General features: G+C 35.3%; 61 protein-coding genes (1 of these 61 running past the window's edge). 5 read left to right on the top strand and 56 right to left on the bottom strand.

The window, feature by feature from the left end; all coding sequences use genetic code 11:
- Positions 1-861: 861 nt before the first annotated feature.
- The 17 genes from G4D61_RS11755 to G4D61_RS11835 form a co-directional block, all read right to left on the bottom strand.
- The gene (locus G4D61_RS11755) at positions 862-1,374 is read right to left on the bottom strand and encodes a YpoC family protein (RefSeq protein ID WP_163174038.1); all 513 of its coding nucleotides are present in this window, start codon (positions 1,372-1,374) and stop codon (positions 862-864) included.
- Complete coding sequence (nth, locus tag G4D61_RS11760; RefSeq protein WP_025729157.1) at positions 1,375-2,031, bottom strand: endonuclease III; 657 nt, start codon at positions 2,029-2,031, stop codon at positions 1,375-1,377.
- 28 nt (positions 2,032-2,059) lie between these two features.
- Complete coding sequence (locus G4D61_RS11765) at positions 2,060-2,761, bottom strand: DnaD domain-containing protein (RefSeq protein ID WP_025729155.1); 702 nt, start codon at positions 2,759-2,761, stop codon at positions 2,060-2,062.
- A gap of 186 nt (positions 2,762-2,947) precedes the next feature.
- Positions 2,948-4,240: an asparagine--tRNA ligase gene (gene asnS / locus G4D61_RS11770; protein WP_025729152.1), complete on the bottom strand. Its 1,293-nt coding sequence runs from the start codon at positions 4,238-4,240 to the stop codon at positions 2,948-2,950.
- Positions 4,241-4,381: 141 nt separating this feature from the next.
- Positions 4,382-4,831 (bottom strand): cell wall elongation regulator TseB-like domain-containing protein, encoded by a 450-nt coding sequence (locus G4D61_RS11775; protein WP_025729150.1) that lies wholly within the window; start codon positions 4,829-4,831, stop codon positions 4,382-4,384.
- 50 nt (positions 4,832-4,881) lie between these two features.
- Positions 4,882-5,052: a YpmA family protein gene (locus G4D61_RS11780; protein WP_081750024.1), complete on the bottom strand. Its 171-nt coding sequence runs from the start codon at positions 5,050-5,052 to the stop codon at positions 4,882-4,884.
- Positions 5,053-5,228: 176 nt separating this feature from the next.
- Entirely contained in the window at positions 5,229-8,036 is a 2,808-nt protein-coding gene (gene dinG, locus G4D61_RS11785; protein WP_025729147.1) for an ATP-dependent DNA helicase DinG, 3'-5' exoribonuclease type, read from the bottom strand.
- 128 nt (positions 8,037-8,164) lie between these two features.
- Complete coding sequence (gene panD, locus G4D61_RS11790; protein ID WP_025729145.1) at positions 8,165-8,548, bottom strand: aspartate 1-decarboxylase; 384 nt, start codon at positions 8,546-8,548, stop codon at positions 8,165-8,167.
- Positions 8,549-8,582: 34 nt separating this feature from the next.
- Positions 8,583-9,428: a pantoate--beta-alanine ligase gene (gene panC, locus G4D61_RS11795; RefSeq protein ID WP_025729143.1), complete on the bottom strand. Its 846-nt coding sequence runs from the start codon at positions 9,426-9,428 to the stop codon at positions 8,583-8,585.
- Complete coding sequence (gene panB / locus G4D61_RS11800) at positions 9,425-10,264, bottom strand: 3-methyl-2-oxobutanoate hydroxymethyltransferase (RefSeq protein WP_025729140.1); 840 nt, start codon at positions 10,262-10,264, stop codon at positions 9,425-9,427. Before panB ends, panC begins: the two co-directional genes overlap by 4 nt.
- A gap of 310 nt (positions 10,265-10,574) precedes the next feature.
- Entirely contained in the window at positions 10,575-11,552 is a 978-nt protein-coding gene (locus G4D61_RS11805) for a biotin--[acetyl-CoA-carboxylase] ligase (RefSeq protein WP_163174039.1), read from the bottom strand.
- On the bottom strand, positions 11,522-12,730 hold the full coding sequence (locus tag G4D61_RS11810) for a CCA tRNA nucleotidyltransferase (RefSeq protein ID WP_025729135.1): 1,209 nt from the start codon (positions 12,728-12,730) through the stop codon (positions 11,522-11,524). The genes G4D61_RS11805 and G4D61_RS11810 overlap by 31 nt, the downstream gene beginning before the upstream one ends.
- Entirely contained in the window at positions 12,693-13,874 is a 1,182-nt protein-coding gene (gene bshA, locus G4D61_RS11815; RefSeq protein WP_025729133.1) for an N-acetyl-alpha-D-glucosaminyl L-malate synthase BshA, read from the bottom strand. The genes G4D61_RS11810 and bshA overlap by 38 nt, the downstream gene beginning before the upstream one ends.
- Positions 13,871-14,572 (bottom strand): bacillithiol biosynthesis deacetylase BshB1, encoded by a 702-nt coding sequence (bshB1, locus tag G4D61_RS11820; RefSeq protein WP_231473063.1) that lies wholly within the window; start codon positions 14,570-14,572, stop codon positions 13,871-13,873. The genes bshA and bshB1 overlap by 4 nt, the downstream gene beginning before the upstream one ends.
- The gene (mgsA, locus tag G4D61_RS11825) at positions 14,568-14,981 is read right to left on the bottom strand and encodes a methylglyoxal synthase (protein WP_025729129.1); all 414 of its coding nucleotides are present in this window, start codon (positions 14,979-14,981) and stop codon (positions 14,568-14,570) included. Before mgsA ends, bshB1 begins: the two co-directional genes overlap by 5 nt.
- Before the next feature lie 33 nt (positions 14,982-15,014).
- Positions 15,015-15,815, bottom strand: coding sequence for a 4-hydroxy-tetrahydrodipicolinate reductase (dapB, locus tag G4D61_RS11830; RefSeq protein WP_025729127.1), 801 nt, complete (start codon positions 15,813-15,815; stop codon positions 15,015-15,017).
- 17 nt (positions 15,816-15,832) lie between these two features.
- Positions 15,833-16,177, bottom strand: coding sequence for a nucleotide pyrophosphohydrolase (locus G4D61_RS11835; protein ID WP_025729125.1), 345 nt, complete (start codon positions 16,175-16,177; stop codon positions 15,833-15,835).
- A gap of 196 nt (positions 16,178-16,373) precedes the next feature.
- On the opposite strand from G4D61_RS11835, the gene G4D61_RS11840 reads away from it, so the two are divergent.
- Positions 16,374-17,237: a YitT family protein gene (locus G4D61_RS11840; RefSeq protein WP_025729123.1), complete on the top strand. Its 864-nt coding sequence runs from the start codon at positions 16,374-16,376 to the stop codon at positions 17,235-17,237.
- A gap of 249 nt (positions 17,238-17,486) precedes the next feature.
- On the opposite strand, the gene G4D61_RS11845 is transcribed toward G4D61_RS11840, so the two are convergent.
- The 23 genes from G4D61_RS11845 to G4D61_RS11955 all read right to left on the bottom strand — a co-directional run bounded on the left by G4D61_RS11845 (position 17,487) and on the right by G4D61_RS11955 (position 40,674).
- The gene (locus tag G4D61_RS11845) at positions 17,487-17,972 is read right to left on the bottom strand and encodes a QueT transporter family protein (protein WP_025729121.1); all 486 of its coding nucleotides are present in this window, start codon (positions 17,970-17,972) and stop codon (positions 17,487-17,489) included.
- Positions 17,973-18,062: 90 nt separating this feature from the next.
- Positions 18,063-18,749, bottom strand: coding sequence for a zinc metallopeptidase (locus G4D61_RS11850; RefSeq protein WP_025729119.1), 687 nt, complete (start codon positions 18,747-18,749; stop codon positions 18,063-18,065).
- 55 nt (positions 18,750-18,804) lie between these two features.
- On the bottom strand, positions 18,805-19,599 hold the full coding sequence (gene ypjB / locus G4D61_RS11855; RefSeq protein ID WP_025729117.1) for a sporulation protein YpjB: 795 nt from the start codon (positions 19,597-19,599) through the stop codon (positions 18,805-18,807).
- An 86-nt stretch (positions 19,600-19,685) separates the two neighbouring features.
- Positions 19,686-20,288: a lipoprotein heptaprenylglyceryl N-acetyltransferase LhaT gene (gene lhaT / locus G4D61_RS11860; RefSeq protein WP_035355670.1), complete on the bottom strand. Its 603-nt coding sequence runs from the start codon at positions 20,286-20,288 to the stop codon at positions 19,686-19,688.
- A gap of 209 nt (positions 20,289-20,497) precedes the next feature.
- On the bottom strand, positions 20,498-21,043 hold the full coding sequence (locus G4D61_RS11865) for a ReoY family proteolytic degradation factor (protein ID WP_025729113.1): 546 nt from the start codon (positions 21,041-21,043) through the stop codon (positions 20,498-20,500).
- Positions 21,044-21,217: 174 nt separating this feature from the next.
- The gene (locus G4D61_RS11870) at positions 21,218-22,483 is read right to left on the bottom strand and encodes a tetratricopeptide repeat protein (protein WP_035355667.1); all 1,266 of its coding nucleotides are present in this window, start codon (positions 22,481-22,483) and stop codon (positions 21,218-21,220) included.
- 757 nt (positions 22,484-23,240) lie between these two features.
- The gene (gene aroA, locus G4D61_RS11875; protein WP_025729109.1) at positions 23,241-24,527 is read right to left on the bottom strand and encodes a 3-phosphoshikimate 1-carboxyvinyltransferase; all 1,287 of its coding nucleotides are present in this window, start codon (positions 24,525-24,527) and stop codon (positions 23,241-23,243) included.
- 37 nt (positions 24,528-24,564) lie between these two features.
- On the bottom strand, positions 24,565-25,668 hold the full coding sequence (locus G4D61_RS11880; RefSeq protein ID WP_025729107.1) for a prephenate dehydrogenase: 1,104 nt from the start codon (positions 25,666-25,668) through the stop codon (positions 24,565-24,567).
- 171 nt (positions 25,669-25,839) lie between these two features.
- Complete coding sequence (gene hisC / locus G4D61_RS11885) at positions 25,840-26,937, bottom strand: histidinol-phosphate transaminase (RefSeq protein ID WP_025729105.1); 1,098 nt, start codon at positions 26,935-26,937, stop codon at positions 25,840-25,842.
- Positions 26,938-26,950: 13 nt separating this feature from the next.
- Positions 26,951-27,319 carry a chorismate mutase gene (aroH, locus tag G4D61_RS11890; protein WP_025729103.1) on the bottom strand — a complete coding sequence of 123 codons (369 nt, stop codon included), beginning with the start codon at positions 27,317-27,319 and terminating at the stop codon, positions 26,951-26,953.
- Complete coding sequence (aroB, locus tag G4D61_RS11895; protein ID WP_025729102.1) at positions 27,316-28,407, bottom strand: 3-dehydroquinate synthase; 1,092 nt, start codon at positions 28,405-28,407, stop codon at positions 27,316-27,318. The genes aroH and aroB overlap by 4 nt, the downstream gene beginning before the upstream one ends.
- The gene (gene aroC / locus G4D61_RS11900) at positions 28,408-29,577 is read right to left on the bottom strand and encodes a chorismate synthase (protein WP_025729101.1); all 1,170 of its coding nucleotides are present in this window, start codon (positions 29,575-29,577) and stop codon (positions 28,408-28,410) included.
- Between the two features lie 147 nt (positions 29,578-29,724).
- The gene (locus tag G4D61_RS11905) at positions 29,725-30,540 is read right to left on the bottom strand and encodes a CheR family methyltransferase (protein WP_025729100.1); all 816 of its coding nucleotides are present in this window, start codon (positions 30,538-30,540) and stop codon (positions 29,725-29,727) included.
- Positions 30,541-30,683: 143 nt separating this feature from the next.
- Positions 30,684-31,130 carry a nucleoside-diphosphate kinase gene (gene ndk, locus G4D61_RS11910; RefSeq protein WP_025729098.1) on the bottom strand — a complete coding sequence of 149 codons (447 nt, stop codon included), beginning with the start codon at positions 31,128-31,130 and terminating at the stop codon, positions 30,684-30,686.
- Positions 31,131-31,422: 292 nt separating this feature from the next.
- Complete coding sequence (gene hepT / locus G4D61_RS11915) at positions 31,423-32,385, bottom strand: heptaprenyl diphosphate synthase component II (protein WP_035354057.1); 963 nt, start codon at positions 32,383-32,385, stop codon at positions 31,423-31,425.
- Positions 32,386-32,404: 19 nt separating this feature from the next.
- Positions 32,405-33,109: a demethylmenaquinone methyltransferase gene (locus G4D61_RS11920; protein WP_025729094.1), complete on the bottom strand. Its 705-nt coding sequence runs from the start codon at positions 33,107-33,109 to the stop codon at positions 32,405-32,407.
- A gap of 3 nt (positions 33,110-33,112) precedes the next feature.
- Positions 33,113-33,931 carry a heptaprenyl diphosphate synthase component 1 gene (locus G4D61_RS11925; protein WP_025729092.1) on the bottom strand — a complete coding sequence of 273 codons (819 nt, stop codon included), beginning with the start codon at positions 33,929-33,931 and terminating at the stop codon, positions 33,113-33,115.
- A 109-nt stretch (positions 33,932-34,040) separates the two neighbouring features.
- The gene (mtrB, locus tag G4D61_RS11930) at positions 34,041-34,271 is read right to left on the bottom strand and encodes a trp RNA-binding attenuation protein MtrB (protein ID WP_025729090.1); all 231 of its coding nucleotides are present in this window, start codon (positions 34,269-34,271) and stop codon (positions 34,041-34,043) included.
- A gap of 292 nt (positions 34,272-34,563) precedes the next feature.
- Complete coding sequence (locus G4D61_RS11935; protein ID WP_025729088.1) at positions 34,564-34,836, bottom strand: non-specific DNA-binding protein Hbs; 273 nt, start codon at positions 34,834-34,836, stop codon at positions 34,564-34,566.
- A gap of 597 nt (positions 34,837-35,433) precedes the next feature.
- Positions 35,434-36,912, bottom strand: coding sequence for a stage IV sporulation protein A (gene spoIVA / locus G4D61_RS11940; RefSeq protein ID WP_025729086.1), 1,479 nt, complete (start codon positions 36,910-36,912; stop codon positions 35,434-35,436).
- Between the two features lie 686 nt (positions 36,913-37,598).
- A complete protein-coding gene (locus G4D61_RS11945) occupies positions 37,599-38,651 on the bottom strand; it encodes an NAD(P)H-dependent glycerol-3-phosphate dehydrogenase (RefSeq protein WP_025729084.1) in 1,053 nt (350 codons plus the stop codon).
- Between the two features lie 18 nt (positions 38,652-38,669).
- Complete coding sequence (der, locus tag G4D61_RS11950) at positions 38,670-39,980, bottom strand: ribosome biogenesis GTPase Der (RefSeq protein ID WP_163174041.1); 1,311 nt, start codon at positions 39,978-39,980, stop codon at positions 38,670-38,672.
- Between the two features lie 91 nt (positions 39,981-40,071).
- On the bottom strand, positions 40,072-40,674 hold the full coding sequence (locus G4D61_RS11955; protein ID WP_163174043.1) for a YphA family membrane protein: 603 nt from the start codon (positions 40,672-40,674) through the stop codon (positions 40,072-40,074).
- A gap of 100 nt (positions 40,675-40,774) precedes the next feature.
- Here G4D61_RS11955 and G4D61_RS11960 point away from each other — a divergent pair, with 100 nt between their 5' ends.
- Complete coding sequence (locus G4D61_RS11960) at positions 40,775-40,906, top strand: YpzI family protein (protein WP_081750023.1); 132 nt, start codon at positions 40,775-40,777, stop codon at positions 40,904-40,906.
- Between the two features lie 80 nt (positions 40,907-40,986).
- Here G4D61_RS11960 and rpsA read toward each other — a convergent pair whose 3' ends face one another.
- The 11 genes from rpsA to G4D61_RS12015 all read right to left on the bottom strand — a co-directional run bounded on the left by rpsA (position 40,987) and on the right by G4D61_RS12015 (position 52,488).
- Entirely contained in the window at positions 40,987-42,126 is a 1,140-nt protein-coding gene (gene rpsA / locus G4D61_RS11965) for a 30S ribosomal protein S1 (RefSeq protein ID WP_025729079.1), read from the bottom strand.
- 130 nt (positions 42,127-42,256) lie between these two features.
- On the bottom strand, positions 42,257-42,931 hold the full coding sequence (gene cmk / locus G4D61_RS11970) for a (d)CMP kinase (RefSeq protein WP_025729077.1): 675 nt from the start codon (positions 42,929-42,931) through the stop codon (positions 42,257-42,259).
- Positions 42,932-43,256: 325 nt separating this feature from the next.
- Positions 43,257-43,898 carry a flagellar brake protein gene (locus G4D61_RS11975; protein ID WP_025729075.1) on the bottom strand — a complete coding sequence of 214 codons (642 nt, stop codon included), beginning with the start codon at positions 43,896-43,898 and terminating at the stop codon, positions 43,257-43,259.
- Positions 43,899-44,017: 119 nt separating this feature from the next.
- A complete protein-coding gene (ypeB, locus tag G4D61_RS11980; RefSeq protein ID WP_025729073.1) occupies positions 44,018-45,367 on the bottom strand; it encodes a germination protein YpeB in 1,350 nt (449 codons plus the stop codon).
- 14 nt (positions 45,368-45,381) lie between these two features.
- On the bottom strand, positions 45,382-46,128 hold the full coding sequence (gene sleB, locus G4D61_RS11985; protein WP_235929372.1) for a spore cortex-lytic enzyme: 747 nt from the start codon (positions 46,126-46,128) through the stop codon (positions 45,382-45,384).
- A 317-nt stretch (positions 46,129-46,445) separates the two neighbouring features.
- A complete protein-coding gene (prsW, locus tag G4D61_RS11990) occupies positions 46,446-47,135 on the bottom strand; it encodes a glutamic-type intramembrane protease PrsW (RefSeq protein ID WP_163174047.1) in 690 nt (229 codons plus the stop codon).
- 271 nt (positions 47,136-47,406) lie between these two features.
- Positions 47,407-48,372: an asparaginase gene (locus tag G4D61_RS11995; RefSeq protein WP_025729066.1), complete on the bottom strand. Its 966-nt coding sequence runs from the start codon at positions 48,370-48,372 to the stop codon at positions 47,407-47,409.
- 44 nt (positions 48,373-48,416) lie between these two features.
- Complete coding sequence (locus G4D61_RS12000; RefSeq protein WP_025729064.1) at positions 48,417-49,391, bottom strand: YpdA family putative bacillithiol disulfide reductase; 975 nt, start codon at positions 49,389-49,391, stop codon at positions 48,417-48,419.
- A 106-nt stretch (positions 49,392-49,497) separates the two neighbouring features.
- On the bottom strand, positions 49,498-50,775 hold the full coding sequence (locus G4D61_RS12005; protein ID WP_025729062.1) for a Glu/Leu/Phe/Val family dehydrogenase: 1,278 nt from the start codon (positions 50,773-50,775) through the stop codon (positions 49,498-49,500).
- A gap of 320 nt (positions 50,776-51,095) precedes the next feature.
- Entirely contained in the window at positions 51,096-51,644 is a 549-nt protein-coding gene (locus G4D61_RS12010) for an adaptor protein MecA (RefSeq protein ID WP_025729059.1), read from the bottom strand.
- Positions 51,645-51,711: 67 nt separating this feature from the next.
- Positions 51,712-52,488, bottom strand: coding sequence for a metallophosphoesterase (locus G4D61_RS12015; RefSeq protein ID WP_025729057.1), 777 nt, complete (start codon positions 52,486-52,488; stop codon positions 51,712-51,714).
- 387 nt (positions 52,489-52,875) lie between these two features.
- Here G4D61_RS12015 and G4D61_RS12020 point away from each other — a divergent pair, with 387 nt between their 5' ends.
- The 3 genes from G4D61_RS12020 to G4D61_RS12030 are packed head-to-tail and all read left to right on the top strand — an operon-like array spanning position 52,876 to position 53,965.
- A complete protein-coding gene (locus tag G4D61_RS12020; RefSeq protein ID WP_025729055.1) occupies positions 52,876-53,094 on the top strand; it encodes a spore coat associated protein CotJA in 219 nt (72 codons plus the stop codon).
- Positions 53,095-53,100: 6 nt separating this feature from the next.
- Positions 53,101-53,361 (top strand): spore coat protein CotJB, encoded by a 261-nt coding sequence (locus G4D61_RS12025; protein ID WP_025729053.1) that lies wholly within the window; start codon positions 53,101-53,103, stop codon positions 53,359-53,361.
- Positions 53,362-53,395: 34 nt separating this feature from the next.
- Positions 53,396-53,965, top strand: a complete 570-nt coding sequence (locus G4D61_RS12030) for a manganese catalase family protein (RefSeq protein ID WP_025729051.1) — start codon at positions 53,396-53,398, stop codon at positions 53,963-53,965.
- 62 nt (positions 53,966-54,027) lie between these two features.
- On the opposite strand, the gene G4D61_RS12035 is transcribed toward G4D61_RS12030, so the two are convergent.
- The 5 genes in view from G4D61_RS12035 to G4D61_RS12055 are tightly spaced (at most 60 nt apart) and all read right to left on the bottom strand, a layout consistent with a single transcriptional unit that may run on beyond the window.
- Complete coding sequence (locus tag G4D61_RS12035; protein ID WP_025729049.1) at positions 54,028-54,483, bottom strand: YpbF family protein; 456 nt, start codon at positions 54,481-54,483, stop codon at positions 54,028-54,030.
- Positions 54,484-54,543: 60 nt separating this feature from the next.
- Positions 54,544-54,771, bottom strand: a complete 228-nt coding sequence (locus G4D61_RS12040) for a hypothetical protein (RefSeq protein WP_025729047.1) — start codon at positions 54,769-54,771, stop codon at positions 54,544-54,546.
- 27 nt (positions 54,772-54,798) lie between these two features.
- On the bottom strand, positions 54,799-55,377 hold the full coding sequence (locus tag G4D61_RS12045; RefSeq protein WP_025729045.1) for a CPBP family intramembrane glutamic endopeptidase: 579 nt from the start codon (positions 55,375-55,377) through the stop codon (positions 54,799-54,801).
- 3 nt (positions 55,378-55,380) lie between these two features.
- Positions 55,381-56,835, bottom strand: a complete 1,455-nt coding sequence (locus tag G4D61_RS12050) for a RecQ family ATP-dependent DNA helicase (protein WP_025729042.1) — start codon at positions 56,833-56,835, stop codon at positions 55,381-55,383.
- Positions 56,822-57,671 carry the 3' portion of a YpbB family protein gene (locus tag G4D61_RS12055; RefSeq protein ID WP_025729039.1) on the bottom strand. Its footprint extends 215 nt past the window's final position, so the window shows 850 of its 1,065 coding nt (coding positions 216-1,065); the start codon falls outside the window, past its right edge; its stop codon occupies positions 56,822-56,824. Before G4D61_RS12055 ends, G4D61_RS12050 begins: the two co-directional genes overlap by 14 nt.

Raw genomic sequence — 57,671 nt, forward strand, 5'->3', positions numbered from 1 at the left:
GATCATATGTTGAATAATGCTCATCTAATTCCTTTAATATCTCGTATTTCTCTTCTGCAGAGTAAGATCTTTTGGACATAACAAATACTCCCCCATAAGTAGCCAGATTTTTATTTTTTAATCTGTCTACCTAAAGGGGAGCATATCAATCTTTTATTCAATGGGGTTTTTCTCTTTCTTACTTAAGTTTCAAGATTAATAAGGAAAAACGATGTCCAGTTGCTAATTTCTTTCATTACATGGCCTTGTATCGTCTGCATGGGAAACTTTTTTAATTCACTGCATACAACGCTTGTCTTTCGCGTTTTTCACATACGTTGCAATAACACGATAGATCAGGAGACTCCCCCCTTCCCGGAGAAAAAAAGCTGGCATGGCGGTGATCTTGGTAAAATGGCCCGGAGCTTGCCAGCGGAAAGCCTTGGGGAACTTCTATCTAAAAAACTCTTTTCAAAAAAATGATTGTTTTTTAATGGATGTTTTTTCCCTTTAATTGTACATAAAGGAGTGGATTAAGCGGAAACAGCACGACTCCTGCGGGATTGACTGAGAGCCAAGGATACTCATTTCGCTTGCCGAAGCGAGCCTCCTAAAGCGAACAGCATTCTCTTTTTGATAAAACATCTTACGAAAATAGCCAAAATTAAAAGATGATGAAAGAAAACTCAAAAGTGGCTTGCTAAAGAAGAACATTGCACAAATCAGCTCCGAAAATATATGTAGACTCCTGCGGGTGAACCCCCGCAGTTCATTAGTAAAGGAGACTCACCCGCCCGCCCGCGGAAAGTGAAGTATATTTTCGGGGCGGATCTTTCTTTCGTTAATATCCTTTTGTTCCAGTTTCTTTTTATCTATAATCTTTTATTGATCTTTTATTTTTTCTATCGTTAACTTTCGGGCTCTATGCTTTTGTTGTTCCTGAATTAATTCTGTCAACTGCATAAATGATGAAAACGATGTTGGCCTCTGCAAAATATAGTGCAGTCTTTCTTCGATATTAACTGGTACTGTTTCTAGTGCTGCAATTTCAGTAGATAAGTCTTGTAAAACGACTCTTTTGTGATTACTCCAAAACAATAATGAAAGAAAAATAGCAATTCCCTCAATAAGCTCATGTTGCACATTCTTTTCCCGTTTTTGAAAGCGTTGATAAAGTACATGATAGAGTTGTTGCCAATATGTAATATACTGACTCAAATAAGCTTCCTCATGTTCCTTAACCCATGGCGTTTCTTTACTAAGATGATGTTCATATTGAATTTCATAAGGAAAGTAGCCCCTCGCTGATAACGATTTGCTTTCGAAGTTTACTGCAATTGTTGAAGATGAAAAAAATAAAGGGTGCTGTAACGATTGTGGAATCATTACCTCCATTTAACTAATCCTCCGTTTTTTCATTCTTTTCTTCCCTTCACGACAAATATCCAGAAGCGGGCAAATGTCACATTGAGGATTTTGGGCTTTACAATGATACCTTCCAAAAAAGATCATTCTATGATGTGTAATCGACCATTCATCTTTTGGGATTTTTTTCATTAATGTTTTTTCTACTTCTAATACACTATCTTTATATCGGCAGAAACCTAAACGTTTGCTGACTCTTTCAACATGGGTATCAACGGCAATAGCTGGTGTTCCAAAAGCTACAGATACGACGACATTTGCTGTCTTTCTGCCTACACCAGGAAGCTTAATTAACTCATCACGATCATTGGGTACTTTCCGATCATATTGATCAATTAACATTTGGCATAGCTTTTGGATATTTTTTGCTTTATTACGATATAGTCCAATCGAACGAATATCTTCTTGTAGCTCTTCTAATGGGACTGCAACATAATCATCAGGGGTTTTATATTTTTGAAATAAATCTTTCGTCACTTTATTTACTAAAGCATCTGTACATTGCGCTGAAAGAGCTACGGCAATAACTAATTCAAATGGATTGGAATGATTTAATTCACAATGCGCATCAGGAAACATTTTTCCCATTTCATCAAGGCAATATCTAATCTGCTGTTTGTTTAACATCTATATATACTCCTCTTAACCAAACAATTTACTTCTCTAACCAATTATAAAAAGGAACTGCATTAGGACTTTTTCCATTACCATTTCCACTTACTTGTTTTCGCTGCTGATGGAACTTCTTACCATATTCCCTTGCCGCTTCTACCGTTCGAATATTGTTCTTCTTCCAATCAAATAAAATTCGATCAATGTAACGAAAGCTTAATTTTCCTGAGATGACTGCTTCTCTTAAAGCAGCCCTTATGATTTCCGGCGTTTGCTGATCCTGATCAATCCACATCGCCAATGTTTCACATTCTAACGGGGAAAGCGGCCGCCCAAATTCCTGTTCAAAGATCGTATATAAATCAGTTTCTTCAAGCAAATTTTTTTCGAGTTCATCTTGTTTTTTGTCATAAATAAATTCATCAATTAACTTTAAAAATAATGGTTTAATCGAATATCTTTCAAATAAAATCGTCTCATCTTTTGAGCCTTCCTCAATTGCTAAAAACTGCTGCTGAATTAATCTCCGTAACATCATTACACATTGGTTTTCAGAGATCACCATTCTATCTGCTAAATCTTTCGGCGTTGGAAAGTAAATACCATCCTCTAAAAAAGAATAAACTTGCAATAAAAGTACAAGTTCAGTTTCATTCAAGCCTAATTGTTTATATTTTTTCAGTAATAACTGTGGGATTGAAAGAACACCTTGTTCAAGCCATGACATCATTAATTCTTTATCCATTTTGCACACCTCATTCATTAGTATATCATGAGATTCTATCATAATGGAATGAAAAGCAATTGTTATTAACTTCCTTAAAATTCACTCTCATAATCACGAAAATCGTGGTAAATCCATTGTTCTCATTCAAGCATGGCTGTAATGAAAAATGATCACGCATATTATGCGTGATCGATTAAACATCTATTATGGATAAATACGATTTAAAAGTCTTGGGAACGGAATCGTTTCACGCACATGCTCAACACCAGAAATCCAAGCAACTGTACGTTCCAAGCCTAATCCAAATCCCGAATGTGGCACAGAGCCGTATTTGCGAAGTTCTAAATACCATTTATATGCATCTTCAGATAAATGAAAGTCTTTCAATCGTTTTACTAGAAGATCATAATCATGTATCCGTTCACTGCCACCAATAATTTCACCATAACCTTCAGGAGCAATTAAATCCGCACATAGTACCACTTCAGGACGTTCAGGATGCGGCTGCATATAAAAAGGTTTTATCGCTGTTGGATAATTCGTGATAAACACAGGCATATCGAAACTTTCAGCAATTGCCGTTTCATGAGGAGCCCCAAAATCTTCACCCCATTGAATATCATCGAAACCTTTTTCATGTAATAATTTGATTGCATCATCATAAGTAATTCGTGGGAATGGTGCTTTAATTTTTTCTAATTTTGAAGTATCGCGTCCAAGTCTTTGTAAATCTAATTTACAGTTTGCAAGCACAGATTGCACAACATATGCAACATATTCTTCTTGGACTTTTAAACTATCTTCATGTTGATAAAAAGCCATTTCAGGTTCTATCATCCAAAATTCGATTAAATGACGGCGTGTTTTAGATTTTTCAGCGCGGAAGGTCGGTCCAAATGAAAATACTTTTCCAAATGCCATTGCAGCAGCTTCCATATAAAGCTGACCACTTTGTGAAAGATAAGCATCTTCCTCAAAATATTTTGTATGGAATAGTTCTGTTGTTCCTTCCGGTGCACTTCCCGTTAAAATTGGCGGATCAATTTTTGTAAATCCATTTTGGTTAAAAAACTCATACGTTGAACGAATAATTTCATTTCTGATTTTCATTACTGCATGCTGGCGTCGTGAACGCAACCATAAGTGACGATGATCCATTAAAAACTCAGTTCCGTGCTCTTTCGGAGTAATAGGATAGTCAGTTGCTTCATGAATTACTTCAACATTTTTCACTTGAAGTTCATAACCAAACGGAGAACGCTCATCCTCCGTCACCGTTCCTGTCACATATAAAGAAGTTTCTTGTGTCAGTGATTTCGCTGTTTTAAATACTTCTTCATCAACTTCACTTTTTACGACAACACCTTGGATGAATCCAGTACCGTCACGAAGCTGAAGGAAGGCGATTTTTCCGCTTGAACGCTTATTATTCAGCCAAACGCCAATCGTTACTTCTTCTCCAATATGTTGGCCTACTTCTGATATTGTAATTTTCACGTTTATTCCCTCCAAAAACATCTAACAGAGCTCTCAAATATAAACATACATTATGTAGCAGTTCTTATTATACTAAATGCGAACAAAAAAAGGAAATAGGTAGAAAAAAGTCTAAATTTATTTAATTCGACCAGTTTTGATTCATTCATGTTTCGCAAATGGCACTTCATAATAATTTAGATTATTGCCTTTTTCATATGCAACTTCCCAAATAGCCGTTTGATCATCCATCCCTAAGCGGACGGATAAAATTTTATCTGGATTTTTACTGCGCTTAACAGTATTCATTGCCTCTGTTTTAGAAATTCCATCCTTCCATTTCATTGTTTTAAATTGATGTGGATGTTTCTTTGGAATCCAAACGACCATTTCCTGCTTCTTATTATTTTTTCCAACTACAACATAATACGTTGTAGAGCCGCTATATAAATAAAATTGATCAACCGATTGTATATGGGCTTCTTTGCCCGCGATTTTTTGAGCATATTGATAAGCATCATTATAAGGTTTGCGGGCTTGACTATACACTGTAACTGTAAAGACGATTATGACCGCAACAATTATCCCTACTGCTAACAAAACTTTTTTCATTTACGACCCTCATTTTTCTAATTAGTATCAAATTTGGTTATGTTCGTTGCTTAAGTTCGATAAATCGTAAATTTAGCAAGTCCCTCTTCATCTTGATCCAACGCTAGACCAAACATTAAATCTTGTTTTTTTAACGTCCTATTCAACGTATCCACAAGTTTATATAAATCAGGTTGATATTTAACTTTAACCGTTGAAAGAACTTCGATTTTATTCTCCATTATGATCACCCTTTATAAACAAATATTGTTATTAATATTCAACCACTTTACGGTTACAATAAAATACGAATCATTTCATCACAATGTTGCGTCAATATACGAAATGATGAATTGGTTAACCATAAAAATTCTCTAGTTCACACCTTTTTTATACGCTGCAATGAAGGCAGCGTTTTTTATAGCCATTTTTCTATCAGTTCAATTGTTTCATTCAATGATTGGTGTTCGATTTTCATATTTGGAATCGATTGTATGAATGCTTGTCCATACTTTGTCGTTTCTATTCTTCGATCTAAAATAAGAAAAATACCTCTATCCGTCTTTTGCCTAATTAATCTGCCAAATCCTTGTTTAAACCGGATAACTGCTTCCGGCAAGGAATAGGCGGAAAATGGATTTTTTCCTAACGAGCGAAGATATTCGCTTTTTGCCTCGATCACCGGTTCATCAGGCGGTAAGAAAGGTAAGCGCACCATGACTAGACATGAGAGATTTTCTCCCGGAATGTCGACACCTTCCCAAAAACTATTTGTACCGAATAATATGGCCTTTTCAAATTTTTGAAAGTTTTTTGTTAACCTTGAACGGCTCCCAGCTGTTACACCTTGAGCAATTAATAGAAAATCATCTAATGTGCCACTATCCTTCATTAACTGATAAATATTTTTCAATAATTCGTATGATGTAAATAATACGAGCATTCTCCCTTTTGTTGCTTGTGCAATGGCAATTAAATGACTAGCCACTTGTTCAGAAAATTCCATGCTATCTACTTGGGAAATATCAGGCAGATCATTTGGAATAATGAATTTTGTATTTTTTTCATACGGAAAAGGAGATGCGATCTGCTCTGTCCGAATCGCTGATGCTGAATATCCAATCTCATTTAAGAAAAATTGAAAAGATGAATTAATCGTTAATGTTGCTGACGTAAGAATGACACTTTTCTTATTCGAAAACAATTCCCGTTGCAGCGAATCTGCTACATAAATGGGCTGACGCTGAATTGAAATACTCGTTGGCAAAGCACGCAGATCGCCTTCAAGCCAAAGAACTTCTGGAAGATGATCATCTTCATAGTATAACGCCCTGATTTCTTGCTTAACCTGTTTCCAATCATTTAAAAAACTGTACAGCTCTTCAATAAACGCTTGTTCTTTATCATTTAGTTGAACTTTCTTTTCCTCTAAATCCTTAAGTCGACTTCTCAGCGCTTTATCAACATCTGTCAATGATGTGCTAATTCTTTCAGCACACCATTTAATCGAATTCCAATTTTTCGAATCCAGTATATCTTTTTTAATGCGAATTTTAACTTTTTGATATCCTTTTGAATGATGTTTTTGCTTTTGTAAATACTGCGCCAGCATTAGAAACAAATCGTCGATATCTGCATCTAAAGATTTTAAATATGATTCAAATTCAAATGCATGAGGAGAGCCATGAATTCCATGGGTTTCAAGAATATTCTCCAGCTGATAAAACATTTGCTTTTGATCGTATATCCCCAACTTGCTAATTAAAAATTTTATTCGATTGTAAATAATTTTGTCACCAAAATATTCACGCGCTGTTCGTTCAAGATGATGCGCCTCGTCGATCACTAAATATTGAAATTCAGCATAGACATCTGATTGATTCGCCATTTCACTAAATAACATCGCATGGTTTGTAACGACAATATCCGCATTAAGTGCTTGCTGTTTTGCATATTGATAAAAATCTCTTGTTTTCCAAGGATCTTGCTTATTGGCAAGATGCCATCCGTCTTGTTTAATTCTTTGCCAATATGTACGTCCTCCTGTTGATAAATTTAATTCATCAACATCGCCCGTTATTGTGAGCGTTAACCATATAAGAATTTGCATTTTTGCTAGTACAGAATCATAATTTTGGTCATGTTCTGTCAGTGATTGCTCAAATTTAAATAAATTTAAATAATGGCTTCTCCCCTTTAATAAAACGGCATTAATTGGAGATTCAAGGATATGCTGCAAAGCCTTAATTTCTTTTCTCATTAATTGATGTTGTAATTGTACTGTATATGTACTGATTAAAACAGGCTTCTGTTCTTTAATCGCGAAAAACACGCTTGGCAATAAGTAACCTAGAGATTTTCCTACTCCTGTACCCGCTTCGATCACTGCTACTTTACTATGTTGAAAAGAATCGTATACAACGTCCATCATACGGCATTGCCCGTCGCGGGATTCATAATGAGAAAACATACTCATTAGAAGCTCGTCTTTTTCTTTATGGCTTTTAGGATAGTCACTTAATAACCGTGTAGAAGATGTATTAGAACGATAGATTTTTTTTCGAAGAGCGATTCCACGATAAACCTCTAATTGCTCTGGTAATTTTTCTATATGTTGACGATTTTGTTCAAGTGCTTCTTGAAATAGAAGTGATACATCGCTTTTTAAATGTTGAGATAGCATTGTCAGCTTTTCCAATGTTACAAGCGGCAATGCCTCAATTCTCTTTTTAAATAATAATAGCAGTTCCGCTGTTACATATGCATCGCTATCAGCTTGATGGGGCTTTATATGTGATAACGATAAACGTTCTGCTAAATCCCCTAATTTAAAGCTGTCCGAAGTTGGAAGCATAATTTTTGCCAATTCGACAGTATCAATACTTTTGCCATAAAATCTTTCCACACCAGCATTCGTAAATTCCTCTTGTAAAAACGGTAAATCGAATAAGACATTATGAGCGACAAATATGCTATTTTCAAGTAACTGAGCAATTTTGGGAGCAATTTCGGTAAAAGTCGGGGCATTTTTAACCATGTCATCATTAATCCCCGTTAATTCTTCTATGAAAATAGGCACAGATACACCTGGATTTACGAAGCTTGAGTATTGATTCATAATTTGATTATTTTCAATGACAACAGCGGAAAATTGGATAATACGATCACCTTTTTTTGCTGCATTTCCGGTTGTCTCAATATCTACTACTACATAACGCTGTGTCATGATATCACCTAATTTAATGAAATCCTTTTTACATATCCTAAACATTTTAACATAATTTCAATCTAGAAAATAGAGGGCCTGCCCCCACTAAAAGCAAATTCATGACCTTTAGTGAAGACAGGCACCTCTTAAAGTATAGTAGAAGCTGGTTCTGCTGAAAGCATCTCTTTAATTCGGTTATGTTCATCCATCAAAGCAATTTTAGGCTGGTGATGCAACATTTCTTCCTCTGTAAGCATTGCATAAGAAATGATGATGACGATATCTCCTATTTGAGCAAGCCTTGCAGCAGCACCATTTAAGCAAATAACGCCGCTCCCTCTTTCGCCAGCAATGATATATGTTTCAAAGCGGGCCCCATTATGATTATTCACAATTTGTACTTTTTCATTTTCTACCATTCCAACTGCATCTAAAATGTCAGCGTCAATTGTAATGCTCCCAACATAGTTTAGATTTGCCTCTGTCACAGTAGCTCTGTGAATTTTTCCGTTCATTAATGTACGCAACATGTCATCTCCTCCAAAAAATGCACCGATTAAACAATTATTTTTCAATAATAATATTATCAATTAGCCTTGCCTTAGAGAATTGTACGGCAATTGCAATGATACATGTGCCATTGATAGTGGCAATTGGTTCTAATTGAGGGTATGAATAAATTTCGACATAATCAATTTTTCCGTTTGTATGTTCTTGCAATTCATTAGAAATAAACTTAATAATTGTTTCCGTATGAAGTTCGCCTTCTTCAATTAATGCTTCAGCCTTCTTCAAGCTTCTATATAATGCTGGTGCTTCTTTTCTCTCCTCTGGAGTTAAGTAAACATTTCTCGAACTTTTAGCTAAACCGTCTTCTTCACGAACAATTCCAACTGGAACAATCTCAAGTGGAAAATTAAGATCATCAACAATGCTTTTTACAACTGCAACTTGTTGGGCATCTTTTAAACCAAAATAAGCACGATCTGGACTAACGATATGAAAAAGTTTTGTAAGCACTGTTGCAACTCCATCAAAATGACCAGGACGTTTTCTTCCGCATAGCACATTTACTCGCTTTGTTACAATGATGTTTAGTGAAGCTTCACTTGGATACATTTCACTTACAGTAGGAACAAACAAATAATCGACTCCTGCTGTTTCTGCCTTTTTCTCATCCCCTTCAATATCTCGAGGATAACGATCAAAATCTTCATTTGGACCGAATTGAAGCGGATTTACAAAAATACTCATGACAACAACATCATTTTGTTTTTTTGCTTCTTCAACTAAATGTAAATGTCCTTCATGTAAATATCCCATCGTAGGAACAAAACCTATCGTTTTCCCAGCATTTCTAATGGATTTCATTTGTTCTTGCATTTCTCGCACAGTTGTAATTATATTCATTTGTTATTTCCCCCATACAAAGCTGCTAATTCTTCTTCCTTCATCGTATACGTATGTTTTTCTTCTGGAAAGACTCCATTCTTTACTTCATGAACATACTGTTCTATACCGCTTATCATGAGATGATTTACATTTACAAACTGTTTAACAAATTTTGCAACTTTTTCATTTCCAAACGTCACCATATCGTGAAAGACAAGTACTTGCCCATCAACTTGGTTTCCAGCGCCAATTCCGATTGTTGGAATGGTTAACCTTTTTGAAACCTCTTCTGCTAGCTGCCAAGGTACACATTCTAATACAACGGCAAATGCTCCTGCTTGTTCACACATCAACGCATCTTCCATTAGCTTTTGTGCATCCTCTGATGATTTTCCTTGGACTTTATAGCCACCAAGAACTCCTACTTTTTGTGGTGTCAAACCTAGATGAGAAACAACAGGGATACCTGCGGATGTTAAAGCTTGAATCATATCAATGATCTCTGCTCCTCCTTCAAGCTTCACTGCATTCGCGCCGCCTTCTTGAATAATTTTGCTTGCTTGTCTTAACGTATCTTCTCTCGTTAAATGGTAAGACATAAAAGGCATGTCTGTAACAATGAATGTATTCGTTGCCCCTCTTTTGACTGCTTTCGTATGGTGGACCATGTCTGCTACAGTTACAGGAATTGTAGAATCATACCCAAGAACAACCATTCCTAATGAATCTCCAACTAAAATCATATCCACTCCAGCTTGCTCCGCTAATTTTGCCGTTGGAAAATCATAAGCTGTAATCATTGCAATTTTCTCTTTTTCTACTTTCATTTTTAAAAAATCTGTCGTTTGCTTCATTTCAACAACTCCTCACCTGTCATAGTTGACTGGTTCAGAGGAAACCGAAACTATAAATAAAAGCCCTTCCATTGACAGAAGGGCTTATAATACATAGCTATTTCGTTTCGACCCTCTGTCCCCGTCCTTTTCGGATCAAGGCAGAACCTATTCCATTTTATGCTTATGATCTACTGGTATAGTTCTGATAATAGATACTACCCAGGGACATTATAACAGGTTCGAACGAAGAAAACTATGATCTTTTATTTTTTCTTAATTATCATACTGCTAGCACATGTGAATTTTAAATACCATTCATGGATACTTATCAAGATTGAATCTCAATATCAGCGGAATAAATTAGATGGACTTTTTCATCCTGGTCTTCCAGTTTTAATACTCCTTCATCTGTTATTCCGATTGCTTTGCCAATAATATCGCCATTCAGTGTATGTGCAATAATATCTTTGCCAATACTTACAGCATAGCTCTCCCAAAGTAGTTTTAACGGAGCAAAGCCTTTTTCCATATAGATTTGATAATAGGTTTCAATTTTTTCCAATATTGCCTGGATTAAATGCGAACGTTTCGTCTCTTTACCACTCTCAATAAAAAGCGATGTTGCAATTTGCTTTAACTCATCAGGAAATTGCTTTTGATTGACATTAATGCCAATTCCAATAATAATTGCATGTACTTTATCTGAATCAGCCTGTAACTCCGTCAAAATACCTGAAACTTTTTTTCCGTTTATTAAAATATCATTTGGCCACTTGATTTCAGGATGTAGTGTTGTATTTTCTGCAATTGCCTGAACAACCGCGATTGCTGCAATTAAAGTAAATTGTGGTGACATTTTTGGAGGCAATGTTGGACGTAAGATTACACTCATCCAAATGCCGGAATATTTAGGAGAAAACCATGTTCTCGCTAATCTTCCCCGACCATTTAATTGTTCTTCAGCTACTACTATTGTTCCTTCTGGGCAGCCGTCTTGAACAAGTGAATGAGCTAGCTTCTGTGTAGAATCAATACTCTCAACATAATATATAGTACACCCAAGCTTTTTTGTCTTTAATCCGAGCTGAATTTCATTTTCAGATACTCGATCTTTCGTGTCGATAATCCGATATCCCTTTTTGCGAAGCGCTTCCAGTTGAAAACCTTCCTTACGCAATTCTTCAATATGCTTCCAAACAGCGGTTCTTGAACACCCTAATAGCTTGGCTAGCTCTTCACCTGAAACAAATTCATTTTGTTTGTTTGTAAAAATTTCTAATATTTTTTTCCTTGTTGGAGATTGCATCGTTGCAGCCACTCCTTTATTTCTTGTTTATTGGGACCGACTTCTTTATGTAAAATTGCAACCTCGATCGTTCTTAAAGTTTCTTTAATCCACGGTCCGCCTTTTACTTCAAACCATTCCATAAGATCTTTACCCGTAACATTTATTTGTTCACGACTTGTAATCGCTAATTGCTGATAATCAATAGAAACTTCCTGCTCAACTCGTTCAATAGATTGACCTTTAAGCGTTCGAAATACCTTTTCAACATCAATTGCCGTTTCTTTTCCTGCATCGTACAGCATAATTTTATTCCATGGTTGTGTCTTACGCAGCATTAAGCATTCATAGTTTCTCGTTAAATATTTCACTTTCTTAGATGGGAGTCGCCACTCCTTTAAAAAGGATCCCGGATCATCAATGTTTAAAACAGCTAATAGGTACAACCAAACTTGATTTTCAGTTAAATCATTCACCGCTTGAATGACATTTGTTTGAAATTGTTTTTCTTTTCCTTTTATACCGGGCATATATGTGATTAAACCAGTCTCACTTAATAAAGCTAAAGCCTGATATTTATTAGAACCATTTAATAGCTTCGTAAATTCCAGGGTAATACGTTCTACTGAAATATGTTGCAATAAATGTGCATCTTGATAGATCGCCTGTTTCGTTTCTTCGTTAAGAGTAAAAACGAGCTGGCTGACAAAACGGATCGCTCTCATCATCCGCAATGCATCTTCACGAAATCTCTCGTTCGCATTTCCTACTGTTACAATGACTTTTTGAGAAATAGCCTCATATCCAGCAAAAGGATCTATAAACTTTCCTTTTTTGTCCATAGCGATCGCATTCATGGTGAAATCACGGCGTTGTAAATCTAACTCTAATGAACGGACATATTCTACATGATCAGGACGGCGAAAATCTTTATAACCTGATTCGGTCCGAAAAGTAGTAATTTCATATTGATTCCCATTATATATGACGAGTACTGTACCATGCTCAATGCCGATATCAATCGTATGCCTAAATAAGGATTTTACTTCCTGAGGTGTGGCAGACGTAGCAATGTCAATATCATGAATCGGTCGATCTAATATGTAATCTCGAATGGATCCGCCAACAAAATATGCCTCAAACCCAGCTCGCTCTATCGTTTCAATAACCGGAATTGCATTTTGAAATACTTGAAGCATCTTTATCAACCCCGTCTACTAATTGATCATATATGTGTTCATATTGTTTCACAATATGTGAGGAATGAAAACGTTCACGAACTGTTTTCTCTGCATGAAGTGAAAAAGATGTGTATAAATCTTCATTCGTTAAAAGATGGATTGCTTTAGAGGCAATTGTCTCAATGTCACCAAGTTGACAAATATAGCCATTATAAGAATCATTAATTACTTCAGGAATACCGCCAATTTCAGTACCAATGCAAGGAACACCGCATGCCATTGCTTCAAGGGCAACAAGTCCAAAACTCTCTTTTTCAGATAAAAGCAGCATTAAATCACTCATAGAGTATAATTCTTCTACTTTATTTTGTTTTCCTAAAAATAGTACATCATCCGTCAGTTTCAGCTGCTTGACAAGACGAGAAACAACGCTGATTTCTGGACCATCGCCAACGAGTAACAATTTACTTGGTATCCTTTCACGTATTTTTGCGAAAGCTTTTACAACATCAGATACCCGTTTAACTGCCCGAAAATTAGATACATGAATGATTACTTTTTCATTTGCTGCAATCCCATATTCTTCTTTTAAATGTGAAGCGTCTACCTTATGATAAACTCTTTCATCGACAAAATTATAAACAGTAAATATATCTTTTTGCGGCTGAATTAAGTCATAAGTTTGTTTCACTAAAGCTTCAGAAACGGCTGTAACGGCATCGGAATGTTCAATACCAAAACGAATGGCATCGGTTAATGATGGATCATAACCTAATACAGTAATATCCGTTCCATGTAACGTTGTAACAATTTTTAAATTAGTATTTGCCATCTGTTTTCCTAAGATTGCACATACCGCATGTGGGATTGCATAATGAACATGCAATACATCAAGTTTCTCTCTTTTGGCAACTTCAGCTATTTTACTTGCGAGTGCAATGTCATAAGGAGGATATTGAAAAACTGCATATTGATTCACTTCGACTTGATGAAAATAAATATTATGATACATTTTGTTTAAGCGAAAAGGGACGCTAGAAGTGATAAAATGTATTTCATGTCCTCGCTCTGCAAGCATTTGCCCGAGCTCAGTCGCGATTACTCCGGAACCACCTACTGTTGGATAGCAAGTGATCCCAATCTTTAATTTCCTGCTGCTCATAATAACACATCCGTCTGTACTAATAATGGTCTTTTACTTAAAAAGCCCTCTGCATACTTAACGCCTACTTCTTTACCAAATAATCGTTCCCGCGCTTGAACAACTTCAATATAGCCGTCTGTTAACGGGGTTTGTACACCTGTGTCTGAAACAACAAATTGACTCTTATAAGCGTGCAAACTCTCGATTTTTTGCTCCATAAACTCTGTTACATCGACAACAAAATCCGGTTTATGGAAACCATTTATCATAAAATAGTACATATGCTTTGGCTTATGGAAGTCGACATTTGGTTTTGATTCAAATTTTCGAATTCCTGCCGAAAAAAATGCTTCTTCTACTAGTTTTCCACAATTACCATGATCAGGATGACGATCTTCATGGTATGGAGCAAAAACAGTATCGGGTTTGTATGTTCTAATGATCGCTGTAATTGAGCGAATAAAGTCATCTTTTAAGAGCAAACCTCGATCCGGCATATTTAAAGTGATTCGCTTGTATACACCTAATATATTAGCTGCTTTTTGAGCTTCCTCTTTACGATTTTCAACCGTTCCATTTGAGGAGAGCTCTGCTTCTGTTAAATCGCATATCACTACTTTCTTCCCTTGTGATACCCATTTAGCAATAGAAGCCCCCATGCCGATTTCAACATCATCAGCATGGGCACCAAATGCTAAAATATCCACTTTTTCAATCATTCTTTACGTCTCCTTTAACATAATTGCGCCAATTCAAGTTTCCCTCAGCTAATCCACGTACTAAAATTTCGGCTGTACCCATGTTGGTTGCTAATGGAACTTGATGAACATCACACAATCTAATTAACGCAGACACATCTGGTTCGTGAGGTTGTGCAGTAAGCGGATCCCGTAAAAAGATCACAAGATCCATTTCATTCGTTGCAATTTTGGCGCCGATTTGTTGATCACCACCATATGGCCCCGATTGAAACCGTTGAACTTTTAAGGAGGTCGCTTCCATAATTTTTTTACCTGTTGTTCCAGTTGCATACAATTGATGATGCTCAAGCAATGGTTCATATGCAGTCACAAAGCGTACCATATCCTCTTTTTTTTGATCATGTGCAATTAATGCAATGTTCATATTAACCCCACTCCCCTTATTATATGATCATTGTTAGTCTAGTATATTTTCTAAACCATATACTAATGTTTCTAAATTTAACACTGTTTCAATTGATACCTTAACACCAGACATAAAAGAAGCGCGATTGTATGAATCGTGACGGATCGTCAATGTTTGGCCATCTGCTCCAAGCAACACTTCTTGGTGGGCGATAAGACCTGGTAATCTGACACTGTGTATCCGCATGCCTTCAAAGTTAGCACCTCTAGCACCATCGATCGTTTCTTTTTCTTCAGGATGCCCTTGTATTTTTTCTTCCCGTGCTTGAGAAATCATTTCCGCTGTTTTGACAGCTGTTCCAGAAGGTGCATCTAATTTTTGATCGTGATGCATTTCAATTATTTCAATGTCTTTAAAATACTTTGCTGCCATTTGCGAAAATTTCATCATCAAAACTGCGCCAATTGCAAAATTCGGAGCAATAATGCATCCAATTCCTTTTCGTTCAGCCAATTGTGTTAATTCTTCAAGCTGTTCCTTAGTAAAACCAGTTGTCCCCACAACAGGACGAACACCATATTCTAAAGCTGTTTTTGTATGTATGTAACCAAATTCTGGAGTAGTCAAATCAACAAGAACATCGGCTTTGGTGTTTTGTAAACATTCTTCAATATTTGTGTAAATTTGCACTTCTGCATTTGAAAACTCTACTACTTCTGATAAAAGTTTTCCATCATAGCGATGGTCTAATACAGCTACCAATTCCATATGTTCTTGCCCGGCAATTAATTGTACTGCTTCTTTTCCCATTCGCCCACGAGGACCTGCTATAATCACTTTTATTGTTTCCATCTCATAAATCTCCTTTTTTACTCAACTTTATCTATTTCTTTACGCGTCCATCTATCTTTGTCTCTTGTCGCAAATTTATGCATCACTTGATCATGTGCATCCTGCAAGTTTATATTGAGTGAATTAGCTAGACAAATCATAACGAATTGCAGATCACCTAGTTCTTCCTGAACTGTTTTTTCTACTTCATTATTTTTTTTTGGTTTTTCACCATAATAATGGTTAATTTCACGCGCTAACTCCCCAAGTTCTTCTGTTAAACGCGCCATCATTGCAAGTGGACTAAAATAGCCTTCTTTAAATTGACCAATATAATCATCCACTTCTTGTTGCATTTTCTGAATCGTTTTTTGTTCCTTCATACTTGCACCTCGTTTTTATTTCTACTCTTTCATGTTAGCCAAAACAGTAATAATTTACAAATAATATTTCTTCATCTTTTTCATAAAAAATTCCATTCTAACCTGTTTCTTTTTGGATAACATTGCTAGTTTATCTGCCATTATATATAATAAGGTCGCTAGTATATGAAAAATGATATAAAAAGGAGATTGCGGAATGTTAAAAATTAAAAACATCATATTTATATTGTTAGGCTCAGCTATTTTTTCATTTGGGATTGTTCATTTCAATATTCAAAACCATTTAGCTGAAGGCGGATTTACAGGGATTACGCTTCTCCTATACTATTTATTTCATATTAATCCCTCTTATTCGAACTTAATATTAAATATCCCAATTTTCATTATTGGCTGGAAGTTGTTAGGAAAAAGGTCGTTTTATTATACGATTGTTGGAACAGTAGGAACTTCTTTATTTTTATGGCTATTTCAGCGGAAACATTTTCATATCCCACTACAAAACGATATGTTTCTTGCCTCTTTATTCGCGGGGGTATTTATCGGTGTAGGACTTGGTATTATTTTTCGTTATGGCGGTACCTCTGGAGGGGTCGATATCATTGCGAGACTTGTGTTTAAATATAAAGGGATTGCAATGGGCCGTACGATGTTTATTTTTGACGCGTGTGTCATTACTTTATCTCTTATTACATATTTAGGGTACCGTCAAGCAATGTATACACTCGTAGCTGTTTTTGTTGGCTCTCGTGTTATTGATTTTCTTCAAGAAGGGGCATATACGGCAAGAGGAGCGTTTATTATTTCTGATCAACATGCGACAATATGCGAACAAGTAATGAAACAAATGGACCGCGGTGTAACAGTTTTACGCGGACATGGAGCGTTTTCTAAACAAGACCGTGACGTATTATACTGTGTCGTAGGAAAAAATGAAATTTCTCGATTAAAAGGAATTATTCATACTATTGATCCTCATGCATTTGTCTCTGTTGTCATTGTCCATGACGTCTTGGGCGAAGGTTTTACACTTGATGAGAACAAACAACCTTTGCATGACTGATCTAAAAAAGAGTTACCTTTAATGGATAACTCTTTTTTAGCATAATAGATTTTTTCGTCTACAATCAGTAATTGCTTTCCGCTGCAGATACTCGCTTTCCACGGGCGGATGCTGAGTCCTCCTTGGCGTTTGCGACTGTGGGGTCTCACTTGCTCCGTTCTTCCCGAAGGCGTCTCAACCCTTCCGCTCCAATTAAGTGAAGGAAGAACGTATAGAAAAAGTCCGCTGTTTCCATAACAGCGCAGACCGTCACACGAATGTCTCAAACTTTATACGTTTATTTATGATATAAATGATTGGTGCCCCTATTATCATAACAGCAAATTCACCAATAGCAGTTGACATCCATGTGAGCATAAGCGGCAAATGAAAGGCAAGATTAAGTTCCAATGCAATAATAAACATAGTTACCGTGAAAGCAATCGTATTGGCAACCATTCTTATCCAAATATCTTTAATAATACGAGACAGCACGATTGTAATACTTAACGCAATTGCAGATTGTGCAACACCGAAGATAATATCAAATTCTCGCATCGGTGAGAAAAAAAGATTCGCTAAAAAAACACCTAAAATAATTCCATAAAAATATTTTTTATTAAAAACAATTAAATGATTAAACATTTCTGGAATCCGAAATTGAATGTTAGAATAGGCAATCGGCTGAATAATAAAAGAAACAGCGATATATAATGCTGCTACGATCGCATTGATCGTGAGCGTTCTCATTCTCATGAATATATTCTCCTTATGTCGATAAGTTGAAACTAACAAATTTGGTTATAAGAAAAACACACATGTTAGACTGTGTGTTTTTCTTTAAGGTTATTCGTCTCGATTGTTCCCAAAAATATTTGTATACATTAGCAGCAATCTTAACAGCTCAATAACTGCGACTGCAGCAGCAGCTACATAAGTCAATGCAGCAGCAGACAACACCTTTCGAGCTTCTCTTTCTTCGTCATATTGAATAATCCCTAAATGCTTCACTTGTTTTAATGCACGTGAAGAAGCATCAAATTCTACTGGCAAAGTAATAAGCTGGAATAGTACAGCAAGCGCCATGAAAATAATTCCTAATAAGAACAATCCTGAAGCATGCGCAAACATACCGATTAAAATAAATATCCATGAAGCGTTACTACCAAAGTTTGCAACCGGTACGAGACGGTGGCGAAATCTTAAAGGACCGTAATTTACTTTATCCTGAATGGCGTGTCCTACCTCATGAGCAGCAACGGATGCGCCGGAAATCGAACGTCCGTGGTAGTTGGAAGGAGATAGATTGACAGTTTTATTAATTGGATTATAATGATCACTTAAAAATCCTTCATGTTCTAATACTTTAACATGATATAATCCATTTTCATCTAAAATTTTGCGGGCAACCTCCGCGCCAGTCAAACCGGATGCTGTACCAATATTTTCATATTTGCTATATGTCCTTTTCACCTTCATTTGTGCCCAAATAGGAATAAGAGCAATAATGATATAATATATCAGAAATGACATATGCTACCTCCATGATGTTGTTTTGTCATTATTTTATTGAAAATATTGTAAAACGTCAATCATTATGACCTATTTGCTGCTTATCTTCTTTTTGCCCTTTATATTTTCTCCATCCTACGTAAGATAATGTAAGAATAATAATACTTCCTGTTGAGATAATTACCCACCATAAAGATGGATCTGTTTCATCTTCCGACATTTGATCAAATACATGTTGTAAATTGTCTTGAAGAGCATTTAGTTCCTTGTTCTTATGTGTTTTATCATTCAATATATTTGAACGGTATTGGTCGATAAAAGCAACTTCTGCATCTAATTTTTGTATTTGCTCAGTAGGGATGTCCACTTTTAAACTAGGTTGGATCATTGAATACTCTTTCAAAAAGTCATTTAATTTTAAATTATATGTTTGTGAATCCCCCTTTTTCGCCGCTTTCTTAACCTCTGCAAATGAAGTCATCACTGGTTCTCTCATTTCCGTCCACATCGGCTGATATTTTGAATTTAAGGCATCAATAACTAATCGGAATGTTGTTACCGCATCAATTTTGTCTTCAGCTTGAACGCTTGCCTTCGTTAAAGATTGCAATGCTTCATCATGGGTAACTGTAAGAATTCTCAACTCGTCCATCGTCAATAAGTTTTTACTTAAGGTGATCTCTGTAAATTCCTTTGAAAATTTTTCTAACAATTGTTTTGCTTCAGCATATCGGCCATTTTTTGTTAACTGCAATGCTTCATCACTTAAATTATTTAAGTTAGATAAAGACGACGTATTAGTTTGCGCCACTGTTTTTCCGGCAAAAAGAAATAAAAACGAACATAGAAGGATGATTAATTTGGTCTTCATTCTTGTCCCCCCTCAAATTACTACTAATGTATGTGCAGTTGGACAAGAGTAGACCATAAAACTGTATATTTCTTATTTTTGCATAGCTATTTCATGATCGTCCATTCCTTTCTGTTAGGCCGAAGTACTAAAACGTAGGCAATAAAAATAGAAAGCATACTTAACCAAAATGTAAAATAACCAATTTCCCGAACATAAATGATTAAATCTTCATACCTCGGGAACTGCATAAAAACATAATCAATTACATCGTTATGCAGCGTCCAAACTGAAGCAATGATTAAATGCTTCCATTTAAAACGATAAAACGGCGCATAAAGCAAGCCCTCAACCGCCATGGCAAAATGCGAAATCATCAGCATATAGCCTTGCCATGGCAAATGCCCATTTACTTTCAACACCAATAAATTCATGACAACTGCCCATATACCGTATTTAAACATTGTTACAATGGCAAGTGCTTCAAATAATCGCCAATTTTTCCCTAGAAAAAAAGCAAGGAGTACAATGATAAAAAACAAAGATGCTGTCGGACTATCTGGCACAAAAATTAAAAACTTTTTTGGCGTCATCTTTAATTGCCATCCATACCAATAATAGCCATAAATTGTTCCAAGTAAATTCACCAAAAACAAAAAGCATATTATCCGTTTTTCCGCTAATAAAACGTATAAATATTTAAAAATCATTTTACACCCTCATTTATCGACGTAATGAAACTGGTTATATTGTACCATTGCTTTCTATCCGATAAAAGTTGACGGCCGGATTCCCTTATTCATATTATGTTCTTGTTCACTTCCTTCGATGCCTCCCATTCATACGTTCATGATGACGACAGATTGTTTCCCATCATCCCAAATAAAAAAAAGAATTGGCACTTTAAATGCCAATTCCTTTATTCAGTGAGACGATTCAATTTTTCCGTTAATTCAAGAAATAGTTCATAATTACGTTCGTCTAAAGCTTTATCAATTTCTTTTAGTATTTTTTTACGATGAAAATTACTAATACTATATCTCATAAATTGATCAACGACCAGTCTATCTGCATCATTAATGTGTAGCTCTGTCGGCATATAAGGATTTTCTTCCAATACTGCCGCATAATGGTGGGACAATTGAGAGGATTTAAAATTTAGTTGTATATAGATATCTTCATCACGATTCAAACGTAAATCATGGAAAGACTTTTCTGCATCCGTCGTCATAATATGTTCTCTATAAAACTGAAACGGCGCACTTTCCACACAATGAGTCGACATCACAATTCCACGAGGACAATGATGAGCTTCATCAACAAAATGTACTTTTTCCATAAGTTGATCGTTACTCATCAAATAATTAAGGATCCATACAGATTCTCTTCGTTTTAATTGATAATGATTTAAAAACCAGCGGATAAATTCTTTCTTCTCGTTGACGGTAACAGGGGTGAGAGCCATTTATAATCCCTCCTCTGTAAGTTAGTTTAATTTCACTTTTTATTATAAACTTCGTAATCCAAAGAATAAGCAACATGTATACAAATATATTATACATGTTATCTACTGCTTTTACTAAACATCTGTTTGTGAATGATCGTCAAACGAGATTACTATAAAATAATCTGATCATCCTTATTCAATAAACTCAAGACGTTCTAATAATGAAATCCATTCTTCATTTGTTGGCTCTTTTGCCAACAGGTCTTTAAATATTGCGATAGCTTGGTCTCTTTTTCCTTCTTCAATTAAAAAGTAGCCATATTCAGATAGGAATTGCTGATTGTGTTTTAAATCATTATATGCTAGTTCATAATACTTTAATGCCTCTGAAAATTCTTCAATATGTTGATATGCAATTGCCATATCCCAATATAATTGCGGATCAACATCCCCCTCGTTTTCCATATTCGCTGTTAGTTCAACGACTTCTTCGTATCTTTCTTGATGTAGTAATAATTTATTATATGTTAGCGCAGCCTCAATATATCCCTGGTCAAGATCCAATGCTTTCTTGAAAAATTCCTCTGCTACATCTTCTTGACCAAGCTTCAAGGCAATTTTCGCTCCAAAGTGAAATAGTTCTTTATTGTATTCATCGAATGCAATTCCCTGTTTCACTGTTTCAAGTGCTTTTTCAATTTCTTCTTCATGTTCATATGATCTTCCTAGATAAAGATAGAGCGAGTGGTACTCTGGATCCATCTCTTTCAATTGATTAAAAAGTACAATGGCTTTTTTATAAAATCCCGCTTGATAAGCAGTAAATCCATAGCCGAATAATGTATTAATGTCAATATGATCATCCATTGCCTTTTCATAATATTGAAGGGCATCCTCAAATTTTCCAGCAGAGCTTAATACTTCAGCTAAACGGCTATATATATTTGCATCTCCAATATTGTTGATGCCTTTCTTAAGAAGCTCCTCATAATAATTTACTGCATCTGAGTATCGTGCTTCTGATGCATAAAATTCAGCTAAAGCAAAATCAATGACAGGTTCCTCAGGTAATATACTTTTAGCAGATAATAATTTTCGTTCGCTCACCTCCAGCAAGCCTTGCATTTGATACAAGTCAGCTAATAACAGTAATGCACGTGGATAGTTTGCGTCTTCTTCTGAGACTGAATCAAGATAAAAAATCGCTTCTTCTTCCTGATCCATATCTATAAACGTTTCCGCTAATAAAATGTGCAATTCTCCATCATCTGGATATTGCTCTAATAGATGCTTATATAATTGCTGGGCCTCTTGTAAAAAACCTAATGAAAATAATTGCTGCGCAAGATTATATTTTTCTTCATCATTATTAGATGAAAGGAGTTCCCGAATACCGGTTGTTACTTGTTCCATATTTCCATTTTCAATGTGCTGTAAGATGTGATCACTAATACTCATGAAAAAATCATTCCTAACTCTATTTTATAAGTAAAAAGTAAAATTGTTGTATGACATACGTCTATTTCAGATGATATCTTTATATTAATGAATCTAATGATTTTGGGCAAATATGTAGATTGTAAGTATAAAATAGAGTGTACTATTTAATTCGCTAATAAAATAATTTTCCCTCTTTTTATCATACTATTTTCCATTGTTTTTAATTATGAAAATATTTTCATATAATTTTTATCATATTATTATGTATAAAGAATAAACAGTCTGCACATTCATTCCTATTCAGTCCTACTACATAAACATTTTAACATAGTGTCATTTGCAAAAAAAGAATATCTAAACACGGAATCGTTTTATCATTTTTATATAACATATGATGCCAATGCCTTCTCTTACTGCATTTAAAAAACATTACCAATTTTTGGTTATTTTATTCCGGAATTTTGTACATATTCCAGCTTATTAATAGTCATCCTATTTTAAAAAGGAGGTAGCTCATGTTTCCAAACAATAACAGAAAGCTGACCGCACTCATTTGGATGGGAATAGGCAGTACATTTCTTACTTGTATTTTTAGTGCCATCCTCATTACATATGTGTTTAAAATTAATGATAAACTCCCCTCATATTAGGAGATGGTACTTGTTATCAAAAATAAACACCCCAAAAATCAGATTTTACTCTAACTTTTGGGGTGCAGTACATCCTTAGAACTAAGGTTCTTCCCTTTTTAACCATGAACAACAATGTTTACTTTTTATTTTACTAGCTTGTCAAGGTCTTGGAAAAAACTTGGATATGAAACATCAATTGCCTCTGCATCCTCTAGGAAGATTGGATTTTCACAAATAAGAGAAGCAATTGAAAGCATCATTCCGATCCGGTGATCACCATGGCTGCTAACATTGCCGCCGCTTAATGGTGTTGGTCCGCAAATAATCATTCCATCAGGAGTTGCCTCAATGTTCGCTCCTAAAGTTGTTAATTCTTGAACAACGGTATCGATTCTATTTGTTTCTTTCACTTTAAGCTCTTCTGCATCTTTTATAACCGTTTTTCCTTCTGCTTGCGTTGCAAGAAGAGCAATTATCGGAATTTCATCAATTAAACGCGGAATCAGATCTCCGCCAATTTCAACCCCTTGTAATGAAGAATAGCTAACTTTTATTGTTCCAGTTGGTTCTAGCAGTGAAGAAGCTTCGTCTTGAATCAACTCAATAGATGCGCCCATTCGCTCCATAACTTCTATAATTCCAGCACGGGTTTTATTCAAGCCGACATTAGGTAAAATCAATTCGCTGTTTGGAACAATCGCTGCAGCCACCATGAAAAATGCTGCTGATGAAATATCACTTGGAACACGGACTTCTGTAGCTTGTAACGTTTGTCCACCTTGAACTTTAATCACTTTCCCTAATTGTTCAATTTCTCCCCCAAAATGACGAATCATCCTTTCCGTATGATCCCGAGTCGTTCTCATTTCCTCTACTGTCGTAACTCCATCTGCTTGTAATCCTGCTAATAAAATGGCAGATTTAACTTGTGCGCTGGCAACTGGCATTTGATAGCTTATAGCCTTTAAATTTCCACCTCTTATCGAGATAGGAGTATAATTGCCGAACTCTCTTCCATCAATTTGCGCTCCCATTTGTTGCAAAGGATTCGAAACGCGATTCATTGGTCTTTTGGCAATAGAATGATCACCAATGATGACCGAATGGAACGGCCTTCCCGCCAGTATTCCCATTAGAAGTCGCGTTGTTGTCCCAGAATTCCCAACATCGAGAATATCTGTAGGCTCTGACAAGCTGTCCCAACCTTTTCCTTGAATGATAATCTCATCACCATGTTGGTCAATCATTACACCCATTTTTTGAAAACAGCTGATTGTACTTAAGCAATCAGCCCCTAATAAAAAATTACTAACACGCGTTGTCCCTTTTGCTACGGCAGCAAACATAATGGAACGATGAGAAATCGATTTATCACCTGGTACTTGAATCGTACCTGAAAGATTTGATTGGATTGAGGTTAATTTTTTCATTGTCACGTTTCACCTGCTTTCTAGCAATAATGTGATGTTAATGAATATAGATTTCATGCTGAGTTTCCTTTTTCAGTACTTCATAAGCTTTATTACGATCCAATTCAGTTTGAAAGCTAATTCTTAACACACCATAAACATCTTCTCGAGTTTCCAATATTCTAATGTTTGTAATACTAATTTCTGCGTTAGCAAGGTATTTCATAATTGTTGACACGACACCAGGATAATCAGGAATATCAACAAATAAATCATAGAAAGATGGGATAGCTCCAGAACCGTGAATCGGCAATTGATCACGATATACTTTCGCATCTTCATAAAATGTATACAATTCAGCGTACTGTCGCTGTTGCAACGATTGTTTAACGTGCAGCAAATTCTCCATCCATGCGTCTAAAATTTTAATTAAGTTCGATCGATTGCCTATACTAATATCCGCCCACATTTGCGGACTAGAAGAAGCGATCCTTGTAATATCGCGAAATCCACCAGCTGCCAGCCTTTTAAGTAACGGGAATTCATCATTCGCATTTTTAACAAGATGAACTAAAGAGGCTGCGACTACATGTGGAAAATGACTAACGAAGGCAATCATTTCATCATGTTCCTCAGGTGTCACTTCAAAAAATGTAGCATGAGTACCTGTTAGCCATTGCTTTAACTCACCTATTTTCTCTTTTGAACGTTCATTTGAAGGTGTTAATAGATAAAAAGCATTCTCAAATAAAGTAACTTTTGCCGCTGCTACTCCACTTTTATGAGATCCTGCCATAGGATGACCACCAATGAATGAGATATCCTTATTTTTAAGCAATTCAGCTTTATTCATAATACTTTGTTTAGTACTTCCGGTATCTGTAATTAAGACATTTTCTTTTAATGATAATGTTACTAATTGTTGGATAATGGATTCAGTAATTAAAACTGGCGTAGCTAATACGATGAAATCTGCTTGGACTGCACCTTCTTCAAAGGCAGTTACATAGTCATCCACGACGTTTAAAGCTTTTGCCATTTTCATCTCTTCCAATTTTGTGTCAAAGCCAATTAGACGTGCATTTGGATGTGCACTTTTTATTGATAATGCAATTGATCCACCGATTAATCCTAATCCAACAATGAAGACATTCCCTTTCAAAGGCATTCACCTCACAGTCTATCATTGTATATGTTTAACTGTGTACACAGTTATTGTTATTTTCATGCCGCCGATTTTCTCTCCAGGATACTCGTTTTTTGTGAGCGGGCGTCGGGCCTCCACAGTATATGAGGTGCATTTAACAAGCGCTCTTAAAAAAATAACACGCTTTTAGGAACGAGCCTTGTTTTGCAAAAAGTCTTCCATCGCTGCTATAACACCGATATTTTGATCATGCGTGCCAACAGTGATACGAACACTTGTTGGAAATCCTAATGCTTTTCCTGAGCGGATAATATATCCTCGACTCATCACATATTCAAACACTTCATCACTATCACATTGGAAATCAATTAAAATAAAATTAGTCTGTGAAGGATAGTAATGCAGCCCATTTTTCTCACAAAAAGCATAAAACTGTTTTAAACCTTCACGATTTTTTTCTCTGCATTCTTTAATAAACGCCTGGTCTTTTATCGCTTCTTTCGCAACAAATTGCCCTAAAACATTTGTATTAAATGGTGGCCGAACAGGTTCAAGCGCTTGAATGATTGCTTCATTGGCAATACCGTAGCCAACACGGAAACTGGCAAGTCCATAAATTTTTGAAAATGTTCTTGTCACAATCAAATTACTATATTGACGGATTAACGCCGTTGAATCATAGTAATCAGAGGCAACAACATATTCAGCATAGGCTTCATCTAATACGACAAGAACATCTTTAGGTACTTTGTTCAAGAAAGCTTCTAACGGTTCTTTCGGAATATATGTACCTGTTGGATTGTTTGGACTGCATACCCACACAACAGCTGTATGTTCATCAATAGCAGCAAGCATTGCCTCTAAATCATGATCACCATTATTAAGAGGGATTTCACGAACTTCAGCTCCATCTACAACAGCATTATGGCGATATTGTGAAAAAGTTGGTGTAGCCATTACCGTATTTTTTCCTTCTTCTAGAAGAGCTCTTGAGATGATTTGAATCAATTCATCTGTCCCATTTGTGAAAATTAATTGTTTCTCATCTACATTTAAAAATGCAGCGACCTCTTCACGTAGATATGTCGCATATCCATCAGGATATAATGTATATGAACCATCAAATTGTTCTAACAATGCATCAACTTTTGGTGAATAGCCAAATGGGTTTTCATTCGAAGCTAATTTCACGATGGAATCAAGACCGAATCTTTTTTTGACTTCATCAATTGTTTTCCCCGGCTTATAAGCTTCTAAATCAGTAATTTGATTTTTCCATTTCATATTCCGTCCGCTCCTATTCTTTCTCAGTTAAATCAGGTCTTAAAACCGTTGCCCGATTTAAATACACATGGTGAATTTCTTGTTGTGCTGAATCGGTATTCAAATGAATCATAACCCGAATACATTTTTGCAAACTGTTTTCAACTGGAATTTCTTGCATATTCATGATCGGTACATATTTCCAATCTTTAAAATTCCGTAATGCCTTTGATGGGAAAACTGATCTTATGTCAGGTGTAACAGAGATAAACAATGATGCGACCTGACTTGGATCAATTGAGTTTTCTTTTATTAATGTATGAAATAGCTCCTCAGTCGCTGAGAGGATCATACTTTCCTCATCTTTTTCTACTGTTGTTGCACCACGAACTCCTCGGATCATATGATCCCCCCTGACTTTAATTGTTGAAATGTTTCACGCAACAAACGTTCGTCTACCTCACTCAACAGAGGTTTCCCTACTTCTTCCAATAAAACAAATTGTGGGTGCTGGGCAACTGATTTTTTATCATGCTGCATGATAGGATAAATCTCATCAAATGATAATGTACTTGGAATGTTCCATTGATATCCTAATGCTTCAATCCAAGCAATAAAGCTGTTTAAATCAAAACGTAAATCAAGTTTCTTTTTACTTAGGATGAGTGCATACACCATTCCGATCATAACAGCTTCACCATGTGTTAATTTATGAAAGCCGCCATTCGCTTCTAAAGCATGGCCAAGTGTATGGCCAAAGTTTAAATAGGCTCTTATGCCAGACTCTTTTTCATCTTGTCGAACAACTGAAGCTTTTACTTCAATTCCACGCATTAACATATTCGGTAATTTATCTGATAATATGCTTTTCCCATCTGGCACTTCTCTCATAATTTCCTTTAGAAAATTCTCATCAGAAATGAGCGCATGTTTAATTAATTCAGCAAAACCGCTACGTAATTGCAACGGAGATAAAGAGGTTAATAGATTTGTGTCATAGATGACGAGCTCCGGTTGATAAAAATTCCCCACTAAATTTTTACCTAACGGATGATTAATAGCGACTTTCCCACCAACCGCACTATCATGGGCCAAAATAGTTGTAGGAATTTGAATAAAATCAATTCCGCGCATAAAAGTTGCTGCGACAAAACCAGCCAAATCTCCGACTGCACCGCCGCCGAATGCGAGTATACAAGACCTCCTATCCAAATGATGTTCGAGCGCAAAACTGATGCAGTCTTCAAATACTTTAAACGATTTCGCTTCTTCACCATTTGGAGTTGTATAAACGACAGTATCCATTTCATTTGGTAAATGACTTAATAATGTCTTCAAATGCAAATCATGCACATGCTGATCTGTTACAACCATTAATTTTGTATAAAGTGGTTTTTTATTTACCAGAAAAGTCCGTAATTCAGGTAAAATAGCGTCTCCAATGTAAACAGGATATGTTTTTGATTCAGTCTTAATTATTATTTTTTCCATTTAAAACAACCTTCCATATTCACGATGGTCAGCAATTGTTTTCTTTAATACGTCCATACGATCACTATAGAATTGCTCAACGATTGCACTTGCCAATTCCCATGCAACTGCCGCTTCCGCTACGACACTTGCCGCTGGTACTGCACAACTATCAGAACGTTCGATACTTGCAGAAAACGGCTCTTTCGTATCAATGTCGACACTTTGTAACGGCTTATATAAAGTTGGGATTGGCTTCATAACGCCCCGAACAACGATAGGCATACCTGTCGACATTCCCCCTTCGAATCCCCCTAAGCGATTTGTTCGGCGAGTATAACCTGCTTCCTCGGACCAAATAATTTCATCATGAACTTGACTTCCTTGTTTTCTAGCCATTTCAAAGCCTAAACCAAATTCCACACCTTTAAAGGCATTAATACTGACAATTGCTCTCGCCAGCTTAGCATCTAATTTGCGATCATAATGGACGTAGCTACCTACGCCAGCAGGCATTCCTTCAACAATTACCTCTACAATTCCACCGATAGAATCGCCATTTTTCTTAGCTGTGTCGATTGCCTCCATCATTTTTTGTGCAGCAGCAGCATCAAAGCAACGTACAGGTGAGTTTTCGACTTTTTCCTTCAATTCTTCGATGGAATCATAACTCACTTCACTTGCTTTAACACCACCAATTTCTAACACATGTGAAGCAATATCGATCCCTAATTCTTTTAATAATTTCTTTGCAACAGCACCAGCTGCCACTCTTACAGTTGTTTCACGGGCAGAAGATCTTTCAAGAACATTTCTCATATCACGATGTCCATATTTCATTCCGCCAACAAGATCAGCATGTCCAGGTCTCGGGCGCGTTACCGTGCGCTTTACTTCTTCATCATTTTGGTCCCGTGGTTCTATCCCCATTACTTTCGTCCAATGCGTCCAATCCCTATTTTCAACCGTTAAAGCAACAGGTGATCCTAGTGTAAGACCATGGCGAATTCCCGCCGAGATACGAACTTGATCTTTCTCAATTTGCATTCTTCGGCCACGTCCATAACCTTTTTGTCTTCTTGCTAAATCTTCATTTATGTCTTCAGCAGTCAATGGCAACCCTGCTGGTAACCCTTCAATAATTGTTGTAAGTGCAGGTCCATGTGACTCTCCAGCTGTTAAATATCTCATTAATCTGCTCCTCTCTTCATCGCTTTAAAGCGTGTATGTAGATACTATAACATATATTTTATATTTATCCTATAATTATTCACTGTTTATATGAAAAAACGGCTTCTAACTGAAGCCTTATAGAAATATTAAAATGTTTTTAAAAATTTAAACAGTTTTTTTTACCATTTTTTTATAAAAAAACGTATCCTCAATTTCAAACCCGTACTCAGCCGGATTAAAAATTTGTTCTGTGCTGCCCACAAATAGTGTCCCATTTGGTTTTAATGCTTGACTAAAATTTCGGTAAATCTTTTCTTTCGCCTCTTCTGTAAAATAAATTAATACATTTCGGCATACAATGAGATGGGCTGACGGATATGGATCAGCAAGTAAATTATGGCGCTTAAAAGTAACTGTTTTCTTAATTTCATTTGAAATTCTATAGTATGCTCCTGCACCTTCTTTTATAAAGTATTTTTTCTTCATATCAGCAGGTACTTCATTAATGGATCGTTCAGAATAAATACCAATTTTAGCTTTTTCTATTACATTTTCATCAATATCGGTCGCTAAAATAGAGATTCGGTCTAGTGGAATGAATTTCGACATAATCATTGCGATCGTATATGGTTCTTCCCCAGTGGAAGACGCAGCACTCCATATCTTTAACTGTTGACCATGTTCTTTCAATAAACGAGGCAACACTTTTTGTTCGAGCACATCCCACCTCGATTTATTCCGATAAAATTCTGATACATTGATCGTCATTCGATCTAAAAACTCATTCAACAATTCTGAAGAACGATCAATTCCATTTGCAAAATCTCGAAAAGAGGTGAACCCCTTTTTTTCATATAAAGTAGTTAATCTGCGTTTCATTTGTGCTTCTTTATATAAAGAGAGATCTATACCTGTTTTCTTTTTTATGTATGAAATAAATTGTAAATAGCCGGATGAATCAATATTAACTTTCTCTATCATATAACTACACCTCCAAATGATTTATAGTGATATTTTCATGATTAGAAAGTAGCGTTCATAGTTGTAACAAACGATGATTCTTATATTTTAACATAAAAAAAGATTGACGATTATGAAAAATCGTCAATCTTTTCAAATCTAGCTTAATATATTGATCCATCTACAGGACGGTCATACTGAAGAAGTTCTTCCTCATTAAAAAATAATGAAATTTCCCGTGCTGCACTTTCTTCTGAATCTGAACCGTGGATAATATTTTTACGCACTACTACCCCATAATCACCGCGAATTGTACCCGGCGCCGCATCACTTGGATTTGTGCTTCCCATCATTTGGCGTGCTGTTTTAATAACATTTTCGCCTTCCCATACCATTGCGAATACAGGTCCAGAAGTAATGAATTCAACAAGTTCACCAAAAAATGGACGATCTTTATGCTCTGCATAATGTTTTTCTGCTAACTCATTTGAAATTTTCATTAATTTCGCACCAACAAGACGAAATCCTTTTGCTTCAAACCGTGAAACAATGTTTCCAATTAAATGTCGTTGTACAGCATCTGGTTTTACCATTAAAAATGTTTTTTCCAACGCTATTCACTCCAATCCTAAATGTAAGATTCTGTTATATAATCATTAGCGATATTTTTCTGCCTTATCACGAGCAATCCCTAGATGAAACAGGGCTACTCTATAAAGTTATAAATAGGCATAGAAAGGCAATGATTTAACAGAACCTATATAAAAAACTGATATATGTACCATAAAAATAGTATCATTCATTCTAGCTTTTCGCAACAATTTTTGGAAGCGCTTCACAATTTATTCAAGTAATGATTAATGAAGTATTATTTACTTCACTAATCGCCACTTCATATCTCTATTAAAATTTTCTCTTTCCGATATACTTCGCTAATTGTGCTAACGTTTTTTTAATTCTCTGATTTGGAAGCATGTCTAATGTTTCAAGCGCCTTTTTCAAATACTTTTGACTTACTTCGTATGATCTTTCAATTGCACCGCAATCAATAATTGATTGAATAATGATTGACATTTCTTCCTTTGTAGTATGTTCGTGTACTCTCTCAATTTTCTTCTTTATCCGCTCATCTTCCATTGCAAATAAAGCTGGTAATGTTATATTCCCTTGTCTTAAGTCCTCACCAGCCGGTTTGCCTAGTTGCTCTTCGGTTCCTGTAAAATCAAGTATATCATCAATAATTTGATAGCTCATCCCAACATAGTAGCCAAAACGAAATAGCGTACGATGCACTTTTTCTTCTGCATTTGTTGAAATTGCTCCTAGTTGACAACTAATTGCAATTAAAAGAGCAGTTTTTCTTTTTATACGGCGCAAATAATCTTTCAAATGCTGATCAAATCGATATTTATCTTTAATTTGTTCAATTTCCCCAATACAAACTTCAACAAGTGAATTTGACAGCACTTGATGTGCCAAAATATTATCTATTTTTGTCATATATTGAAGTGCAGTTGCTAAAATATAGTCTCCCGTATACATAGCAATCCGATTATCCCATTCAGCTTTAACTGTTGGTTTTCCTCTTCGCAATTCGGAATCATCGATCACATCATCATGCACAAGTGTTGCCATATGAATTAATTCTAGGGCGACAGCAACATTTTTTACTTGTTGAATATGATAATCTCCGAATTTTGCACCAAGCAGTACAAAAACAGGGCGAATACGCTTGCCACCTGCTTTTAGTAAATTTAACGAGGCTTTCTGTATGACAGCGGAGTCCGATTTGATGGCAGCCTCAAGTTCTTTTTCAATTAGGTCAATATCCGTTTTTAAAAACGAATACGTCAGTTGTAATTTCATATTTTCTCCACCCAGCTTGTCATTTCTGTTTGTAACCGATATGTGAGGCAGCCACTCCACCGTTATATGGCTTATAAATAATGCGTTCAAATCCTACTTTTTGAAACATTAAAGCTAATTCTTTCATACCAGGAAAATTTTTAGCTGATTCTTGAAGCCATGAATATTCTTTATAACTTTTTGCAAAAAGCTTTCCAAGCATTGGCATAATATGGCTGAAATATAAATAATATAGCTCACGATACCCAATTAGCGTTGGCTGTGAGGTCTCAAGACATACAGCCATTCCACCTGGTTTTAATACACGATACATTTCTTTTAACACTTGAATATAGTCTGGAACATTTCTTAAACCGAAGCCGATCGTAACATAATCAAATGAGTTATCCTCAAAAGGCAACTCCATTGCATTTCCATGAATTAAATCAACGTGGCTAAGACCTAATTGAGTTATTTTTTTCCTTCCAACTTCAAGCATGTTTTCGCTAAAATCAAGGCCATAGACTTTGCCATTTGTTCCAACTGCCTCCGCTAAAGCAATTGTCCAATCTGCTGTTCCGCAGCAAATATCTAGTGCCGTCGCACCCTTCTTAACAGCCATTTTTTTCATTGTATCTTTACGCCATCTTTTATGCTGTTTAAAGCTAATGACTGAATTCATTTGATCATAGTTATCCGAAATCTTTTCAAAAACTCGATGAACACGTTCTTCCTTCGTCGGCATTGCTTACCCTTCTTCCAAAATTATACTTGTAGTATTTGTACGCTGAATTAATGATTTAATCCGTTGGTTTAGTAATGAATTAATTGTAGGAAGGTTTGCTATTTCCTTCTCAATACATTGCATGCTTTGTTCTATGTAACGATTGGCAATTTTAAACAGCTCTATTTTTAAGTCCCTTTTTAATTTTTGGAAAGATAATTCGATATTTGGCAGACAGAAGTTGATTAATGCTTCAAATAAAATAGAATGCTTCCCCGATATAGCTTTTTCTTTCTCTCTTATAAGTCTATTTAGTAAAAGCATTTCTTCACTTAAAGATACAAACGAAGAGTTGCCATCAAAAAATTGTATAAATTCTGTTGCAATGATCGATTCTGTCTTCTTTAAATTATCAATAAATCCATCTATATCCGTAGCTTCCATTTTATAGACCAGTACTTTATATTCATTAACTGTTTGAATGGCTTTTGCCAAAATATTGATCAATTGTACATTGCTCATATTAGAAAGCAATTTATAATATAAACTGCTAAAATAGTCTCCTGCTAGTACTGTTAATTGGCGATTTTTAAGTGCTTCGTCTAAATTAGTTATTTTCTCATGGGTATCAAGGGCAATTTGTATTAACATAGTTGCTACAATAGATTGTTCCTTTTCATGCTCCGTAATCGTTTGATTCGCGATGCTGCTAATTAAAAGCAATATACGGTCTTCATCTATGTATGGTGTTTCAATGTATTTTTTTAAATAATCTTGTGTGACCTCTTTACGAATGCTTTCCTTTATTGCTGCAACTTGTTGTTGACTTACTTGCACTGACATAACCCTTAATCCCCATTTCTTTCTTTGTTTAGATAGTCGTAAAATATTATAGCATAAATGTAAAATAGGAGTTAAGATGTTCTCAAATTCTACATTTCAGCATGAAAGATTATTTTTCATCTTTACTTTCAACATCACCAATGCTTGTCATAATTTGGGCGTTGCCGCGAATTTTAATTGCTGACGTATGCTCAGTAAATTGGGCAATTAATACTTCACCACGGTCTAATTTCTCAGTATGATTCAATTTTGTATCAGAACCTCTTGAAAGACCAATAACACTAACTCCGTTCTCCAAAGCTTTAATTACCACAAAATCTGTATTTGAAGCATTTTTCATTTATATCCCTCTTTCATTTTTAAGCAAATTAAAACGAACGATGTACTGATACTGACACTACACTTAATCATATCATAGTAGTGAAACAGGGGCAAAATTCAGTATCTGTCTTTGAGAAAAGCTCACGAACATAACACGTTATCATTTTTATACGAAGGTCGTTAACAAAATGATAGATTATCCAGTCTCTAATTTAGTTGCCTTTACGGCGATATTTACTAACTTACATTTAAAAAAGGACTGCTAACACACATTAGCAGTCCTTTAAATCACTCAAAGTGAACATATGTAATTATTTTACTGCATCCTTGAGTGCCTTACCTGGTTTAAACGCAGGAACTTTACTTGCTGCAATTTCGATTTCTTCACCAGTTTGTGGATTTCTACCTTTACGGGCAGCACGTTCACGAACTTCGAAGTTACCAAAACCAATTAGTTGTACTTTATCGCCACTTGCTAATGCATTTTGAATTGCTTCGAAAATAGCATCAACAGCTTTAGTAGTATCTTTTTTAGAAAGTTCAGTAGCCTCAGCTACAGCATTGATTAATTCAGTTTTATTCATTACTTTCACCTCCTCTAAAGAGAACTTGTTGACCAATTTCAAATCTTATTTTCATTTTATACGGTTTTACTTAATTATAAACGTTTAAACCGAATAGAATCGGTAGTTTTCGGTCAACACCAATTCTGTTAAAAGATTATCATAATCGTTTTCGCTTAGCAAGAATAATTAGCGAATAGAGGTAAACTTTTCTTTATTTGCCATATGTTTTTCTAGTCAAGGAGCAAATTTAGTAGTTTTCAGTATAAAATATGCTGTAAACAATGGTTAAGTTAAGATTATTCAAAATGGAGAAAATCATTTAAATGTACAATTATTTCAATCAAACTACAGATTCACGATATGACATTGATAACTTTTTCACGATGATGGAGTAGTTAGTTTCCACTCCTCTCCCCAATCAACTTCTTTCTGAACAAAAAAAGTGAACAACATTACTTAATCAACCATCTTTTAAAGACACAAGTATCCTGGAGTGAAATCAATTACTCTTTAAGTTTAAAAACAACGTTCTTTAGAAAAAAACAAAAAAAGACATCCTGCATGATGTTGCAGAATGTTCATTTTGCGTTATGAACTTAACAAACTGAAGAAGTTTTAAAGAATAATCGCAATGAGTCCGCCGGAGCCTTCATTGATAATTCTTTCTAACGTTTCTTTTAGCTTATAACGCGCGTTTTCAGGCATAAGCGATAGTTTTGCTTGAATCCCTTCACGAACGATTGAACTTAAGTTCCGGCCAAAAATATCTGAATTCCAAATTGAAAGCGGATCATCTTCAAAGTCTTGCATCAAATAGCGGACCAGCTCTTCACTTTGCTTCTCTGTACCGATTATTGGCGCAAACTCAGATTCTACATCGACTTTGATCATATGAATGGATGGTGCAACTGCCTTAAGTCGAACACCAAATCTAGATCCTTGACGAATAATTTCCGGTTCATCTAAACTCATATCTTGTAAACTCGGAGAAGCAATACCGTAGCCTGTCTGTTTTACCATTTTTAAAGCATCAGAGATTTGATCGTATTCTGTTTTTGCGTGCGCAAAATCTTGCATTAACTCTAATAAATGGTCTTTTCCGCGAATCTCAACCCCGACAATTTCTTTTAATACTTGATCATATAGTTCATCAGGGGCATACAAATCAATTTCCGCAACACCCTGACCCATTTCAATTCCAGCAAGACTAGCATTATCAATAAAATCGTATTCATTAAATGATTGGACAACACGATCAACATCACGAAGTCTTTTTATATCTTTAACAGACTCTTTCACAGCCTCTTGATAGTTTTCTCGTAACCAATGATTTTCTTTTAGCACCATAACCCAGCTAGGAAGATTTACATTTACTTCTAATACTGGGAATTCATACAATGCTTCACGCAAAACAGTTAATACATCTGCTTCACGCATACTTTCAACTGACATCGCAATGACTGGTAAATCATATTTCTCTTGTAGTTCTTTTCGCAGTGCGTCTGTTTCTGGATGAAATGGTTTTGCAGAGTTAATAACGATAATAAATGGTTTACCGACTTCTTTAAGTTCTTGAATGACACGTTCTTCAGCCTCAATATAATCACTTCTTGGAATCTCTCCAATAGAGCCATCTGTTGTAATAACAACCCCAATGCTCGAATGCTCTTGTATTACTTTTCTTGTACCAATTTCAGCTGCTTCGTGAAAAGAAATTGGCTCTTCATACCATGGTGTATGAATCATACGTGGCCCATTTTCATCTTCATACCCTTTTGCACCTGGGACTGTATAGCCCACACAATCAACGAGTCGAATATTCACATCAAGTCCCTCATCAACATGTACGGTTACCGCTTGGTTTGGCACAAATTTGGGCTCTGTTGTCATGATTGTTCTTCCAGCAGCACTTTGTGGCAATTCATCTTGTGCTCGATTTCTATCAGCTTCGTTTGTAATATTCGGCAGTACTACTAATTCCATGAATTTTTTAATAAATGTTGATTTTCCTGTTCTTACTGCACCAACTACTCCTAAATAGATATCACCACCTGTGCGTTCGGCGATATCTTTAAAAATATCTACCTTTTCCAAGAGATTCCCTCCCTACATTAGTTCCCGGGACATTACATCCTTCAATTATGGTTGGACACTATATGTGTATGATGTTGTCCTATATAATTATGACTATAAAAATATTTTTTTATAAAAAGGCTCTGTTAAATCACGTTGCTGATGTTTTAGTCCATTGATCCCATTAGCGAAATAATGAGGGGTATGTAATACACCTGTTTCACACGAATGGACCCAAAAATGACGTTTACCAACAATATTGTTTAACTAAGCCATAAAAAAAATAAATCCTTTCTTCTACAATATATTGACAAGAAGAAAGGATATGACAACTTTGTTTATGATACTGTTATATTTTTTTGCCCCTAATGAACATAGGGGAGGATTCATGAACTGTTCTCGTCTACAGTGCTACAAGCGAAAAACATTTAATAAATAATTTTTGTTATATATTTATCACATTCATAAGCACTTTAAAATAACGGTAAAAATAACATCTGTTAAACAAAAAACTGAAGTAAAGGAGCGTCAGCTTTACTTCAGTTTAAAAAGGGACATCAACCCACACCGCATGTTTAAAGCATTTTAACTTTCACTGCAGTTTATGCAAACTTTTTCTAGTTTGCATCCTAAGAAAGCCTAGTTGCAATAAGAATCCCTTAAGTATTATAGAATAACGATAATCATTTATATAAACGCCACATTATTTACTTTTGTACTTGTGTATCAATCATGACCTCCAGGTCTTCCATTTCATGTTTTTTCATACGGCCCATGAGGTTATCAACTGCCGCTTTTGGATCAAGTTGACTAAATAACACATGATAGAGAGCATCTACGATCGGCATTTTAACATCGTATTTTTCTGCTAGCTGGTAAGCTGCTTTCGTTGTTCGCACGCCCTCAACAACCATACCCATACTTTCTAAAACTTCATCAAGATTTTTACCTTTTCCAAGTAAATTTCCTGCACGCCAATTGCGGGAATGCACACTTGTACAAGTTACAATTAAATCCCCAATTCCTGCAAGTCCTAAAAACGTCAATGGATTAGCTCCCATTTTAATGCCAAGACGAGTAATTTCAGCAAGCCCCCTTGTAATTAAGGCTGCTTTTGCATTATCTCCATACCCTAATCCGTCAGAAATGCCGGCAGCTAATGCAATAATGTTTTTTAGAGACCCGCCAATTTCAACTCCAATAATATCTGTATTTGTATAGACGCGAAAATGCGAGTTCATAAATAAATCTTGCGCTCTTTTCGCTGCTTCTAAATTTTCAGAAGAAACAGCGACCGTTGTAGGATGGCGTAAACAGACTTCTTCTGCATGGCTTGGACCAGAAAGAACAACAACATCTTTTAATAATGATGCAGGCATTTCATCTTCTATGATTTCAGAAATACGCATTAGAGTATCTGGTTCAATTCCTTTGCTTACATGTATAATCGTAATTGGCGTTTTTAAAATTTCAATCAGTTGCTTTAACACATCTCTAATAGCCTTTGTCGGTACGGCTAATACAATTTCGTCAATCCCTGCTAAAGCATCAGAAAGCGAAGTATAGCCAACAATTTCTTTCTGCAACTTAATATTCGGCAAATATTTTTCATTTGTATGCTTTTCGTTAATTTCATCGATTTGTTCTTGTTTATATCCCCATAAACGAACACTATACCCATTGTCTGCCAATACCATTGAAAGGGCTGTTCCCCAGCTTCCAGCGCCTAATACCGCTATGTTGCCTTTTAGATTACCCAAAACAAACACCTCTTTTATTTATTTTCTTGCCCGTGCAATAATTCGAATTGGTGTACCCGTAAATTCAAATGCATCTCGAATTCGATTTTCCAAAAAGCGCTCATATGAAAAATGAAGAAGCTCAGGATCATTAACGAAAATGACAAAAGTAGGCGGCTTTACAGCAACTTGTGTTGTATAGTAAATCTTTAATCTTCGGCCTTTATCTGTTGGTGTCGGATTCATTGCTACAGCATCCGTAACCACTTCATTCAAAATGCTTGATTGAACACGCATTGCATGACTTTCGCTAACAGTTTGAATTAATGGGAATAAGTTTGAAAGACGTTTTTTTGTCTTAGCTGATACGAAAATAATAGGTGCATAACTTAAAAATTGAAAATGATCTCGAATTTTCTCGGTAAATTCCTTCATCGTTTTTTCATTCTTTTCGACAGCATCCCATTTATTTACAACGATAATAACTGCTCTCCCAGCTTCATGCGCATACCCAGCTATTCGTTTATCTTGTTCTCTAATCCCTTCTTCACCGTTTAATACAACACAAACTACATCTGATCGTTCAATTGCACGTAACGCACGAAGGACACTATATTTCTCCGTCGATTCGTATACTTTCCCTTTTTTTCTCATACCTGCTGTATCAATCATAACATATGTTTGACCGTCATACGTATAGATCGTGTCAATTGCATCCCGAGTAGTCCCTTCAACATCGCTGACGATCACACGATCTTCTCCTAAAATTGCATTAAAAAGCGAAGATTTTCCGACATTCGGACGCCCGATGAAACAAAACTTAATGACATCGTCATCATATTCCTCATCATCTTTATTAGGAAAATGTTTCGCAACTTCATCTAACAAATCTCCTAGACCAATCCCATGTGCTCCAGATATTGGGAATGGCTCCCCAAAACCGAGTGCATAAAAGTCATAAATTTGGTCTCTCATTTCAGGATTATCAATTTTATTTACCGCAAGCACAACTGGTTTTTTTGATTTATATAAAATTTTTGCAACCATCTCATCAGCAGATGTAACGCCTTCTCTTCCGCTAACAATGAAAATAATGACATCAGCCTCATCAATGGCAATTTCGGCCTGCTGTCTAATTTGTTCCAAAAACGGCTCATCACCAATGTCAATTCCACCAGTATCTATAATGTTAAATTCATGTGTTAACCATTCCGCAGAACTATATATTCGATCCCGGGTAACTCCTGGGATATCTTCAACGATTGAGACTCTTTCTCCGACAATGCGATTAAAGATTGTCGACTTACCAACATTTGGGCGTCCAACAATTGCAACAACTGGTTTTGTCACATGATTCACCCTCTCTTTTTAATTTATTAGTATAACTTCTTCAACTTTAGTAGTTTAACAATAATATCCTTTCTTAGCAATAGAGGGAAAGCTATCCTTGCTTATCTTTTTCAACAATATCTTTCATAGACAATGAAGAAAACACACGGCTTACTAATACCCAACTGCATTCGATTAATACAAATGCTGCACAGCAATCTAAATAAGCATATGACCCAGCTGTTTGCTGTAAATCCCATTTATGCAATATATGTGCGTATAAAAATTCGCCATGAATCGTCCCCATTAATACGATTGTAATTCCGATGAACATAGATTCTGAAGCAAGTAGCTGGGCAAACATGAAAAACAAAATACTATACATAATTGTTCGGTTGATCACAATCCAGACTGGATCATACAACTCGATTAATAATAATCCTGCATATCCAATCATGATAATAAATATAGAGATAAGCATATAGAGTATTTTTCGATATTTAAAGTGTGCAATATAATAATAGCCTATTATTAGCAGTATAACCGCTGGTAGCTGAACTTCCACATGAAATAATTGAATTTTGTATGAAAATGAGATCATTAATATTAATGAACAAAAGGCAATTGGAAATCTTTCCTTACGATCCTTATCCATCCAAAAAGTAGCAGTTATCCATATTGCCCACAGTACACCTAAACATAATATTCCACTCACAATATAACCCCTCCTATTGATCATTATAGGAAAGATTACAAAAGTCTAATCGTGATAAAGAAACTTAATTTAAGACATACTAAAATAGGAGGTGATTTACTTGGGAAAAGATCGTCAAGAGAAAAAATTAAGAGAGAGCGGCAAAGTTGAAAGTGATCGTGATCAAGCTTTGCACTACGGCGGTGCTACACGATTAGAGGGACCTGATGAAGCAAGAAAAAGACAAAAATAAAATAAAACACCACATTCATCAATATATAAGTTTGATTTGCCTATATATTAATGGAATGTGGTGTTAGAAAACTGTTATTATTATGATTGATCTCTTAATTTTCTCAGCTGGTCACCTATTACATCCCCAAGCTGAAAGCCAGTCGTTTCTTCTGGTAGTTCATAATCTATTTGCGTATCATTTTCCTCGAGTTCTTTCATACTTAAAGAAAGACGATGTTCACTTTCACTCACTTCTAAAACTTTTACTTTCACTTCTTGTCCTTCTTTTAACACTTCGTGCGGAGTAGAAATATGTTTATGAGATATTTGCGAAATATGCACTAAACCTTCAACACCTGGAAGAACTTCAACAAACGCTCCGAATGAAACTAATCGTTTTACAGTTCCTGTATGAACAGAGCCTTTTTTCATTTTCTCTTCAACATCTTTCCATGGACCAGGCAAAGTTTCTTTGATTGATAATGAAATTCTGCCATTATCACGATCAACGGATAACACTTTTACTTGTACTTTTTCACCTTCTTTTAATACATCAGAAGGAGATTCAACTCTTTCATAAGAGAGCTGTGAAATATGTACGAGTCCATCGACCCCGCCTATATCTACAAAAGCTCCAAAATTAGTTAATCTTTGAACAGTTCCTTCAAGGACCTGACCTGCTTCAATACGGTCTAGAATCGCATGTTTTTGTTCTTCTTTTTGAGACTCAACAACTGCACGATGTGAAAGAATTAAACGATTTTGATCCTGATCTAGCTCAACAATTTTGAACAGTAATGTTTTACCTTTATAATCAGAAAAATCTTCAACAAAATGATCTTCAACGAGAGATGCAGGAACAAAACCACGAACACCTAAATCAACGACTAAACCGCCTTTTACTACTTCATTAACGGTTGCTTCAATCACTTCATCGTCTTCAAATGTTTGTTTTAAATCTTCCCATGCTTTTTCGGCATCCAATTTTCTTTTTGAAAGGATAACGGCGTCCTCTTCAACTTTTGTTATGACTAAATCAAGCGTTTCACCTTCCTGAACAACATCTGCTGCCTGCTCAATATGAAGATTGGAAAGCTCACTTATTGGAATAATTCCATCCACTTTGCTTCCTTCAATTGATACAATTACTTGCTTTTCTTCAATTTTCGTTACGATCCCTTTAACTTTATCCCCTACATTAAAAGACTTCACTTCAATATTATTTAATTCATCAGACATATGTACTTCCTCCTTATCCAACGGCTAAAATTTAACCCATTTCTTTCACAAGGAAAAATCTCTTATTATAAACTTCTAATAAATATGATAATTTGTCAAGAAAAGAACCTGAATAAGATGAATTAATACTTTATTCTGTTATTTTTGCTTTAGCCAACGAAAGCATTTTATCAACAACTTCTTCAATCGTCATACTAGTTGTATCAAGCTCAATTGCGTCGTCAGCTTTTCGCAATGGGGAAATAGCACGTTCAGAATCTAATTTATCACGTTTAGCAATTTCAGCTTTTAATTGCTCCAAATCCGATTCATAGCCTTTCGCCAAGTTTTCTGCATGTCTTCTTAAAGCACGTTCTTCTACACTTGCAAGTAAGAAAATTTTTAACTCTGCATTCGGCAAAACATGCGTTCCTATATCACGACCATCCATGACAACTCCGCCATCTTCTGCAAATTCTTTTTGGCGTCGAACCATTTCTTCACGGACAGTTTGATGCTTGGCAACGAATGATACTGAATTCGTCACATCACGTTCGCGAATTTTAAGCGTTACATCTTCGCCATCAACTAAAACGACTTGACCTTCGTCACTTGGCAATAGTGTAATGGTAGTGGCAACTAGTAAGTTTGTTAATGCCTTCTCATCTTCCACATCAATTTGATGCTGTAGCGCTTTATATGTTAACGAACGATACATTGCACCTGTATCAATGTATATGTAATTTAATTTTTCCGCTACTTTTTTTGCAGCAGTACTTTTTCCAGCAGCTGCTGGACCATCAATAGCGATATTTATTTTTTTCATTTACCTTCACCCAATCTTAAGTTGTTACAACAAATCTATCGAACTTGAAATGACATTATCATTATCCATTCTAACATAAAACGTATGCACATTTATACGAGCAGTGAAAAAACTCACCGATCGTTATTTACATTTCTTCCATTCAAGTGCTTACAACAATTACTCTTTTATATCCATTCATGCCTTCGTCTTGTGATGGACAATAGCTATTTAAACCATTCATCTCTCACTTATTTATATATATTTCCTTACTTAGCATTACTATTCAGTATTAGTGAGTATAAAATTTTTATACAGATAAAAATAGATGTGATATGTGCAGTAGCTACATGTCGATGCCTTTTTGCCGCATTTTTACTTGTTGCTGAAAACAGTAGCGGATAATAATCTGCCTATCAATGCCTGTCGTATCATGAAATTTTAAAGAAGCAATATGTTGTTCTTCAAATTCTTTTGTTCTCACCACAGAAAATGGCAGCCAAAGATAATGATAATTTGATTTAAATGGTAATACGGCAAGCGCTTTTCCTTCCTCATTTACATGCGGGGTATAAGTATCGGGAAGTAAAACAGCACAACCTCCTGCGCTAATATCTTTTGTAACAGTAATAATTTTTGTATCTGATTCAAAAAAATGAAGTGATACATCAACCGTCGCATTTACACGGACATATTGGCGCCGTTGTATTTTATGTATTTGCTCTTCCTCTGGATATGATAGTACTAGAACCGGGACATTCCTTTTTTCTCTTCCAATTACCTTACTGTTAAAGCGATATGCACCATTGTCTAAAACAAATTCTACTGTTAGGGATTGTTCATTTAATAGGAATACCGTTTTATTTGTGTCAACATCTATTGGATAATCAATAAACAGTCTATCTCCTTTGATATCCGCAACTCTGCATTTATATAGATGTTCTTGATCTAACGGCTGTAGAGTGAGCTGTGTACCAATTTTCAACATAAATCCATACCTCTTAAAAATATAGTCACCTACATTATTACATAAATAACCGATTTGTTCTACATAACGAGCAAAACAGCCTGACACGGTGGTCAGACTGTTTTGTCTCGTAAAAATGTCTAAATGGAGCTTCCATATATTTGTTCTGTATCTTTTAGCTTTTCTACTTTCTCTTCATTTCCTGTTTGTGCATTCACAAAAATTCGATACGTATCATTATCTAACGTTCCTAAAAATTCGTAGCAAAGTACTTCTTTTCCTAGATCACCTACAATGATAGCAAGGTGACTCTCTTTAATTTGTAATTTTGGATTCACTTTACTTCTTGCTTCTTTTTCACTTATTGAAGGTTTTGGTAAAGAACGTTTATAGTGGCTTTTTACAAAATCATCTGCAGCAAATCCAATAATTTGACCATTATCTAATGCGATCTTCATCTTGATCGCCTCTGGATAAATGCGTACTCCATTTTGAACAGTAACAAATGAAAAAACGCCGACTGTGTCATATTGACTGCTTTCAAATATTTCCATATGTTCAAACTGATGTGCATTAAGAAAATGTTGTGCTTGGGTAGCTGCTTTATTTAAGCTTATTTTTTGTTTACCAATTGCTCTTTTATTTATCAACCAAATTGGATATCCACCTTTTCTCGTAATATCTGTCGAGATTTCATTTCCAGTTTGATCTAGTAATGTAACACTATAAAAATCAAAGTTGGCACCTTTTCCGTTTTTGCTTACTGTCGCATGTTTGACTTTATTTATTCCAGCATATTTTTTAGCAATGTTGATCGCTTCATTTTTTGAAATTTGTTTACCTTTTACATTTTTATATTGATCATCTCGTTTTTGAAAACTAACATTTGAAACATTATTTAAGTTAGTTTGATCATAGCCTTTTACAGTTTTTTCTACTGTCTTAAAACCATCAATAATTGTATTATCTGTTGCTTCTTTCCCGTTGGCGAGCGCCATTTCTACATCCATCCAGCGAAGATGATTTTTTAAGACCATATGCTGAACGTTTCGTAGCTCATCCTGAATATTTTGACTTTGAGAATATAATTTTTTCAGAGTAGCATATTCTTGATCAGTCAAAGGCTGTTTATCTAAATCTCTAACAGAAGTTCGATAACTAAAATTCCCAACATTTGTCAGAAATTCCTCTGTTTTATTAAACGGAAGCAATGTTAATGGTAATTGGCCAACATCAGTATGTGCTTCTGATGTTAATCTCCATACATCTGCTAATGCAGGTGAAAGCGATTTTCGTGAATTCATTGCGAGCGTATTCCCTATTTCATCATGCAATAGATCCATTTTATACGCTAAATCATGAAAGGATCTTTGATAATTATTTTCTGCATTAATTAAAATCGCATTCTTTTCACGATGCTCTTGATAACCCCAGACAGCAGTACCAACAATTGCCAAAGTTAAAATTGTAATTACAACTCCTCTAAACATGTTCTTTCACCCCTTTATTTACAAAAAATATGTTTCCCAATCCGCTTAATTTGTGGCCGTGACCATATCCATTTACTTGTTGCTGTAGCTGGATTAAAATAGTAAAGAGCATTTCCTGATGGATCCCAGCCGTTAATTGCGTCTAATACTGCTTTTTTAGCCGTTTCATTAGGTGTCAACCATATTTGTCCATCAGAAACAGCAGTAAACGCTCCTGGTTCAAAAATAACTCCAGAAATGGTATTAGGGAACGAAGGGCTCTCAACTCTGTTTAAAATAACTGCTGCAACCGCCACCTGTCCCTCATATGGCTCTCCACGGGCTTCCCCGTATACTGCATTCGCTAGTAATTGAATATCATTTTGAGAATAACCATTTGGCACGTTTGCTGTAGTCGTTTTCGTTGTCGTATTAGATGTGCCTGAAGACGTCTGTTTCTTTTGACTAACCCCACCATAATAAGTAAAACTTTTGCCACTATTCACTTGGGCTTTCACATAACTAGCATCATATTTAGAGGCTTTAACTAATTTTGCTTTTGTAGTTGCACCTGCCAATCCGTCAATAGGTAAGCCAAATGCTTCTTGAAAATTTCGCAATGCCCAATAAGTACTCCAACCAAATACCCCATCAATCTTTCCTTTGTAATATCCGATATATTGTAATCTTGCTTGCAATTCGATGACATCATCCCCAACGGCTCCTCGCTGTATTACTTGACTAGTAAATGCGTAGGTATGTTGTTTATTCGTTGTTAGCATGAATCCCGCACAACAAACGGTCAAGCAAAATATCATTTTAATAAAGGTACTGCCCTTCATTATGCATAACCCCCAAATGAAAATTGAATTAACTGTAGTTTTAGGTTTTAAGTAGTCTTTTATACAAAAAAAACAGCCGATCTTCAGTCGGCTGTTTAATAACCTGTTTGTTACACATAATGTTGTTTTTAAAGATTTTCTAGACTCATTCATGTGAAACGGCCGTTTTATAAGGCGGTCCTTTCATTGAAAACAGTAAAAAGAAACAAAGCTTACTCATAGAGATTTTGAAGGAAAATACATAAGCAAATAGATTTTTAAAAATATGTTTGATTTTGATGAACGGACTGTTGCTTAAAATGCTGCGCGGAAAGAAGATGCGCTTGCTTTACTTTTTTTAAGGCAAGCCACCATAAACCAAGCATAAAAGGAATCATATAATAAATCCACCGATGTTGTGTTAGCATAATATAATCATACAAACCATGCAACATGTACGGAATGATAAATGATAATATGATCAAGCTTAATCGGTGTTTAGAGGAAAATCTTGCTTTACCTAAATAATATCCCATAATAACACCAAATAAGGCATGACTTGAGACAGGCATAAACGCTCTTCCAAAAGCTAGTCCAACACCGTTGGCAAACAAGTATAAAATATTTTCGACAGTTGCAAACCCTAATGAAACACTTACGCCATAAACAATCCCATCAAACGGTTCTGTAAATTCTTCATTCTGGAATGTAATAAAAAAGAGAATAAACCATTTAAAAAATTCTTCCAAAAGCGAAGACTGAATAAAAGCATTTTGAACATTTCCTGTTAATAAATGCTCGGTAGTTAAAACATATTGCATAAACATGATCGGAAAAGTAATCACTGCACCATAAATAAAAGCTTTTATAACAGCAAGTATTGGTTCCGGCTCAAATTGATCCCGTAAATAAAAATAGCAAAGTAGAGCAAATCCCGGAGCAATGCCTGCTGACAAAATCATCAGCATAGTTATACCTCTCTTTTCTTTCAGGTAGCTTCCCAGTCAAAAAGACTAAGACTTCCTATTTATCGTAACACGAAAAGAAAAGATTGGAAATATTCGTCATAAAAAGCACACTACGATTTTATGAATAAATTCAATTTTATTAAAGTACATTCTTTCATGGAAAAACGAAGAAGAAAGATTGCTTGTTTTTTTCGTTTTTCGATAAATAACTTAAATTCGCAGAATGATTAAATAAGCATAAGCCTAGTTTTTTCATTTAAGTGATGATGTGTTAACCGAAATGCTGCTGTGATATATGATCATGAGAGGCTAACAAAACAGCAAGTCTTATTCGTGCTTTTTTACTGTCATAATCTCTTCCTAAAATCACACCTCGTTTATATAAATCATATGCACTGCCTTCGTAATCATATGTTGTATATACTTCTCCTTCTTCAGCACTTGTCGTAACGACAACTTTTATCCCATTATCTAACGCTTTTTGAATAGCATTTACCATGTTTGGTGCAACTTGTCCTCTTCCTACACCTTCTAAAACGATTCCTTTGGCACCTGATTGAATGCTTGCATGTATAAATTTTCCGTCTGCATCAAGATAGCATTTGATGATATCAACAGCAGGAATTTCGCCTGTAAGCATATGGACATCATGGTGTATTGGTTTCTGATAAATATGGACATGATCATTATCAATAATTCCTAAATATCCAAAGCCAAACACATCGAATCCTTGAATATTTGAAGCATGGACTTTTTTTACATATCGCGCATTAAAAATCCGCTCATTAAAGACAACAACCGTCCCTGCGTCAATTAAGTCTTTACAACTGGCCGTATAAATTGCATGGCGAATATTTATATATGCATCAGATCCTTGCTCACCCGGTGGTCTTTGAGACCCTGTGACAACAAGTGGTCTTCTATCAGCAATCGTTAAATCAAGAAAATATGCTGTTTCTTCAAGTGAATCTGTTCCATGAGTAATAACGAGACCATCATATTCTTCATTTTTAAAAATCATTTCTATTTTCTCTTTTAATTGTAAAAGATGACCCATCGTTATATGCATGGATGGCAATTGGAAGGTTGAATAAATATCGACATGAATATCATTCGGCAAATGGCATAACTGGGAAAGCTCTTCACCTGTTAATTCTCCTGATGCAAGCCGTCCCGATTCAGTTTGTTTGCTTGCAATTGTACCGCCTGTTGTGACTAAAGCCACTTTTCTATTCATATTTTAATCTCCTTCCACAAAATGCCAATCATCAAAAATAACGATTATTTATTTAACTCTCGATGTTGGATTGCTTGAGCAATAAGCCCTCCATGAAAGCGACCATTCTCAATAAATATTTCATTTGCATTATTTCCCGCCGCAATGACGCCCGCAATAAAGATCCCTCGTATATTCGTTTCCATCGTCTCATCGTCATATTCAGGTCTTCCTGTAGCCTTATCAATTTCAATTCCCATCTTTGCTAAAAATGAATGATCAGGATGATAGCCGATCATTGCGAAAACAAAATCGTTCGCAATTTCTTTTTGTTCATCATTCACCGTATAAATTACACTTTTCTCTTTAATTTCTTTAAGATGTGCATGGAATTCAAGCTTCACTTTGCCGTTGCGAACAAGAGAATCAAATTCAGGCAAAATCCATGGTTTAACACTTTCTGAATAACGAGATCCACGATATAGAACAGTCACACGGGCACCCGCTTTGTTTAGTTCAATGGCAGCGTCTACGGCTGAATTTTTGCCCCCCACAACAACGACGTCCGTATCAAAATATGGATGTGGCTCTTTAAAGTAGTGATGTACTTTATTTAAATTTTCACCAGGAATATGTAATAAGTTTGGATTGTCATAGTATCCAGTAGCAATAATCACATACGAAGTTTCATATATATTCTTTGATGTTTTCACAAAAAACATACCATTTTCTTGTTTTTCAACGCTAAGAACTGCTTCAAACCGATTAATCCGCAACTGTTTTCTTTTTACTACTTCTCGATAATAAGTTAGTGCCTGATTTCTTTTTGGTTTTAAGTTTTCGGTAATAAAAGGCACTTCGCCAATTTCAAGACGATCACTTGAACTGAAAAATGTTTGATGAGTTGGATAATGATAAATGGCATTGACAATATTTCCTTTTTCAATAACAAGTGGACTCTTCCCTATATTTTGTAATTCTATCGCTGCGGATAAGCCGCATGGACCGCCGCCAATAATAATACATTCTTCTTTTTGCATGAAAATCACCTCATATCATGAATACAACAAATTAAATACACAAAAATCTCCTATCATAATATGATAGGAGATTTTTTCTTCCTCTGCAATGTTAAAGTATTGCGGATTAGATCCAACCTCTGAAGCGTGATGCCTCTGCTACTCTTCTTACACCGATCATATAAGCAGCTAATCGCATATTCACTCTTCTTGATTGCGCAGTTTGGTAAACTGTATTAAAAGAATTCACTAATACTTTTTCAAGTTTTTCTTCTACTTCTTCTTCGGTCCAATAATAACCTTGGTTATTTTGCACCCATTCAAAGTAAGAAACTGTCACTCCACCAGAGGAAGCAAGTACATCCGGTACTAATAAAATACCGCGATTTGTTAAAATTTCGGTTGCTTCTAATGTTGTAGGGCCATTGGCTGCCTCCACTACAATTTTTGCCTTAATATTATTTGCATTTTCTTCGGTAATTTGATTTTCAATCGCCGCAGGAACGAGAATATCACAATCAAGTTCTAACAGTTCTTTATTAGAAATCGTATTTTTGAATAAAGTTGTTACTGTTCCGAAACTATCACGGCGATCAAGCAAGTAATCAATATCCAAACCTTCTTCATCATAAAGACCACCGTATGCATCTGAAATGCCAATCACTTTCGCACCAGCATCGTGCATAAACTTCGCTAAAAAGCTGCCGGCATTCCCGAATCCTTGAATAACTACACGGGCACCTTCCAACTTGATACCGCGTTTTTTCGCAGCTTCTCGAATACAAATCGTAACACCTTTGGCTGTTGCCGATTCCCGTCCGTGTGAACCACCAAGTACAAGCGGTTTTCCAGTAATGAAACCAGGAGAATTAAATTCATCAATTCGGCTATATTCATCCATCATCCAAGCCATAATTTGTGAGTTCGTAAATACATCGGGTGCTGGAATATCTTTAGTAGGCCCAACAATTTGACTAATTGCTCGAACATAGCCTCTACTTAAATTTTCTAATTCCCGGAATGACATTTTACGAGGATCACAAATAATTCCTCCTTTACCGCCTCCATATGGTAAGTTCACGATACCACATTTAAGCGTCATCCAAATAGATAATGCCTTTACTTCATTTTCTGTTACATCCGGATGGAATCTAACGCCACCCTTTGTTGGCCCAACAGCATCATTATGCTGAGCACGATAACCGGTAAACACTTTAGTTGAACCGTCATCCATTTTTACCGGTATCTTAACAGTTAACATGCGCAGAGGTTCTTTTAAAAGCTCATAAACTTCTTCGGGATACCCTAACCTTTCAAGAGCCTCGTGAATGATTGTTTGCGTTGATTTTAATACATCATGATTTACGTCGGTTGTTTTATTATCTGCACCCTTTTCGGCTGCCATTATTGCAAACCTCCTAGATACTTTTAAATATCGCTTTCAAAAATAGTATACATCTTTCGTTCATATATGCAAAATAAAAAATGAAGTAAAAATTAATAATTTAAAAACGCTTTACCCCTTAGTCTTGTCGATTATTGTCTAATGATTTTTTTATCATAAAAGATCGACATGAATCAACAAAAAAGAAGCAAAAGAATGCTTAACACTATTATTTTTTCACTCTTCTTTAAATATACTGATATAAAACAATTAGAGATAGCAGTTGAAGCCAAAACACAAGCAGGAAAACCAAATATTGTTAGCCAATCTTGCTTACAAAACTAGTGGAAATATAACAAAATTTCATCAAATGCATGATCTTCAAAAATGGGAATACCATATTCTTCAATCATCGCTTCTGAAATCGTTGCTTTTTCACTAAATTCATAAAATAAAGCTGAATATGGAGTATATTCAACAATCACATAATAATAATTTTCAAATTCATAAAGCTTGCTATTGCATATCTTATTTAAATTGTTAAGTTGAATAGCTAAAGAAATCACGTCTTCTATGTTTTCAAAACAATACACATCATTGGACATACGAATTGGCTCATATTGAAAATCATCATCCTCATTCAACGGTTCAGTTACGTCAAACAAAGTTAAAATTAGAACAATTTCTTTCACGTTAAATGAATAGATTTCTATTGAAAGGGTATCACTTGACTCAAGATGATACTCTTCATTGGCAAGATCTAACATTTCATCAAATAAATCATCCCAATTAATTGCATCAAAATCGTTTTCAAAAATGCCATGTTCAGATAATTCTTCAAATGATATTGAATATTTTATTTTATTTGATGAAAGACGTTCTAACTTCATAGTATTCGCCCCCTAAGTATGGCTCTTGCTACCATACTATGTGAGCAAAAAAAGAAGGTGATTTCTATTATGAATGATTTTTTATCGTAATAATATGCGTCTCCGGTTTTGCCCCTAAACGTAATGGGAGTCTCGTTGTTCCATACCCATTACTTATTAGCAAGGTTGTCTGATCATATTGCTTTACTCCCCCTCTTTTATAAGGGCTAAAACCGAAAATATGAATCTGTCCACCATGCGTATGTCCGCTTAATACTAATGATATTTGCATAACAGAAGAAAGTTGTTCGATAATTTTGGGATTATGGCTGACTAAAATGTTAAAATCTCTTTCTGTTACTCCTTCTAACGCTTTTTCAAGATCTTCTTTTTCTGTTGTTACATCGTCAACACCAACTAGCATAATACGCGAATTTCTAGTCCCGTCTAAAACAGTGGATGAATTTCTTAACATATAAACATTATGTCTTTTAAACAAACTTTTTAGTATAGATTCCTGCAATTCATAATCGTTATTTCCCCAAACAAAATACATGGGGCCGATTTTACTTAACAGTGAAAGATTGTGCTCAATTCTTGCTAAAGGGACTCCTTTTTCAAGTAGATCTCCCCCAATAACAACAAATTGCGGTTTACTCGTTTGAATCATTTGGTCAATCATGGACTTGTCAATTTTACGTCTATGTACATCGGAAATAAAATAAAAGGTCATTGAGCCAATTTCTTTAGGAAATGTGCTGAATGTAAACGTTTGGTACAATACATGATTTTGAAATGCTTCCTGCAGCATGTAAATCAATAGAATGATTCCAATAATTACAATAAGCATATAAAAGTACGGCATTTGTAAGCTCCTAAACAACAACATCATCTCTTACGATTATTTCCATTACAATATATTAAGAAACATACAACTGGTGATAATTGCCTACTTTTATCATTAGACGCTAGTCATGCAATTTGTTGTTATATCCATGATGATGGCAAAATGCATCTTATTCCTGGCGGTAGCAAGATAAGTCTCCATCATTGTCGGAATAACGTTAAACAAAGCCAAATCATAATAAACAATCAATGTTAATCATATGTTTTTTTAAAAAACTTCTTCACCTCCATTTTTAATATTAATTGTTAATTCAATAAAAACGAGTAAATTCCTTTTTTTAAATGCAGAATGTTGGACAATATTCCCTCATAAAATTAAAAGAAAACATATGTTAGGAGGAAAAGTATGAGCACGCCTTATAAAACATACAAACCGTTTATTGGTCCATTTGATCCTTGTCCGCCAATAAAAGAAAAGATTTATTCAACACCGCCAAATTTATATATGGGTTTTCAACCGCCAAATTTGCCACAGTTTTCACCAAAAGATGCATTATATCGTGGTACATTATGGCAGCCGCTTTATGATTCATATTACAGTCCATACGAACGTGCAAAGGAGTGATCAGTGATGAAAGAATTGCCACCTGAATATTATCAGTTATTAGAAGAACTGCAGGCCTTAGATTTCGTCATTGTAGAATTGAACTTATATTTAGACACGCATCCTGATGATCAGAATGCCATTGAACAGTACAATGCAACAGTTAAAAGTCGTAAAAAAGTGAAGAGGGAATTTGAAAAACATTTTGGCCCACTTACGAGCTTTGGTTATAGCTATTCGCCTTATCCGTTTCAATGGAAGGAATCGCCTTGGCCCTGGGAAGTTTAAGATCATTACCAATTACTAAAGGAGTGGACTTTAAATGTGGGTTTATGAGAAGAAACTTCAATATCCTGTAAGAGTAAGTACATGTAATCCGAAACTAGCAAAATTGCTGATTGAACAATATGGTGGCGCTGATGGTGAACTTTCTGCAGCTCTTAGGTATTTAAATCAGCGTTACACAATTCCTGGCAAAGTAATAGGTTTATTAAACGATATTGGCACTGAAGAATTTGCCCATTTAGAAATGATCGCAACGATGGTCTATAAATTAACAAAAGATGCAACACCTGACCAACTTAAAGCGGCTGGTTTAGATGCGCATTATGTTGATCATGATAAAGCATTACATTATCATAACGCTGCGGGAGTTCCTTGGACGGCATCATATATACAAGCAAAAGGAGATCCAATTGCAGACATTTACGAAGATATTGCAGCTGAAGAAAAGGCAAGGGCTACTTATCAATGGATTATTAATTTAAGCGACGATCCAGATTTAAACGATGGTTTACGCTTTTTGCGTGAACGAGAAATCGTACATTCACAAAGATTTAGAGAGGCTGCACAAATACTTATTGAAGAAAGAAATAAGAAAAAGTATTTTTGAGAAGATGAAATATCTTCTCATTTTTATTTTTTGGAAAAATCCTGCAGCTCATCTTGCACATGTCATTTACTCTCATGGTATAAGTTAATATCATACTGTGTTTTCATCATTTCAAAAATTTCATGACGCTTTTTCCATGCCTCACCTTTCCATAAATCTTTACTGCGATCAATAATTTCACAACGTAAATCTTGAAATTCCTTTTCTGCTTTTTCCTTTTTATCAAATAAAATTTTACTCATTCCCCATAAACAAACAATTAATAATAATGAAAAGATATATAATTGGTGATTAAAAACGACTTCAAAAAGTTCAAATAATGTATATGAATAAGGGCGGACAAAAAAATAAAACAAACAAAACGACCAAAGAAATGTATATAAAATACTTGTCCATAATATGAGCTGATGCTTCTTTTTTAAGCGTTCAAATTTATACTTTCGATCAACGACATGCTGCAGCATTTGTTTTGTCGCTTCATCTGTTTGTTCATTCAAATTGACGATAGACGGCTCCATCCATTCTCACCTCTACCATCAATATATGTACTTGTACAATAATATATGTTTAAAGTTTTCTTATTTAACGAAAGAAGAATAAATAATAAAAACCGCAATTGGTAATATGACAAAAAAGATCGACAATACTGTTAAAAGCGGAAATTGAATATTCGATTTACGTTTGCTTCCATACCTTTCAACCCGGGAAGACTTTATTTCATCTTTGCTTACTTTCCCATTTTGATTTATTTTTTCAAGCTTTTGGCGCTTTTTTTCAACTTGTTCCTGATAATATTCTAATTTCATTTATAACCCCTTCTCCAAAACAATAAATTAGTTTCCTTTTCTCTTTATTTGGATTCCTAATAAAAAATCAATGATAAAATGCATCACCATTGTGGTGATTAAGTTATGTTGTGAAATTTCGTAAACAAGTCCAAGCCAAAAACTTAAGATCAGCACATTTAATACTAAATACCAATGTTTCCAATAGCGAATATGCACAATAGCAAAAATAATGCTTGCCACTATTATACCAGTATGTGTTTGAATCACTCCACGAAATAATAGTTCTTCACTGACAGCAATCAGTAACGTTAACATAAAAATTTGCAAAATAGAACGATGCTGAAATATTTTTTTATTAACACCGCCATCATCATAATAAGCTTCAGGCAGCAGCCACATAAACAGGAAATCAAGCATCACAACTAAAATACCGCTTATTACACCATATGTGAGTACTTGCATATCTATACGAAAGAGTGATAAAAAGGAAGACAAATCTTTAAATAACCATAATCCTAAAATAAGGGCAATAATTAATAAAAGTAGTTGAGTAAAGATTAAATGAAACGTCAATTCCTTATCTGATAAAGTTTGTATTATTTCTGCTTGTGATTTTTTCTTCAATGGCTACTCACTTCTAATCAATAGTTTTTTCAACATGCTTTCCCACGTTTCTTCTTTTGATGGCTGTATGTTTTTGTGATTACGATTTTTATAACGATCTATATTTACTCCACATATGTCGCAACAGTTGTCTTCTGTTTTTATTTCTGCTTCATTAAAATAGGATAATATCATATTTCTTCGACATCTCTCTACATTTTGAATCCAATTTCTCATTTCCCGCAACTTCTGTTTTTTAAACTCTAGCCGCTTATCACGGACAGTTTTTACTTGCTGAATTAATTGCTGATTGTTTCCATTTAGATGACGATAATGCTCTAAAAATCTAATTTGATGATCCGCTAGTTGTACATCAATATTCTGTTTTTGATCACTTGTATATTGATAATACAACTCAATTTGTGTGTCTGTTGGTAATTCTGATTCAATTAATTGCAAAGGCAATGATTCGTCACCATTGCTATATAAAAGTATTGCCACACTTGGTAGACCATCTCTCCCTGCTCTACCGATTTCTTGTAAATACGATTCAATTTGTGACGGACAGTGATAATGAATAACAAAACGAATATCACCTTTATTAATGCCCATGCCAAACGCACTCGTTGCACATATGACTTCTATTTGTCCGTATAAAAATTGTTGCTGAATGAGAATCCTTTGTTCACCATCCATGCCACCATGATAAGCGGATGTTTCCGCTATCCCAGCATTTTGTATGCGAGCGGCCATCTCCTCTGCCGCTTTCTTACTTGAAAAATAAATAATCCCTGGCTTTTGTAAATATTTTAAATAGTTAAACAGTGTGGTTTCTTTTTCCTGATAATGTTCTACATACTCAACGATCATGGCAATATTTGATCGATTGACAGAGTAAATAAATTGTTTAGGTGCTTCTAATTGTAAAAATGAACAAATATCCTCTCGGACTGCTTTAGTTGCTGTTGCCGTTAAAGCTAATGTAAGTGGATCTTTCAATTTCTTTCTTATCGTTCCTAAATCTGAATAATCGGGTCTAAAATCATGTCCCCACTGTGAAATACAATGTGCTTCATCTACAACGAATAGTGCAATCGTAAGTTTTTTAATTTTTTGTAAAACATAATCATTATGTAACATTTCTGGTGAAATAAAAATAAAGCGAAAACGATGTAATTGCTGCAAAATTCGATTACGTTCCTCCCCTTGTAAAAAAGAGTTAATCGCTACAACATGTTTTTCACCTCTCAATTTTAACTGTTCAACTTGATCCTGCATCAAAGACAATAATGGCGATACAATTAGAATCGTTCCTGTTAATATATAGGCTGGTAGTTGGTAGCACAATGATTTTCCTGTTCCAGTCGGAAGCATTGCAAGTGTATCATTCCCACTTAAAATGGACGTAATGATTTCTTCTTGTCCTTCACGAAAATGATCAAAACCAAAATGTTGTTTCAATTTGTCATGTAAATCGATGTTGTTTCACCTGCCTTGCTAAAACTAAACGAATTTGAAAATAGGTGACTTCGCCTACTTTTTCTTTAATCGACTTTAGTCTCTTACTTCCAATTTCTTTTACAGTTTGTTTAATTTTCTCTTCTGTTGCTTCATCTACATATGGTCGAATTGATAATGTTTCATCATTTAGTGCAATTTCAGTAATATGATCCTCAATTGTGCTCATTTTCAGCTGACGTATTCTTGCAATTTCATTGATAGTTTTACCTTCTTTCAATAATTGAAAAGTATGTAAGGCAGACTTCGTTAATGGCAGCATTTGACGTGCATCTTTTATAAGAGAATAAAGAAAAGGAAATTGCGAAGAATTTCGTCCAATCGCTTCGATCATGAAATGAAGGAGATGTAAATATCGATACCAATATTCAACAGTATCTAGGTGAACATATGACGCAGCTTGTTCGATCGTTTTCCCAATTTGTTTTGCTCCTGTTAACCGTAATACGAGCAATTCTGGTTTCTCAGGCGGATTAGCAGAAAAAAGCTTGTATAATTCAGCATAGAGCATTTCCCCTAACTGTTCCCGCTTCCTACCACTATTAACAATGTATTGTTTAACCCAACGATGCAGCTCGGGATCTCTTTGAACAGGATAGTAAGCACGCGTATGATTCATTAAATTTGAAATTACTTGAGTTAATAAATTGAGCCTCTTCCAAAATAAGATCGTGATATCTTGATTTTTTAAACCATTTAAAAATGGAAAGAGATGCTCATTGTTAAACTCTTTCTGCCTTAAAAAAAGCATTCCTTTATCTGTCACAAGAAAATGTTGACCATCATCTGTTGCTAAA

The organism is Heyndrickxia ginsengihumi (assembly GCF_011008565.1).
GTDB classification, from domain to species: Bacteria; Bacillota; Bacilli; order Bacillales; family Bacillaceae_C; genus Weizmannia; species Weizmannia ginsengihumi.

Bases quoted from the DNA above. Each gene is read 5' to 3' on its own strand.
- G4D61_RS11755 (WP_163174038.1), bottom strand. From the start codon at position 1,374: ATGGAGGTAATGATTCCACAATCGTTACAGCACCCTTTATTTTTTTCA.
- nth (WP_025729157.1), bottom strand. From the start codon at position 2,031: ATGTTAAACAAACAGCAGATTAGATATTGCCTTGATGAAATGGGAAAA.
- G4D61_RS11765 (WP_025729155.1), bottom strand. From the start codon at position 2,761: ATGGATAAAGAATTAATGATGTCATGGCTTGAACAAGGTGTTCTTTCA.
- G4D61_RS11775 (WP_025729150.1), bottom strand. From the start codon at position 4,831: ATGAAAAAAGTTTTGTTAGCAGTAGGGATAATTGTTGCGGTCATAATC.
- G4D61_RS11780 (WP_081750024.1), bottom strand. From the start codon at position 5,052: ATGGAGAATAAAATCGAAGTTCTTTCAACGGTTAAAGTTAAATATCAA.
- dinG (WP_025729147.1), bottom strand. From the start codon at position 8,036: ATGACACAGCGTTATGTAGTAGTAGATATTGAGACAACCGGAAATGCA.
- panD (WP_025729145.1), bottom strand. From the start codon at position 8,548: ATGTTGCGTACATTAATGAACGGAAAAATTCACAGAGCTACTGTGACA.
- panC (WP_025729143.1), bottom strand. From the start codon at position 9,428: ATGAATATAATTACAACTGTGCGAGAAATGCAAGAACAAATGAAATCC.
- panB (WP_025729140.1), bottom strand. From the start codon at position 10,264: ATGAAGCAAACGACAGATTTTTTAAAAATGAAAGTAGAAAAAGAGAAA.
- G4D61_RS11805 (WP_163174039.1), bottom strand. From the start codon at position 11,552: ATGCAATCTCCAACAAGGAAAAAAATATTAGAAATTTTTACAAACAAA.
- G4D61_RS11810 (WP_025729135.1), bottom strand. From the start codon at position 12,730: ATGCTTCAAGTATTTCAAAATGCAATTCCGGTTATTGAAACGATAGAG.
- bshA (WP_025729133.1), bottom strand. From the start codon at position 13,874: ATGAGCAGCAGGAAATTAAAGATTGGGATCACTTGCTATCCAACAGTA.
- mgsA (WP_025729129.1), bottom strand. From the start codon at position 14,981: ATGAACATTGCATTAATTGCACATGATCAAAAAAAAGAGGATATGGTA.
- dapB (WP_025729127.1), bottom strand. From the start codon at position 15,815: ATGGAAACAATAAAAGTGATTATAGCAGGTCCTCGTGGGCGAATGGGA.
- G4D61_RS11835 (WP_025729125.1), bottom strand. From the start codon at position 16,177: ATGAAGGAACAAAAAACGATTCAGAAAATGCAACAAGAAGTGGATGAT.
- G4D61_RS11840 (WP_025729123.1), top strand. From the start codon at position 16,374: ATGTTAAAAATTAAAAACATCATATTTATATTGTTAGGCTCAGCTATT.
- G4D61_RS11845 (WP_025729121.1), bottom strand. From the start codon at position 17,972: ATGAGAATGAGAACGCTCACGATCAATGCGATCGTAGCAGCATTATAT.
- G4D61_RS11850 (WP_025729119.1), bottom strand. From the start codon at position 18,749: ATGTCATTTCTGATATATTATATCATTATTGCTCTTATTCCTATTTGG.
- ypjB (WP_025729117.1), bottom strand. From the start codon at position 19,599: ATGAAGACCAAATTAATCATCCTTCTATGTTCGTTTTTATTTCTTTTT.
- lhaT (WP_035355670.1), bottom strand. From the start codon at position 20,288: ATGATTTTTAAATATTTATACGTTTTATTAGCGGAAAAACGGATAATA.
- G4D61_RS11865 (WP_025729113.1), bottom strand. From the start codon at position 21,043: ATGGCTCTCACCCCTGTTACCGTCAACGAGAAGAAAGAATTTATCCGC.
- G4D61_RS11870 (WP_035355667.1), bottom strand. From the start codon at position 22,483: ATGAGTATTAGTGATCACATCTTACAGCACATTGAAAATGGAAATATG.
- aroA (WP_025729109.1), bottom strand. From the start codon at position 24,527: ATGAAAAAATTAACCTCAATCCAATCAAATCTTTCAGGTACGATTCAA.
- hisC (WP_025729105.1), bottom strand. From the start codon at position 26,937: ATGAAATGGAAAAATCAAATTACTGATTTAGAAGCTTATAAGCCGGGG.
- aroH (WP_025729103.1), bottom strand. From the start codon at position 27,319: ATGATCCGAGGAGTTCGTGGTGCAACAACAGTAGAAAAAGATGAGGAA.
- aroB (WP_025729102.1), bottom strand. From the start codon at position 28,407: ATGGAAAAAATAATAATTAAGACTGAATCAAAAACATATCCTGTTTAC.
- aroC (WP_025729101.1), bottom strand. From the start codon at position 29,577: ATGAGATATTTAACAGCTGGAGAGTCACATGGACCTGCACTTACAACA.
- G4D61_RS11905 (WP_025729100.1), bottom strand. From the start codon at position 30,540: ATGATAGAGAAAGTTAATATTGATTCATCCGGCTATTTACAATTTATT.
- hepT (WP_035354057.1), bottom strand. From the start codon at position 32,385: ATGAAATTACAACTGACGTATTCGTTTTTAAAAACGGATATTGACCTA.
- G4D61_RS11920 (WP_025729094.1), bottom strand. From the start codon at position 33,109: ATGCCGACGAAGGAAGAACGTGTTCATCGAGTTTTTGAAAAGATTTCG.
- G4D61_RS11925 (WP_025729092.1), bottom strand. From the start codon at position 33,931: ATGTCAGTGCAAGTAAGTCAACAACAAGTTGCAGCAATAAAGGAAAGC.
- mtrB (WP_025729090.1), bottom strand. From the start codon at position 34,271: ATGAAAAATGCTTCAAATACAGATTTTGTGGTAATTAAAGCTTTGGAG.
- G4D61_RS11935 (WP_025729088.1), bottom strand. From the start codon at position 34,836: ATGAATAAAACTGAATTAATCAATGCTGTAGCTGAGGCTACTGAACTT.
- rpsA (WP_025729079.1), bottom strand. From the start codon at position 42,126: ATGTCTGATGAATTAAATAATATTGAAGTGAAGTCTTTTAATGTAGGG.
- cmk (WP_025729077.1), bottom strand. From the start codon at position 42,931: ATGAAAAAAATAAATATCGCTATTGATGGTCCAGCAGCTGCTGGAAAA.
- G4D61_RS11975 (WP_025729075.1), bottom strand. From the start codon at position 43,898: ATGTTGAAAATTGGTACACAGCTCACTCTACAGCCGTTAGATCAAGAA.
- ypeB (WP_025729073.1), bottom strand. From the start codon at position 45,367: ATGTTTAGAGGAGTTGTAATTACAATTTTAACTTTGGCAATTGTTGGT.
- sleB (WP_235929372.1), bottom strand. From the start codon at position 46,128: ATGCTAACAACGAATAAACAACATACCTACGCATTTACTAGTCAAGTA.
- prsW (WP_163174047.1), bottom strand. From the start codon at position 47,135: ATGCTGATGATTTTGTCAGCAGGCATTGCTCCGGGATTTGCTCTACTT.
- G4D61_RS11995 (WP_025729066.1), bottom strand. From the start codon at position 48,372: ATGAATAGAAAAGTGGCTTTAGTCACAACAGGCGGTACAATTGCAAGC.
- G4D61_RS12000 (WP_025729064.1), bottom strand. From the start codon at position 49,391: ATGCAAAAAGAAGAATGTATTATTATTGGCGGCGGTCCATGCGGCTTA.
- G4D61_RS12005 (WP_025729062.1), bottom strand. From the start codon at position 50,775: ATGGCAGCCGAAAAGGGTGCAGATAATAAAACAACCGACGTAAATCAT.
- G4D61_RS12010 (WP_025729059.1), bottom strand. From the start codon at position 51,644: ATGAAGTTAGAACGTCTTTCATCAAATAAAATAAAATATTCAATATCA.
- G4D61_RS12015 (WP_025729057.1), bottom strand. From the start codon at position 52,488: ATGCCGTACTTTTATATGCTTATTGTAATTATTGGAATCATTCTATTG.
- G4D61_RS12020 (WP_025729055.1), top strand. From the start codon at position 52,876: ATGAGCACGCCTTATAAAACATACAAACCGTTTATTGGTCCATTTGAT.
- G4D61_RS12025 (WP_025729053.1), top strand. From the start codon at position 53,101: ATGAAAGAATTGCCACCTGAATATTATCAGTTATTAGAAGAACTGCAG.
- G4D61_RS12030 (WP_025729051.1), top strand. From the start codon at position 53,396: ATGTGGGTTTATGAGAAGAAACTTCAATATCCTGTAAGAGTAAGTACA.
- G4D61_RS12035 (WP_025729049.1), bottom strand. From the start codon at position 54,483: ATGGAGCCGTCTATCGTCAATTTGAATGAACAAACAGATGAAGCGACA.
- G4D61_RS12040 (WP_025729047.1), bottom strand. From the start codon at position 54,771: ATGAAATTAGAATATTATCAGGAACAAGTTGAAAAAAAGCGCCAAAAG.